The sequence below is a fragment of the Capnocytophaga sp. G2 genome, from assembly GCF_035282625.1.
Taxonomy (GTDB): Bacteria; Bacteroidota; Bacteroidia; order Flavobacteriales; family Flavobacteriaceae; genus Capnocytophaga.
Genome location: NZ_JAYKBU010000016.1, coordinates 1 through 57,671, shown reverse-complemented (window position 1 = coordinate 57,671; position 57,671 = coordinate 1). Strand labels below are relative to the sequence as shown.

General features: G+C 37.4%; 55 protein-coding genes and 2 tRNA genes. 31 read left to right on the top strand and 26 right to left on the bottom strand.

What is annotated here, in order from left to right; all coding sequences use genetic code 11:
* The first annotated feature begins 23 nt into the window (after positions 1–23).
* The 4 genes from guaA to VJJ03_RS09530 all read left to right on the top strand — a co-directional run bounded on the left by guaA (position 24) and on the right by VJJ03_RS09530 (position 5,678).
* Complete coding sequence (guaA, locus tag VJJ03_RS09545; protein WP_323975255.1) at positions 24–1,547, top strand: glutamine-hydrolyzing GMP synthase; 1,524 nt, start codon at positions 24–26, stop codon at positions 1,545–1,547.
* A gap of 43 nt (positions 1,548–1,590) precedes the next feature.
* A complete protein-coding gene (locus VJJ03_RS09540; protein WP_323975253.1) occupies positions 1,591–2,979 on the top strand; it encodes a dipeptidase in 1,389 nt (462 codons plus the stop codon).
* A 181-nt stretch (positions 2,980–3,160) separates the two neighbouring features.
* Complete coding sequence (locus tag VJJ03_RS09535; protein ID WP_323975251.1) at positions 3,161–4,951, top strand: long-chain fatty acid--CoA ligase; 1,791 nt, start codon at positions 3,161–3,163, stop codon at positions 4,949–4,951.
* Between the two features lie 43 nt (positions 4,952–4,994).
* Complete coding sequence (locus tag VJJ03_RS09530; protein ID WP_009746383.1) at positions 4,995–5,678, top strand: cell division ATP-binding protein FtsE; 684 nt, start codon at positions 4,995–4,997, stop codon at positions 5,676–5,678.
* Here VJJ03_RS09530 and VJJ03_RS09525 read toward each other — a convergent pair whose 3' ends face one another.
* The 6 genes from VJJ03_RS09525 to aspS all read right to left on the bottom strand — a co-directional run bounded on the left by VJJ03_RS09525 (position 5,679) and on the right by aspS (position 10,683).
* Positions 5,679–6,272, bottom strand: a complete 594-nt coding sequence (locus VJJ03_RS09525; RefSeq protein ID WP_009746382.1) for a ribonuclease HII — start codon at positions 6,270–6,272, stop codon at positions 5,679–5,681. It abuts the gene before it with no gap.
* Between the two features lie 4 nt (positions 6,273–6,276).
* Positions 6,277–7,251, bottom strand: a complete 975-nt coding sequence (locus tag VJJ03_RS09520) for an acyl transferase (RefSeq protein ID WP_323975249.1) — start codon at positions 7,249–7,251, stop codon at positions 6,277–6,279.
* A complete protein-coding gene (locus VJJ03_RS09515) occupies positions 7,244–7,579 on the bottom strand; it encodes a DUF86 domain-containing protein (protein WP_009746380.1) in 336 nt (111 codons plus the stop codon). Before VJJ03_RS09515 ends, VJJ03_RS09520 begins: the two co-directional genes overlap by 8 nt.
* Positions 7,572–7,874 (bottom strand): nucleotidyltransferase family protein, encoded by a 303-nt coding sequence (locus VJJ03_RS09510; RefSeq protein ID WP_009746379.1) that lies wholly within the window; start codon positions 7,872–7,874, stop codon positions 7,572–7,574. The genes VJJ03_RS09515 and VJJ03_RS09510 overlap by 8 nt, the downstream gene beginning before the upstream one ends.
* A gap of 19 nt (positions 7,875–7,893) precedes the next feature.
* The gene (locus VJJ03_RS09505) at positions 7,894–8,511 is read right to left on the bottom strand and encodes a DUF7691 family protein (RefSeq protein WP_323975247.1); all 618 of its coding nucleotides are present in this window, start codon (positions 8,509–8,511) and stop codon (positions 7,894–7,896) included.
* A 423-nt stretch (positions 8,512–8,934) separates the two neighbouring features.
* Positions 8,935–10,683 carry an aspartate--tRNA ligase gene (aspS, locus tag VJJ03_RS09500; protein ID WP_323975246.1) on the bottom strand — a complete coding sequence of 583 codons (1,749 nt, stop codon included), beginning with the start codon at positions 10,681–10,683 and terminating at the stop codon, positions 8,935–8,937.
* 173 nt (positions 10,684–10,856) lie between these two features.
* Here aspS and VJJ03_RS09495 point away from each other — a divergent pair, with 173 nt between their 5' ends.
* From VJJ03_RS09495 to VJJ03_RS09445, 11 genes are all read left to right on the top strand, one after another.
* Positions 10,857–11,849, top strand: a complete 993-nt coding sequence (locus tag VJJ03_RS09495) for a lysylphosphatidylglycerol synthase transmembrane domain-containing protein (RefSeq protein ID WP_323975244.1) — start codon at positions 10,857–10,859, stop codon at positions 11,847–11,849.
* Positions 11,850–11,896: 47 nt separating this feature from the next.
* Positions 11,897–14,269, top strand: coding sequence for a heavy metal translocating P-type ATPase (locus tag VJJ03_RS09490; protein ID WP_323975242.1), 2,373 nt, complete (start codon positions 11,897–11,899; stop codon positions 14,267–14,269).
* A gap of 108 nt (positions 14,270–14,377) precedes the next feature.
* The gene (locus tag VJJ03_RS09485; RefSeq protein ID WP_323975241.1) at positions 14,378–16,687 is read left to right on the top strand and encodes a TonB-dependent receptor family protein; all 2,310 of its coding nucleotides are present in this window, start codon (positions 14,378–14,380) and stop codon (positions 16,685–16,687) included.
* 6 nt (positions 16,688–16,693) lie between these two features.
* Positions 16,694–20,047 carry a SusC/RagA family TonB-linked outer membrane protein gene (locus VJJ03_RS09480; protein WP_323975239.1) on the top strand — a complete coding sequence of 1,118 codons (3,354 nt, stop codon included), beginning with the start codon at positions 16,694–16,696 and terminating at the stop codon, positions 20,045–20,047.
* Between the two features lie 74 nt (positions 20,048–20,121).
* On the top strand, positions 20,122–21,564 hold the full coding sequence (locus VJJ03_RS09475) for a RagB/SusD family nutrient uptake outer membrane protein (RefSeq protein WP_009746364.1): 1,443 nt from the start codon (positions 20,122–20,124) through the stop codon (positions 21,562–21,564).
* Between the two features lie 44 nt (positions 21,565–21,608).
* Positions 21,609–22,691, top strand: coding sequence for a putative zinc-binding metallopeptidase (locus VJJ03_RS09470; RefSeq protein ID WP_323975237.1), 1,083 nt, complete (start codon positions 21,609–21,611; stop codon positions 22,689–22,691).
* A gap of 11 nt (positions 22,692–22,702) precedes the next feature.
* On the top strand, positions 22,703–23,683 hold the full coding sequence (locus VJJ03_RS09465) for a DUF4302 domain-containing protein (RefSeq protein WP_050784943.1): 981 nt from the start codon (positions 22,703–22,705) through the stop codon (positions 23,681–23,683).
* Between the two features lie 10 nt (positions 23,684–23,693).
* A complete protein-coding gene (locus tag VJJ03_RS09460; protein WP_253908274.1) occupies positions 23,694–24,245 on the top strand; it encodes a hypothetical protein in 552 nt (183 codons plus the stop codon).
* Positions 24,246–24,248: 3 nt separating this feature from the next.
* Positions 24,249–25,370: a DUF4856 domain-containing protein gene (locus tag VJJ03_RS09455; protein ID WP_323975235.1), complete on the top strand. Its 1,122-nt coding sequence runs from the start codon at positions 24,249–24,251 to the stop codon at positions 25,368–25,370.
* A complete protein-coding gene (locus tag VJJ03_RS09450; protein WP_323975233.1) occupies positions 25,367–26,272 on the top strand; it encodes a hypothetical protein in 906 nt (301 codons plus the stop codon). Before VJJ03_RS09455 ends, VJJ03_RS09450 begins: the two co-directional genes overlap by 4 nt.
* Before the next feature lie 38 nt (positions 26,273–26,310).
* Positions 26,311–27,897, top strand: a complete 1,587-nt coding sequence (locus VJJ03_RS09445) for a leucine-rich repeat domain-containing protein (protein ID WP_323975231.1) — start codon at positions 26,311–26,313, stop codon at positions 27,895–27,897.
* A gap of 264 nt (positions 27,898–28,161) precedes the next feature.
* Here the strand turns inward: VJJ03_RS09445 and VJJ03_RS09440 are convergent, their stop codons facing one another.
* Positions 28,162–28,404, bottom strand: coding sequence for a hypothetical protein (locus tag VJJ03_RS09440; RefSeq protein ID WP_323975229.1), 243 nt, complete (start codon positions 28,402–28,404; stop codon positions 28,162–28,164).
* Between the two features lie 331 nt (positions 28,405–28,735).
* On the opposite strand from VJJ03_RS09440, the gene VJJ03_RS09435 reads away from it, so the two are divergent.
* From VJJ03_RS09435 to VJJ03_RS09415, 5 genes are all read left to right on the top strand, one after another.
* Positions 28,736–30,109, top strand: coding sequence for a site-specific integrase (locus VJJ03_RS09435; protein WP_323975227.1), 1,374 nt, complete (start codon positions 28,736–28,738; stop codon positions 30,107–30,109).
* A gap of 16 nt (positions 30,110–30,125) precedes the next feature.
* Entirely contained in the window at positions 30,126–30,584 is a 459-nt protein-coding gene (locus tag VJJ03_RS09430) for a hypothetical protein (protein ID WP_323975225.1), read from the top strand.
* A 40-nt stretch (positions 30,585–30,624) separates the two neighbouring features.
* On the top strand, positions 30,625–31,344 hold the full coding sequence (locus VJJ03_RS09425) for a hypothetical protein (RefSeq protein ID WP_323975223.1): 720 nt from the start codon (positions 30,625–30,627) through the stop codon (positions 31,342–31,344).
* Positions 31,345–31,347: 3 nt separating this feature from the next.
* Positions 31,348–31,635, top strand: coding sequence for a hypothetical protein (locus VJJ03_RS09420; RefSeq protein WP_323975221.1), 288 nt, complete (start codon positions 31,348–31,350; stop codon positions 31,633–31,635).
* A gap of 156 nt (positions 31,636–31,791) precedes the next feature.
* Positions 31,792–32,073, top strand: a complete 282-nt coding sequence (locus VJJ03_RS09415) for a helix-turn-helix domain-containing protein (protein ID WP_323975219.1) — start codon at positions 31,792–31,794, stop codon at positions 32,071–32,073.
* Positions 32,074–32,417: 344 nt separating this feature from the next.
* On the opposite strand, the gene VJJ03_RS09410 is transcribed toward VJJ03_RS09415, so the two are convergent.
* Positions 32,418–32,696 carry a helix-turn-helix transcriptional regulator gene (locus VJJ03_RS09410; protein ID WP_323975217.1) on the bottom strand — a complete coding sequence of 93 codons (279 nt, stop codon included), beginning with the start codon at positions 32,694–32,696 and terminating at the stop codon, positions 32,418–32,420.
* A 254-nt stretch (positions 32,697–32,950) separates the two neighbouring features.
* Here VJJ03_RS09410 and VJJ03_RS09405 point away from each other — a divergent pair, with 254 nt between their 5' ends.
* From VJJ03_RS09405 to VJJ03_RS09385, 5 genes are all read left to right on the top strand, one after another.
* The gene (locus VJJ03_RS09405; RefSeq protein ID WP_323975215.1) at positions 32,951–33,439 is read left to right on the top strand and encodes a hypothetical protein; all 489 of its coding nucleotides are present in this window, start codon (positions 32,951–32,953) and stop codon (positions 33,437–33,439) included.
* Positions 33,440–33,505: 66 nt separating this feature from the next.
* Positions 33,506–34,057: a hypothetical protein gene (locus tag VJJ03_RS09400; protein ID WP_323975213.1), complete on the top strand. Its 552-nt coding sequence runs from the start codon at positions 33,506–33,508 to the stop codon at positions 34,055–34,057.
* Positions 34,044–34,355: a helix-turn-helix domain-containing protein gene (locus VJJ03_RS09395; protein ID WP_323975211.1), complete on the top strand. Its 312-nt coding sequence runs from the start codon at positions 34,044–34,046 to the stop codon at positions 34,353–34,355. The genes VJJ03_RS09400 and VJJ03_RS09395 overlap by 14 nt, the downstream gene beginning before the upstream one ends.
* 72 nt (positions 34,356–34,427) lie before the next feature.
* Entirely contained in the window at positions 34,428–35,990 is a 1,563-nt protein-coding gene (locus VJJ03_RS09390) for a hypothetical protein (RefSeq protein WP_323975209.1), read from the top strand.
* 90 nt (positions 35,991–36,080) lie between these two features.
* Positions 36,081–36,452, top strand: coding sequence for a hypothetical protein (locus VJJ03_RS09385; protein WP_323975207.1), 372 nt, complete (start codon positions 36,081–36,083; stop codon positions 36,450–36,452).
* Positions 36,453–37,526: 1,074 nt separating this feature from the next.
* Here the strand turns inward: VJJ03_RS09385 and VJJ03_RS09380 are convergent.
* The 15 genes from VJJ03_RS09380 to VJJ03_RS09310 form a co-directional block, all read right to left on the bottom strand.
* Positions 37,527–37,612, bottom strand: a tRNA-Leu gene (locus VJJ03_RS09380).
* 22 nt (positions 37,613–37,634) lie between these two features.
* A tRNA-Gly gene (locus tag VJJ03_RS09375) sits at positions 37,635–37,707 on the bottom strand.
* A 131-nt stretch (positions 37,708–37,838) separates the two neighbouring features.
* Positions 37,839–39,026, bottom strand: coding sequence for an ABC transporter permease (locus VJJ03_RS09370; protein WP_323975205.1), 1,188 nt, complete (start codon positions 39,024–39,026; stop codon positions 37,839–37,841).
* Positions 39,013–40,164 (bottom strand): ABC transporter permease, encoded by a 1,152-nt coding sequence (locus VJJ03_RS09365; RefSeq protein ID WP_323975203.1) that lies wholly within the window; start codon positions 40,162–40,164, stop codon positions 39,013–39,015. Before VJJ03_RS09365 ends, VJJ03_RS09370 begins: the two co-directional genes overlap by 14 nt.
* Before the next feature lie 15 nt (positions 40,165–40,179).
* Positions 40,180–40,791 (bottom strand): DJ-1/PfpI family protein, encoded by a 612-nt coding sequence (locus tag VJJ03_RS09360; protein WP_323975201.1) that lies wholly within the window; start codon positions 40,789–40,791, stop codon positions 40,180–40,182.
* 69 nt (positions 40,792–40,860) lie between these two features.
* Positions 40,861–41,343 (bottom strand): hypothetical protein, encoded by a 483-nt coding sequence (locus VJJ03_RS09355; protein WP_323975199.1) that lies wholly within the window; start codon positions 41,341–41,343, stop codon positions 40,861–40,863.
* Positions 41,340–41,765 (bottom strand): hypothetical protein, encoded by a 426-nt coding sequence (locus VJJ03_RS09350; RefSeq protein WP_323975197.1) that lies wholly within the window; start codon positions 41,763–41,765, stop codon positions 41,340–41,342. The genes VJJ03_RS09355 and VJJ03_RS09350 overlap by 4 nt, the downstream gene beginning before the upstream one ends.
* 41 nt (positions 41,766–41,806) lie before the next feature.
* Positions 41,807–42,337 carry a hypothetical protein gene (locus VJJ03_RS09345; RefSeq protein ID WP_323975195.1) on the bottom strand — a complete coding sequence of 177 codons (531 nt, stop codon included), beginning with the start codon at positions 42,335–42,337 and terminating at the stop codon, positions 41,807–41,809.
* A gap of 69 nt (positions 42,338–42,406) precedes the next feature.
* Positions 42,407–42,760 carry an MmcQ/YjbR family DNA-binding protein gene (locus VJJ03_RS09340; protein ID WP_323975193.1) on the bottom strand — a complete coding sequence of 118 codons (354 nt, stop codon included), beginning with the start codon at positions 42,758–42,760 and terminating at the stop codon, positions 42,407–42,409.
* Positions 42,761–42,866: 106 nt separating this feature from the next.
* Positions 42,867–43,727: a dehydrogenase gene (locus tag VJJ03_RS09335; protein ID WP_323975191.1), complete on the bottom strand. Its 861-nt coding sequence runs from the start codon at positions 43,725–43,727 to the stop codon at positions 42,867–42,869.
* Between the two features lie 14 nt (positions 43,728–43,741).
* Entirely contained in the window at positions 43,742–44,503 is a 762-nt protein-coding gene (locus tag VJJ03_RS09330; RefSeq protein WP_323975189.1) for a hypothetical protein, read from the bottom strand.
* Positions 44,504–44,684: 181 nt separating this feature from the next.
* Entirely contained in the window at positions 44,685–45,407 is a 723-nt protein-coding gene (locus VJJ03_RS09325) for a hypothetical protein (protein WP_323975187.1), read from the bottom strand.
* Positions 45,408–45,447: 40 nt separating this feature from the next.
* On the bottom strand, positions 45,448–45,831 hold the full coding sequence (locus VJJ03_RS09320) for a VOC family protein (RefSeq protein ID WP_111972243.1): 384 nt from the start codon (positions 45,829–45,831) through the stop codon (positions 45,448–45,450).
* A gap of 24 nt (positions 45,832–45,855) precedes the next feature.
* A complete protein-coding gene (locus VJJ03_RS09315; RefSeq protein ID WP_323975185.1) occupies positions 45,856–46,305 on the bottom strand; it encodes a GNAT family N-acetyltransferase in 450 nt (149 codons plus the stop codon).
* Positions 46,302–47,282 carry an HlyD family secretion protein gene (locus VJJ03_RS09310; RefSeq protein WP_323975183.1) on the bottom strand — a complete coding sequence of 327 codons (981 nt, stop codon included), beginning with the start codon at positions 47,280–47,282 and terminating at the stop codon, positions 46,302–46,304. The genes VJJ03_RS09315 and VJJ03_RS09310 overlap by 4 nt, the downstream gene beginning before the upstream one ends.
* 219 nt (positions 47,283–47,501) lie before the next feature.
* On the opposite strand from VJJ03_RS09310, the gene VJJ03_RS09305 reads away from it, so the two are divergent.
* Positions 47,502–48,746 carry an ABC transporter permease gene (locus VJJ03_RS09305; protein WP_323975181.1) on the top strand — a complete coding sequence of 415 codons (1,245 nt, stop codon included), beginning with the start codon at positions 47,502–47,504 and terminating at the stop codon, positions 48,744–48,746.
* A gap of 142 nt (positions 48,747–48,888) precedes the next feature.
* Positions 48,889–50,133, top strand: a complete 1,245-nt coding sequence (locus VJJ03_RS09300; protein WP_323975179.1) for an ABC transporter permease — start codon at positions 48,889–48,891, stop codon at positions 50,131–50,133.
* Positions 50,134–50,144: 11 nt separating this feature from the next.
* Here the strand turns inward: VJJ03_RS09300 and lpxK are convergent, their stop codons facing one another.
* Genes lpxK through VJJ03_RS09285 form a run of 3 tightly spaced genes read right to left on the bottom strand, consistent with a single transcriptional unit; the run spans position 50,145 to position 54,248 of the window.
* Positions 50,145–51,158: a tetraacyldisaccharide 4'-kinase gene (lpxK, locus tag VJJ03_RS09295; protein WP_323975177.1), complete on the bottom strand. Its 1,014-nt coding sequence runs from the start codon at positions 51,156–51,158 to the stop codon at positions 50,145–50,147.
* Positions 51,159–51,185: 27 nt separating this feature from the next.
* Positions 51,186–53,207, bottom strand: coding sequence for a recombinase (locus VJJ03_RS09290; RefSeq protein ID WP_323975175.1), 2,022 nt, complete (start codon positions 53,205–53,207; stop codon positions 51,186–51,188).
* A 45-nt stretch (positions 53,208–53,252) separates the two neighbouring features.
* Positions 53,253–54,248: a BtrH N-terminal domain-containing protein gene (locus tag VJJ03_RS09285; RefSeq protein ID WP_040358506.1), complete on the bottom strand. Its 996-nt coding sequence runs from the start codon at positions 54,246–54,248 to the stop codon at positions 53,253–53,255.
* A 116-nt stretch (positions 54,249–54,364) separates the two neighbouring features.
* Between VJJ03_RS09285 and VJJ03_RS09280 the strand changes: the two genes are divergently transcribed.
* Genes VJJ03_RS09280 through VJJ03_RS09265 form a run of 4 tightly spaced genes read left to right on the top strand, consistent with a single transcriptional unit; the run spans position 54,365 to position 57,493 of the window.
* On the top strand, positions 54,365–55,009 hold the full coding sequence (locus VJJ03_RS09280; RefSeq protein WP_009746338.1) for an MBL fold metallo-hydrolase: 645 nt from the start codon (positions 54,365–54,367) through the stop codon (positions 55,007–55,009).
* A complete protein-coding gene (locus VJJ03_RS09275; RefSeq protein WP_416377852.1) occupies positions 55,009–56,202 on the top strand; it encodes a heparan-alpha-glucosaminide N-acetyltransferase domain-containing protein in 1,194 nt (397 codons plus the stop codon). Before VJJ03_RS09280 ends, VJJ03_RS09275 begins: the two co-directional genes overlap by 1 nt.
* 14 nt (positions 56,203–56,216) lie before the next feature.
* On the top strand, positions 56,217–56,882 hold the full coding sequence (locus VJJ03_RS09270; protein ID WP_009746336.1) for a TrmH family RNA methyltransferase: 666 nt from the start codon (positions 56,217–56,219) through the stop codon (positions 56,880–56,882).
* A complete protein-coding gene (locus tag VJJ03_RS09265; protein WP_009746335.1) occupies positions 56,879–57,493 on the top strand; it encodes a viroplasmin family protein in 615 nt (204 codons plus the stop codon). The genes VJJ03_RS09270 and VJJ03_RS09265 overlap by 4 nt, the downstream gene beginning before the upstream one ends.
* Positions 57,494–57,671: the final 178 nt, after the last annotated feature.

Here is a 57,671-nt window from a genome sequence, read left to right as displayed (position 1 = left end):
AAACTCAAAAATCGAAACTCAAAATGAATAAAGTACTTATTTTAGATTTTGGTTCGCAATATACCCAACTTATAGCACGTAGAGTGCGAGAACTGAATGTATATTGTGAAATTCATCCTTATAATCATCTGCCAAGTGTAACCGATTTCTCAGCAGTTATTTTCTCTGGGTCGCCTTATTCAGTTCGCTCAACCGATGCACCTCACATCGACCTTTCCCCCTTTCGTGGTAAAGTACCATTGCTTGCAGTATGCTATGGAGCACAGTATTTAGCACATTTTTTCAAAGGAGAAGTTGCTCCTTCTGATGTACGAGAATATGGACGCGCTTCTTTAGTATTTATTAAGGATGATGAACCTCTTTTTACAGGGATTCAACAAAATAGTCAAGTATGGATGAGTCATAGTGATACTATTAAGCGACTTCCTATAGGAGGAGTTTGCCTTGCTAGTACTCCGGATGTGGTTAATGCTGCCTATCGTATTGAGGGGGAACCTACTTATGCTATTCAGTTTCATCCTGAAGTATATCATTCCACAGATGGGAAAAAGCTTTTAGAGAATTTTCTATTTAAAATAGCTAAAATTATTCCTTCTTGGACTCCAGATAACTTTATAGAAGCTACAGTGCAAACTCTCAAAAAGCAAGTAGGTAAGGAAAAGGTAGTATTAGGACTATCAGGAGGGGTGGATTCTACAGTAGCAGCAGTACTTCTTAATAGGGCTATTGGAAGCCAATTGCATTGTATTTTTGTTAATAATGGGCTTTTGCGTAAAGGTGAGTTTGAAAGTGTTTTACAACAGTATCAGGGGATGGGGCTTAATATAAAGGGGGTGGATGCCTCTAAGGAGTTTCTCTCAGCCCTTTCGGGAATTGCAGATCCTGAACAAAAGCGTAAAATTATAGGGCGGGTATTTGTAGAAGTATTTGATAAAGAAGCTCATAAGATTAATAACGTTACTTACTTAGCTCAAGGAACTATTTACCCAGACGTAATTGAGTCAGTTTCTGTCAAAGGTCCATCGGCAACTATTAAGAGTCATCATAATGTGGGGGGCTTACCTGATTATATGAACCTTAAGATTGTAGAACCTTTGCGTACACTTTTTAAGGATGAAGTACGTCGTGTGGGAGCCTCTTTGGCAATACCAGCAGAACTCTTAGGTCGGCATCCCTTTCCTGGACCTGGATTAGCCATTCGTATCTTAGGGGATGTTACTTTAGAGAAAGTAGCTATACTTCAGGAAGTTGATGCCTTATTTATCAATGCTCTCAAGGCTAATAATCTCTATGATAAAGTATGGCAAGCAGGAGCAATTCTATTGCCAATTAACAGTGTAGGAGTAATGGGCGATGAGCGTACCTATGAGAAATGTGTAGCTCTAAGAGCTGTGGAGAGTACTGATGGAATGACTGCAGATTGGGTATACTTACCTTATGATTTTTTGCAAAAAGTATCCAATGAGATTATTAACAAGGTAAAAGGAGTTAACCGAGTGGTATATGATATTAGTTCTAAACCCCCTGCAACAATTGAATGGGAATAAAAATAATAAATTTAACGTTATTTATAATTTAGAGTTGAAAAACATGGAAATTAAAAACTACATTGAGCAAAATAAAGACCATTTTGTAAGTGAATTATTTGACTTATTACGTATGCCTTCTGTGAGCGCAGATTCAGCATACAAACCTTCTATTGAGGCTACTGCTCAGTGGCTTAAGGAAGCTCTTCTTAAGGCAGGTTGTGATAAGGCGGAAGTATGTAAAACACCTGGAAATCCTGTAGTATATGGGGAAAAATATGTAGGAGATAATCTTCCAACGGTACTTGTATATGGGCATTATGATGTGCAACCTGCTGACCCTATAGAACAGTGGCATACCAATCCTTTTGCCCCTGTAATTAAGAAAACGGAATATCATCCTGAAGGGGCTGTTTTTGCTCGTGGTGCTTGTGATGATAAAGGGCAGATGTTTATGCATATAAAAGCCCTTGAGTATATGGTGAAAGAAGGAAAACTTACTTGTAATATCAAGTTTATGATTGAAGGAGAAGAGGAAATTGGGTCTAAAAATTTGGCTTGGTTTGTTAAGAATAATCAAGAGAAACTAAAAAATGATATTATTCTTATTTCTGATACAGGAATTATAGCGCGAGATACACCTTCTATCAATGTAAGCCTTCGAGGGCTTACTTACCTTGAAGTAGAAGTAACAGGACCTGACAAAGACTTGCACTCAGGTGTGTATGGAGGAGCAGTGGCTAATCCAGTGAATGTGCTCTCTAAAATGATTGCCCAACTCCAAGATGAGAACAACCATATTACTATTCCTCATTTTTATGATAAGGTAAAAGAGATTACTCCAGAGACAAGAGCACTATTTGCAGAAATACCTTTCTCTTTAGAGAATTATAAAAAAGGGATAGGGGTGACTGATGTACAAGTAGAAAAAGGTTATTCTGTGATAGAAAGTTCTACAATTCGTCCTTCTTTGGATGTTAATGGAATCTGGGGAGGTTATATAGGAGAGGGTGCTAAGACAATTATCCCAAGTAAGGCATTTGCTAAAATCTCTATGCGTTTAGTCCCTGACCAGGATTGGGAGGAAATTACAGCCCTTTTTACTGAATATTTTACACAGATAGCCCCTAAAGGAGTAACTGTCAAGGTAACCTCTCTTGGAGGAGGTCCCGCCTATGGTATATCTATAGATAATGATGGTTATCATGCTGCAGAAAAAGCGATGCAAACTACTTTTGGCAAACGTCCTATTCCTACTCCTGAGGGAGGAAGTATTCCTATTATAGCTCTCTTTGAAAAAGAATTGGGGTCTAAATCGGTTCTTATGGGATTTGGCTTTGATTCGGATCTTATACATTCCCCTAATGAACATTATGGATTATTTAATTTCTTTAAGGGAATAGAAACCATTCCTTATTTCTTTGAATATTACGCACAAATGTATAAAAAATAAATTATTTTAAGGGGAGAATGAAGGATTATTCATTCTCTCCTATTTTATATAAATCTATGTCATAAGTAGTTAGTGGGAATGAGGAGGAAGCTATTGTTAGGGGGTAAATATTAACTTTTTATTTGAATTTATATCCTAGAAAAACACTAACTTTGTTATTTAAAAACGCAAACTAACTGTAATGGATTTAGAAAAATTTCACCTTGTTACTCGTTTTGCCTCACAAGCAGCTCTTTATGGAGATCGTGATGCAATACGTCACTGGGAAAATGGACAATGGTGTGCTACCTCTTGGAGACTATTTAACCAAAGAGTACAGCAGATTGCTTATGCTCTGTTGCATCACCAAGTGGATATACAAGAAAATATCGGAATTTTTGCACCAAACTCTCCTGAATGGACTATGGTGGATATGGCGGCAGCACATCTGAGAGCCTGTGCAGTACCTATCTATGCTACAAATACAGCTGATCAAGCATCTTATATTATAAATGATGCTAATATTCGTATTCTTTTTATTGGAGAAAAAGAACAATATGAAAAAATACAACAAATAAAGGAAAAATGTCCTCAGTTGGAATTAATAGTTGTCTTTAATGGAACTCTTGTAAAAGGAATTCTCCCTTTTGTAAATACATTATCACAGTTTACAACAATTCCTAATCAGGAAATATATACTGAAGAACTTAAAAAACGTTTTTCACAACGTAATTTACAGGATATTTATACTATTATCTATACTTCAGGGACTACAGGAAAACCTAAAGGAGTACTCATAGATTATGAAAATGTGGCTTATCAGCTTATTAATCACGATGAGCGACTAACAGTAAAGGAGGGAAATGTATCTATGTCCTTTCTACCACTCTCACATGTGTATGAACGATTGTGGCTTGCATACGTACTTCACAAGGGAGTAATTAACTGTTATTTGGATGATACTAACCGTGTAGCAGAGGCACTTAAGGAGGTGAAACCTCATTATATGTGTGTGGTACCTCGTCTTTTGGAGAAAATATATACAAAAATATATGAAAATGTAGGTAAGCAGTCTCTAATCAAACGTATGATATTCTCCTTTGCGACGAGAACAGCTAAAATACATCTTAAGCAAAAAAGAAAAGGAAAGAGAGTTTCTTTTATATTGCAAGAACTCTATAATTTTTCAGATAAGCTTGTATTTAGGAAACTAAAAGAGGCTCTTGGAGGTAATATTCAGATGATTCCATGTGGAGGGGCTCTTCTTGAACCTTCTATAGGGCGCTTTTTTCGTGCTATCGGAGTAAATGTAACTCTTGGTTATGGAATGACAGAGACTACAGCTACAGTTGCCTGCTGGGATACAAAATTCAAACTTAAGTCTGTGGGAACAGTACTTCCTAATATTGAGGTTAAGATAGGAGAAAATAATGAAATTCTTCTTAAAGGAGGCTCTATTACTAAAGGATATTATAATAATCCTGAAGAAAATGTAAAAGCATTCACTTCGGATGGTTATTTCCGTACAGGAGATGCTGGATATCTGGACAAAGAAGGAAACCTCTTTATTACGGAACGTATTAAAGAATTAATGAAGACTTCTAATGGTAAATATATAGCTCCTCAACAAATAGAAGGAAAAGTAGGAAAGGATAGCTTTATTGAGCAAATAGCTATCATTGCTGATGCTCGTAAGTATGTATCTGCCTTAATAGTACCTAATTATGATGCTTTAGTGGAGTATGCCAAATCACTTAACCTAAAATATAAAAATTATTCTGATTTGATAAAAAACAGTCAAATTGTGGATTTTTTCCAGAAAAGACTACAAAATTTGCAACAAGGATTAGCTGCCTATGAGCAGATAAAGAAGTTTACCTTACTTACTACTCCTTTCTCTATCAATAATAATGAACTTACTCCTACTTTGAAGCTCAAGCGCAAGAACATTTACAAAAACTATTTCAAAGAAATAGAGGCAATGTATGTATAGGATTAAGAAAATATTTTTTATGAATTAGTAAAAAGAAAAGCAAATGGGAAAAATAGTAGTGGAGCTCAAGGATGTCTCTATTTTCCAGAGAAGAAATCTAATACTCAGTGATATAAATCTTACCATTGAGCGAGGAGAATTTGTATATCTGATAGGGAAGACAGGAAGCGGGAAAAGCTCTTTACTTAAGATACTCTATGGAGATTTGCCTCTGAAAAAAGGAACGGGAATGGCAGTGGATTTCAACCTCACTACCTTGAAAGAATCTGAAATTCCCTACTTAAGGAGGAAGATAGGGGTTGTTTTCCAGGATTTTAAATTACTTCCTGATAGGACAGTATTTGGTAATCTTGAGTTCGTCTTACGTGCTACAGGTTGGACAGATGAAAGAAAAATAGAGGCTCGTATTAATAGTGTATTGACGAAAGTAAAAATGCAAACTAAGTTGCAAAAACATCCTCATGAACTCTCCGGAGGAGAACAACAACGAATAGCGATCGCTCGTGCTTTGCTTAATGACCCAGATTTAATTCTTGCCGATGAGCCTACAGGGAACCTGGATCCAGAGACCAGCGTGGAGATCATGAAGGTCATGCGTGAGATCAACGACTCAGGTCGTTCTATACTTATGGCTACCCATGATTACGCCCTGATACTCAAGTTCCCGTCCAAAACTATCAAGTGCGATGCAGGGAAACTCTTCGAGGTTGTCCAGCGTACAGTGTAGTTAAAAATTAAATTTCAGTTGAATATCAATGAGTTGAAATGTTTTTCTATGGTATTCACAAGCACCAAATTCAAGGATAGCTGCTCGGTGTTCACGGGTTGGGTATCCTTTGTTTTTATCCCAGTGATACATAGGGAATTGCTTATGAAGTGATTCCATATAAGCATCGCGATGGGTTTTGGCAAGTACCGAAGCGGCAGCAATACGCATAAAACGTGCATCGCCCTTTACTTGACAAGAATAAGGAATCTCTTTGTATGGTTTAAAACGATTACCATCTACCACGATAAATTCAGGGGTGAGGGAGAGTTTGTCCAAAGCCTGCTGCATAGCCTCTATAGAAGCATTGAGAATATTGATTTGGTCAATCCGCTGGGGGGAAAGATGTACTACAGCATAGCTTAGTGCTTGCATCTCTATGATAGAACGTAGCTCGTTGCGCTGCTTTTCGGTCATCTGCTTGGAGTCATTGAGCAACGGGTGATAGAAGTCTTCAGGGAGTATCACCGCTGCTGCTGTAACAGGTCCTGCCAAGCAGCCACGTCCCGCCTCATCGGTACCCGCTTCTTGAGGAGAGAAAAACCATTTTTCCATAGGGTTAATTTTGTAAAACTAATAAGTTGCAGCCACGAATATCCGCAGCATCAAAGCGCCCCAATACCTCAAAGGAGCCATCGGGATAGGCTTTGCCCAAATCCTGAGTAGCGATAAAACTACAGGAATAGTAATTGGCAAGGTCTATCACATTAATCCCCCCAATTTTGCCATAAGGTAAGGGAGAGAGAGCATCCTCGCTATCGCGGATTAGGACTTTCATCCAAGGTACAGGGTAGAACAGCCCATTTCCTTGACTATAGGCTTGGGAAAGTAGCTCCGTCATCCCATATTCGGAGTGAATTACTTCAGTACCAAAGCCCCTACACAGCAGTTCGTGTAACTCCTCACGAATCAGTTCCTTGCGCCGTCCTTTCATGCCTCCTGTCTCCATAACAATGGTGTTTTTCAGCGAGAATTGGTATTGCTCTACCAAGTCCAAGAGAGCAAAGGATACCCCCATAAGGAAGACTTTTCGCCCCTGTGTGTCCCATGATTTGAGTTTTTGAGCTAGTTCCTCTTGGTTGTAGAGGTAAAAGCCGCTTTCTTTTTGGGCATTGTGAATCAAGTCATCAGCCATATAGATAAGCGATGAACCTTTGCGCTCCAAGTAGGAGGGGAGCAGTGCCAGAAAGATATAATCCTCTATCCTTCCATAGAAGTGGGCAAATCCCTTTCGGAAACTCTCCCTATAGAGCATAAGGGAGCGTACCAAGTGTCGGGACGTTTGGCTACCTGTGGTACCACTGCTGGTAAAGGCCTCCTCAGGAGGCTGAGTAGCGGCATATACCTCCTTACTCTTGAAGAACTCTATAGGTAGGAAAGGAATTTCCTCAAGAGTATGTACCCTCTTAGGTGTCTTGCCGAAATAGTTACAAAACTGCTGATATACAGTATTGTTCTGATACTGAAAGGCGAACACCGCCAGGGCCTGCGCCTCGAATTCCGTGGAAGTATAATCGTGAAAGAGGTTATTCATGTAACAAATTACTTACTTCTTTTTGTAGGATAGGAAGATATTGTATAACAATAGCCCAAAGAATATTGTCAGAGACAGAATCATAACCGTGTATAATTCTATTACGAACATCTACAATCTGTCGTGCATTGGAGATATTTATATTACTATCCTTTTTTAGGATACGATTCATAGCCTCTCCTATAATTTCAATATTTCTCTCAATGGCTCGTTTGGTTCGTATATCACCTTGAAAGATCTCAAAACTTATATTATCGCCAATAAAGCTATCAATTTCATGAATAGCATTCAGAATATCATAGAGCCATGTATTAATTTCATTATCCATAAAGAAGTTGCTTTTTTTGGTTGATATTTTCTATAAAATAGGGATTTTTTAAAGCCTTTTCTTCTAATAAATCAATTTTTCTATTGAATAAGGTCTCTAATTCAAATTTGAATTGGAAATAATTAGAGGTATATTGTAATGCATCTTGGTCTAAGAAATCTACAAGCAAATCAATATCGCTATGAGTATCAAAATCAGAGGTCAATACAGAGCCAAAGACATATAATGTCCTGACCCTATAGCGCTCACAAAGGGTTCTGATCGTATCAAGCTGATTTCTAAGAATAAGATTCATAGTATAAACATTATAATGATTAATGACAGAACGCTATCATATCTAATTGGTTGCTAAGGCAGAATGCGATATTCTCCTTGAGTCCCATAATATGTTCGTAAGCAAATCCCTTTTCTTCGTCGTCCTCCTCCTCTCCGTCAATCATAGCTTCTACTTCTTCCTTTGTCTTATGGACTTTCTCCAAGAGGGAAGCCAGATGTTTCAGTCGGTCTTGGTCAATGAGGCTTATCATAGGAAAGTCTTCTATCTTAGGTAACGGAAAGGAGTGAAAATGATCTTCGGGGAATAGTTCCGTGTCTATTGCTATCTCTATATCATAGTCCTCAGAGAGCGTTCGGTTGATAAGGTCAGTCTCGTACCAGAACTTCATTTCTTGAGTAAAGGGCAATTCCTTTCCTAAAGTAGCGCAAATCCCGATAAAGGCATACCCATAGGCATATCCCTTTTTCTCATCAAAGGGGCGTCCCATGATGATATCGGCAAGAGCCTTAGTAGTTTCATTATCATCATCTTCTTCGGCGTAGTTTTGGAAGATTTCATTCTTCTGAACCTCAGTGAGTAAGGTTTCGTTTTTAGAGGCAAAAGTTGCCTGAAGCTCAGGAGTATTTACCCCATAAGCAAACATATAATATCCCATAGGTAAAGATTTTTTCCTATGGCAAAGGTAGTATTTTATTTTTAGAAAACAAAATATTTATGAGTTAGGGAAGAAAATCTATTTTTGCCAAATTGGAGAAATAGGAAGGAATAAAAAATGTTTTGTAAGTTGGACGAATGTTGCTATATTTGCACACAGAATACAAAAAGACTCTTATGAAAAAACATATTATGTTTCTCTTATTGATAAGCCTTAGCCTGATTGCTTGTGGGAAAAAAAATGTAAAGAATCCCCTGATAAACAAGGTAATTATATTAAAAGCATTCTTTATATGGAGGATAAAATAAAAGAAAAATTAATATCACGAGTAACACAACGAAAAATAACGTATTACTAAAAACAACAAAGGCTGTCGCAAACTAAAATTTACGACAGCCTTTTATTTGCTAATTGACAAATTTTCTAATTTGCTAATTGAATATTGAGTTCCTTGAGTTGTCCCTCATCAATAGGAGAAGGCGCATCAATCATCACATCGCGGCCGCTGTTGTTCTTAGGGAAGGCGATAAAGTCGCGTATGGTTTCTTGTCCACCGAGTAGTGCTACCAATCGGTCAAAGCCAAACGCTAAACCACCGTGAGGAGGGGCACCATAGCGGAAGGCATTCATTAAGAAGCCAAACTGTGCCTGTGCCTGCTCAGGGGTAAAACCGAGTAGGGCAAACATTTTCGCTTGCAATTCGCGGTCAAAGATACGTATAGACCCACCACCTACTTCGTTGCCATTGAGCACAAGGTCATAAGCATTGGCTCGTACAGCTCCTGGGTCGGTGTCGAGCAAAGGAATATCCTCAGGCTTAGGCGAGGTGAAGGGATGGTGCATCGCAAAGAAGCGGTTTTCCTCTTCGTTCCACTCAAGCAGAGGAAAATCCACTACCCATAGTGGGGCATATACATCGGGATTGCGCAAGCCCAAACGCTCGGCCAGTTCCATACGGAGGGCGCTGAGTTGCCCGCGTACTTTGTTGGCCTTGCCTGAAAGAATACAGATAAGGTCACCAGCTTTCGCACCAGTGCGCTCTGTCCATGCTTTGAGGTCGTCTTCGCTGTAGAACTTATCCACAGAGGATTTGAAAGTGCCGTCTTCGTTGCATTTTACATAAACCAAGCCAGAAGCGCCTATCTGAGGGCGTTTCACCCATTCTACTAGGGCGTCTATCTCCTTACGAGTGTAGCTATTAGCCCCTGGTACAGCAATACCTACCACCAATTCTGCCTCGTTGAACACCTTGAAATCGCGGTGCTTAGCAAGGTCATTGAGTTCGCCAAACTTCATTCCAAAGCGGATATCGGGTTTGTCGTTACCATACGTCTTCATTGCCTCAGCGTAGGTCATACGAGGGAAAGCACCGAACTCTAATCCTTTGAGTTCTTTGAGCAAGTGCTTGGCCAAGCCCTCGAAGGTCTGGATAATATCTTCTTGTTCTACAAAAGACATCTCGCAGTCTATCTGAGTAAATTCTGGTTGGCGGTCAGCACGGAGGTCTTCGTCGCGGAAACACTTTACGATTTGGAAGTATTTGTCAAGTCCCCCTACCATAAGTAGCTGCTTAAAGGTTTGTGGGGATTGTGGTAAGGCGTAGAACTCCCCAGCGTTCATACGGCTGGGCACCACAAAGTCGCGTGCTCCCTCTGGAGTAGATTTGATCAGGACAGGAGTTTCCACCTCTATAAAGCCTTGAGCAGAGAGGTAGTTGCGCACCATCATGCCTACCTTGTGGCGAAAAATAAGATTTTCCTTTACAGGCGTACGGCGGATATCAAGGTAACGGTACTTCATACGGAGATCATCGCCTCCATCGGTATTATCTTCAATGGTAAAAGGAGGTATTTCGGAGTGGTTGAGCAGGGTGAGTGCCGTAACAAGGATTTCTATTTCCCCCGTAGGGATATTGGCATTAACAGCCTCACGCTTAATGACGGCACCTTGAATTTGAATCACATCCTCACGGGAGAGGGTTTTGGCTTGTTCAAAGACCGCTTTGTCGGTACGTTCTTCATCAAAGATTAGCTGGGTGATACCATAGCGGTCGCGTAGGTCTATCCAGATCATAAAGCCCTTGTTACGAATGCGTTGTACCCAACCGCTAAGGGTTACTTGTTGTTTTTCGTGTGAGAGTCGTAATTCTCCACAAGTATGTGTTCTGTACATTTTTAAGCTAGTTTTGAGTTTTTATCTAAAAAGTTAAATAAGTTATATAATCTTCTTCTTTATAACTTGTTTTCAAGGGGTTTGAAATGAAATGCAAAAATAACTATTAATTTTGGAATAGCAAAATACAAATTAATTTATATCTTTGCACGAGCAAAAGAATATTTTCATAGATGACAGTAAGCAAACATTATCTGAAGAAAACTTTACAACTGTTGCTCCCCTTGCTATTGGGGCTATTTCTGTGTTGGTATGCCTTTGCCCAATTCAGCGCAGAGGAGCTATCGCTGATCAAGGAACAATTCCTTAGGGCTGATTATTCCTTTCTGTGGCTCTCGGTAGCGATGGGTTTCTTAAGTCATGTATCACGAGGTATACGTTGGCAATATACCTTGGCCTCTATGCACTATTTCCCTAAGCGCTACAACTTGGTTTTGGCTGTATTTATCGGGTATTTGCTCAATCTTACCGTACCACGTTCGGGGGAAGTCTCTCGTGCTTTGCTTATCAATCGCTATGACAAAGTCCCCTTTGACAAGGCTTTCGGGACAATCCTTACCGAACGAGTGATAGACATGTGTATCTTGCTACTATTTATTGCCGTTGTCTTTGTCTTTCAGTTTGATCTGGTATGGCACTTTTTAGAAAGCTATTTTACCTTTTCCTATATCATAGTGATACTCTTGGTCTTGGGACTTGTGTTTGTAGCCTTTCTTTATTGGATTTACCGCTCTACCTCTTCCATAGCGCAGAAAATCCGTAAAATGCTTTCAGGTATCAAGGAAGGAATTTTCTCTATAGCTCACCTGAAAAAGAAATGGCAGTTTATAGCCCATACCCTATTTATTTGGCTTATGTATTTTTTGATGTTCTATGTAGTGTTTTTTTCCATGGAACAAACTAAGGATCTCTCACTGATACAAGTACTTACTGCTTTTGTAATAGGGAGTTTTGCCATTGTCTTTACCAACGGAGGCTTAGGTGCTTACCCGCTCTTTATAGCCAAAGTGTTATTGCTTTTTGGCGTAGCCGAGACCATAGGTACAGCCTTGGGCTGGGTGATATGGATCGCCCAGTTCCTGATGATTGTCCTTTTTGGAGGATTGTCCTTTTTACTTTTACCCCTCATCAATAGAGGTCAGCGGTCAGCGGTCAGTAGGCAGTAGGCAGACTATAGCGCTGTTCGTTATTCACTTTTCACTATTCACTAATTATGACTTGTTATCACTGTGGAAATAATTGTGATCCTAAGCACCCCATTGTATTTGACGATAAATATTTTTGTTGTCAAGGGTGCAAAACGGTCTATGAAATCCTATCAGCCAATAAATTAGACAAATATTATACCTACGAGCAAACCCCTGGAGCACGCCCTGAAGAGGCAGGGGAGAAGTACCATTTCTTGGACAATCCCCAGATTGTGGCCAAGCTCCTAGAGTTTGACGAGAGGAACACCCAAATTGTCTCTCTCTATATCCCACATATTCACTGTAGTTCGTGTATCTGGGTATTGGAGAATTTACAGAAATTGCATCAGGGCGTGATACATGCCTTAGTGGATTTTCCTAAAAAGACGGTACGAATTAGTTACCTAAAAGACAAAATCACCCTGAAAGAGTTGGTAGTACTTCTCTCCAAAATAGGCTATGCACCCTATATCAGTTTGGACGATTATTCTCAGAAGAAAGACAAAAAGGGACAAAAGCAGCTATTATACAAGTTGGGAGTGGCGGGGTTTGCCTTTGGGAATATTGGGCTGTTGTCCTTCCCTGGGTTCTTTGAAGACAACGAATTTTGGTTCAATCGGTATAAGGACTTCTTCCGCTGGCTGATGTTTGCTTTCTCCCTGCCTGTGATGTTCTATGCAGCTACGGATTATTTTGTCTCCGCCTACAAGGGGATTCGTAACCGTTTTCTCACCATTGATATTCCTTTGGCCTTGGGTATCCTCACTTTGTTTGTCCGTAGTACTTACGACATTGTATCGGGTAGGGGACAGGGCTTCTTTGATAGCTTGGCTTCCTTAGTTTTCTTGTTGCTTATAGGCAAATTCTTTCAGCAACGCACCTATTCCTTTCTCTCCTTTGAGCGAGATTACAAAAGCTATTTCCCTATAGGGGTAACCCGTATGACAGGGGAACAGGAGGAGAGTGTCCAAGTATATGATATCAAGGAGGGCGACCGCTTACTGATTCGCAATGAGGAACTGATACCTGTAGATGCCGTGCTTATTCGTGGTGTAGGCCAGATAGATTACAGTTTTGTTACAGGAGAATCTAAGTGGACGGAGAAGAACAGCGGGGACAAACTCTTTGCAGGGGGCAGACATAAGGGGGCGGCTATAGAGATAGAAGCTACCAAAACTGTTTCCCAGAGCTACCTCACCCAGCTATGGAGCCAAGAATCCTTCCAGAAGAATAAAAACGAAGGTATCAAAACCCTAACCGATAGGATTAGCCAGTATTTTACCTTCTTTGTACTGCTCATTGCCTTCCTAACCTTAGCCTTTTGGCTTTTCTATGGTACCCCTACCGAGGCGTTCAATGCCTTTACAGCGGTGCTTATCATTGCTTGTCCTTGTGCCTTGGCGGTTTCTGCCCCTTTTGCCTTGGGAAATATGCTCCGACTCTTAGGCAAACGCCATTTCTACCTCAAGGATACCCAGACTATAGAACAAATGGCACAGGTAGATACCCTTATCTTTGACAAAACAGGTACCATTACCCAAAGCAATACCCAAGAAATCACCTACGAAGGCCAAATGATGAGCGCCCAACAACGCCCCTTGCTCAAGAGTGTATTGCGTAACTCCAACCATCCTCTTTCTCGTCAGCTATACGAATACTACAAGCAGGTAGATATACACCCTCTTGACCATTATCAAGAACTTATAGGCAAAGGAATGGAAGCTACATGGGGAGGAAATAGCATAAAAGTAGGCTCGGCTAAGTTTGTAACAGGTAAGGAAAACAAAGATGAAACAGCGGTATATGTGAGTATTAATGGGCAGCCAATGGGCAAATATACCTTTAAGAACCCTTATAGGGAACATATATTTACCGTTTTCCATGAGTTGGAGGACAAAGGCTATACTTTAGCGCTGCTTTCAGGGGATACTGAAGCAGAAAAGACCTATTTGCAAAGCCAATTATCGGCAAAAGTATCCTTACACTTTAACCAAAGTCCTGCCGATAAGCTCCATTATATAGAGCAATTGCAGAGAGAAGGCAAGAGGGTGATGATGCTCGGAGATGGGCTAAACGATGCAGGCGCTCTCAAGCAAGCCCAAGTAGGTTGCGCCGTGGCAGAAAACAGCAATACCTTTTCACCAGCCTGTGAGGCGATCCTTCAAGCTTCTGAGATAGAGCAGCTTCCACGCTTTCTCGCCCTAAGCAAGAAGACCATGCAAGTAATCAAGATGAGTTTTGTACTTTCCTTATTATATAATTGTATAGGCACCCTCTTTGCTATAACAGGAAATATGGAACCTGTAGTAGCAGCTATTCTAATGCCGATTAGCTCTATTAGCATCGTGCTTTTCACTACCTTATCTACAAATGTATTAGCAAGAAAATATCTAAAATAGTGTAGATTTATCTAACCTTATTAGTTTATATTATTGAGTATAATTAAAAATACTATTTGGTATATTTATAAATAATTATTATCTTTGCCCCTGATTTACAATGATTTTATGAAAATAAAGAGTGGCTTTATACTTCTATCTTTGTTTTTTGCAGTAAATACTTTTTCCCAATCTATAGAACAAAAAAAAGATAGCGTTCAAAAATTAGGAGAAGTAGTAGTTTCTGCTAAGCAGATATTAGGTAGTAAAATTCAGGCACGTAACCGAACGGGTTCAGCTTATTATATTTCTCCTCAAGAGATTCAAAAAATGGGATATACTGATATTAATCGTATGTTAAAAGCCGTTCCTGGTGTGAATGTTTATGAAGAAGATGGCTATGGATTACGTCCTAATATCAGTTTGCGAGGTACTAAGGCAGAACGTAGTGAGAAAATTACTTTAATGGAGGATGGTATATTGGCAGCTCCTGCCCCTTATTCAGCTCCTGCAGCTTATTATTTCCCAAATGCTGCCCGAATGCAAGCTATTGAGGTAGTCAAAGGAAGTAGCCAAGTTCAATATGGACCTTTTACTACAGGAGGAGCTATTAATATGGTCTCTACTCCCATTCCTAATAAATTCTCAGCACGACTGAATGCCACTTATGGGACTAATGATACTTTCAAAACTCATATAAATATAGGCGATCATAAGAAACATTTTGGCTATATGGTGGAGTATCTTAGATATCAGTCTGATGGATTTAAGCATTTTGAGGATCATCAGAATGCTGGTTTTAATCGCAACGATGTAGTGGCTAAAGTTATTGTTAATACAGCCAAAAGTGAGGGAGTGAATCACTCATTTGAACTTAAAGCAGGTTATGCCGATGAGGATTCTAATGAAACTTATGTAGGGCTTACGAAAGCTGATTTTGCTAGAACACCTTTCTTACGATATGTAGGTTCACAGAAAGACCATTTGACAACCCGCCACTACCAGTGGGTGGGGACTTATCTTCTACAATTCTCTCCACGACTGAAATTTACAACCCATTTCTATTATAATTACTTCTTTCGTAATTGGTATAAACTTGAATCAGTAAAATATGGTACTTCCTCTAATGAGAAACGTACTATAGGACAAATACTTGCCGACCCTGAAACTAATGCTGCTTATTTTGATATTCTATCAGGAAATGCAGATAGTCGTGTGTTTTATAGTGATTATGAGCGTCTGAAAAATAACCCAGGTCTCTTTGTACGCGCCAATCATCGTGAATACTTGTCACGAGGTGTGCAAACCAAGGCTGAATATAAAGCAATATGGGGTAATTGCTTCCTTAGTAATGAATGGGGTTTGCGCTATCATGCTGACCAAGAAGATCGTAATCAATGGGATGATATTTATGCAATGAAAGGAAGACAGATGCAGTTGCTTTGGAAAGGCATTAAGGGAAGTCAAGCTAATAAAATAACTAGTGCTAATGCACTTGCTGCCTATTGGCTTTCAAAGATGAGTTATAAAAAACTGACTGTTACAGCAGGTTTACGCTTTGAACATATTGAACTTTTAGAAAAGGATTATACTACTGATGATACACGTCGTACAGGGCAAAAGCGCATAGAGACTACTAATGTAGCTAATGCAGTGATACCAAGTCTTGGAGTACATTACAAAATTAATGATTGGTTTTCAGCTTTTTCAGGGATTCACAAAGGTTTTTCACCTCCAGGAGTAAGCAAAGAAAAGCGAGTGATGGACAGGAATGGAAATATTACCTTGTTGACTGAAAATCAGAAACCTGAAAGTAGTATTAACCTTGAAATGGGGTTGAGGGTTAATAGTCAAAGTTTAGAGACAGAACTTATTGGCTTTTATAATAATTATAGTAATATGTTAGGTAGTGATCTTGCTGCTATGGGAGGAACGGGCTCATTGGAACAGTTTAACGTAGGAGAAGCAGTAGTGAAAGGGTTAGAGTTTATTGTGCAATATCAGCCCATCCCCGAGGATTATGCCCTCAAAATTCCTTTACAGCTCTCTTACACCTTCACTGATACTGAGATGAAGAACTCTTTTGAAAGTAACTCATGGGGGCGAGTAATAGCAGGTGATGAGATCCCCTATATTAATCGCCATGCATTTAACTTGAGCATAGGGACTAGCTACAAACGCTATGAGTTAAATATAGGGGTGCGCTATAATAGTGCTGTACGTACTGAACCAGGACAAGGTGCTATAGCTGATCGACAAAAGATACCTGCTTATACCATTGTAGATGCTTCGGCAAAAGTGAAAATAAATGAAAACTTTACCATTAACCTAAATGCTATCAATCTCACTAACAAAACCTATTTAGTATCACGTCATCCTTCAGGTTTACGTCCAGGTCACCCTTTTGGTGTGTTTGGTGGGTTTATATTAAAGTATTAAGAGACTATGAACAAATTTTTATGTATTCTTTTTTTACTCCTTATAAGTACATCACTAAGTGCACAGACTTTTACTCTGAAAGGTACTGTGAGAGAAGTAAATGGTGATCCTTTATTAGGAGTTACTGTTATAATAAAAGAAACACATGCGGGTACCAGTACCGATATGAAAGGTCATTTTACCATTAAAGCGCAAGTAGGACAGACTTTAGTGGTAAGCTATGTAGGGATGAAAACCCAACATATTAAAGTAAAAGAAGAACCTCTGCATATAGTGCTCAAGGAAGAAGCCGAAGTTTTAGGAGGTTTAGTGATTACTGGATATCAGAAGATACAAAACCATGTATTTACAGGAGCATCTACTTCAATAAAAATGGATGATATTAAGATAGAAGGGGTTGCTGATGTATCGCGTATGCTTGAAGGACGTGTGGCAGGACTTTCTATTCAAAATGTAACAGGTACCTTTGGGTCGGCACCACGTATTAATATTCGCGGAGGCGCTTCCATCATAGGCAATGTACAGCCTTTATGGGTGATTGACGGAGCTATTTATGAAGATTTAGTCTCTTTGAGTCTTGACCAACTGGTCTCAGGTGATGCAGTTACTTTAGTCAGCTCGGCTATTGCAGGGCTTAATGCTGCCGATATAGAAGATATACAGGTACTTAAAGACGCTTCAGCGACTTCTATGTATGGGGCTCGAGCTCTCAATGGGGTGATAGTGATTACTACCAAATCAGGTAAGCGTGATACTCCTAACCGTATCACTTACTCTTATGAACAAAGTTTTCGCCAGATACCGTCTTATAAAGATTTTGATTTGCTGAACTCACAGGAAACAATGTCGCTTCTCCAAGAAATGGAACATAAAGGCTATTTTAACCTTCAGAATACCCTTTATGGTAGGCGTAGTGGTGTTTATTACCAATGGTACAAAGGAGTGAGTACACTTAATCCACAAACGGGTAACTATTACTACCCTAATACCTTATCAGCAAGAAATACTTTTATGAGAGAACGTGAGTATGCCAATACCAATTGGTTTAAACACCTTTTTTCTATCAATCCTATACAGAGCCATACGATTACTCTCTCAGGAGGAGGTAAAAATACTACAACTTATGCGTCTTTGGGGTACTATCATGATAGTGGTTGGACAATAGCCGATAATGTAAAGCGTATCACAGCAAACCTGAAAAGTACTTTCTACCTTAATGAACAGTTAAAAGCTACCTTTACGGCAGTGGGTAATATCCGTCAACAGAAAGCGCCAGGTACCTTTACCCAGCGCAAGAATACTACTATAGGAGCTTTTGAACGTGATTTTGACATCAATCCTTTTTCCTATGCTTTAGGCACTTCACGTACTTTACGTCCTAAAGATAATAATGGAAATCTTGAGTATTATCGCAACAATTGGGCTCCTTTTAATATCTTGAATGAATATCAAAATAACTACATGAAAATAGATGTGCTTGATTTTAAAATACAAGCTGAAACATCTTATAAAATCAACTCGCATTTAGAAACTACTGCTTTAGTATCGGCTCGGCAAGCACAAACTAATTCATCTCACTATATTACCGAACAATCGAATGTAATAAAGGCTTTTCGTGCCAATGAAACACCCCAAGTGGCTGCTGATAATATATATCTGCTGAAAAATAAAGACAATCCTTTAGCCCCTCCGCAAATAGCTTTGACCAATGGAGGTATCTTTAACAAGACTGGATCCTCCTTAAAAAGCTATATGGCACGTGTAGCAATGGATTATAATAGGAAGATAGGTGATTATCATGACTTTAAAGTCTTTGGATTTGCGGAAATACGCTATGCTGACCGAACTGTTACTCCTTTTCAAGGGTATGGTATTCAGTATGATCGCGGAAATCAAGTGTTTACCAATCCTCTTATCTTCCAAAAGCTTCTCAATGAAGGAAATAATTATTTTGCTCTTACCGAAAAATATGACCGTGGACTTACTTTCTCTACTAGTGGTACTTACGCTTACCAAGGTAAATATATAGTGAATGCAGTGTTGAATTATGAAGGTTCTAATACAGCAGGACGTGGCACACGTTCACGCTGGTTACCTACATGGAATATAGGTGCTAAATGGAATATAGACCGTGAGAAATTCTTTAGTAGTAAAAATATCAGCACTCTTGCCCTGAGAACAAGTTATGGACTCACTGCTAAGATGAATGAACAAGCTATCAACTCTTATAGTGTTTTTCAGAACTGGATACAAAATCGTTATCGGTTCAGTGATAGAGAGAACGCTTTGCGTTTACTCCACTTAGAGAATCGAGATCTCACATGGGAAAAAATGTATGAGCTAAATATAGGGGCTGATGCTGGCTTTTTTGATAATCGCATAAGTCTTTCTTTAGATGTGTACCAGCGCAACTCATTTGACCTGATAGATCTCATCCGTACTTCAGGGATTGGAGGTGAATATTACAAATATGCCAACTTTGGTGATATGCGTACTCGAGGAATAGAACTTGCTTTGAATACCAAAAATATTCATACTGATGATTTCAAGTGGCATACTACCTTTTCATTTAGCTATATGAACCAGAAGATTACTCGCTTACTGAATACCCCCAATACTTTTGATATGGTATCAGGCACAGGCCGTGGTAATATAGTAGGTTACCCTAAAGGCTCTTTGTTCTCCTTTAATTATCAAGGTGTAAATAATCAAGGACTACCTACCTTTGATTTTGGACTTTACCCACTCAATAACCGTCCTTATGCTAATGTGGTAGGAGCCGATTTTTCGGATACTCGATACTCAAAATCATACCTTATCTATCATGGCTCGGTAGAGCCAAATGTTATAGGAGGAATTTCTAATACCTTTACCTATAGAAACTGGGAATTTTCGTTCTTTATCACAGCTCAAGCGGGCAATAAAATACGATTAAATCCTACTTTTGACCCATCCTTTGGAGATCTTAATGTCTTTTCAAAAGAATATTATAACCGATGGTTACACCCTTACGATCAATTGCGCACTCAAGTACCTGCTTTGCCTTCACAGAGTCTTATTAACCTTATTGGTAAGGAGAATATAGAACGTGCTTATAACACCTATAATTACTCTCAAAATCGTGTAGCTGACGGTAGTTTTGTTCGTATGAAAAACATATCTATAGGTTATAGAGTACCTAAAAATAATTTAGACCATTATGGCATCAGTAACTTAATAGTGCGTTTGCAGGCTACCAATCCGTTCCTCATTTATTCTGATAGTAAGCTCAATGGACAAGACCCAGAGTATTATAAATCAGGAGGGGTGTCATTACCTACTCCTAAACAATATACTTTATCTTTTCAGATAGGATTTTAGTTAAATAAGAAGTAACAGATAAACTCATTGAAAGTTCATGTTGAGTATGTGAATAACAAGTAACAAAAAATAGAATGAAATATGTGATTAAAATAATAAGTATTATCTTTAGTAGTCTTTGTATAAGTTGCAATTATTTGGACAAAGATCCCGATGCTTCTCTAAATGTACCTCTCAATTCAGAAGAGAAAATAGCAGAACTCCTTACAGGAGCTTATCCTGATGCAAGCTATTTTCCGTTTCTTGAACCACGTACTGATAATGTAGCCCAGCGCGAAAATGGAGTACATACACGCTTGAATGAGGCTATGTATCGTTGGGAAGACGAAGATCAAGAAGATCTCGATACGCCCTTACACTATTGGAACAGCTGCTATAGGGGTATTGCTCAAGCTAATAAAGCCTTAGAACTTTTGGCTAAATATCCTAAGACCAATCGTGTAAAAGCACTATATGCCGAAGCCTTCTTACTCAGAGCTTACTTGCACTTTATGCTTGTAAATATATGGGCAGAGCCTTATAAAGGGGAAGCTTCTAAAAATGATTTAGGAATTCCCTACCTTACTACGCCTGAGAAACATGCTTTAGTGAATTATAACCGAGGCACGGTATATGATGTTTATCAGAAGATAGAAGAAGATCTTAAGTTAGGAATTACTTTGGTGAGTGATAGTTATTATAGCAAACCCAAATTTCATTTTAACAAACGGGCTGCTTATGCCTTTGCCTCACGTTTTTACCTATTTAAAGGAGAATGGCAAACAGTAATAGACTATGCCAACTATGTGCTCACCCAGCCTAAAACACAATTACGCCATTGGAAAGCCTATTATGATGAATATGGATTTAATAATCGTACTCATCTATACCAGCAATATACAAAGACTGAAGAGGAAGCGAACTTGCTTATAGCTACAACACAATCACGTTGGACAAGAGAGCTCCCAACGGTTAAGTACGGACTGACTACAAACCTTATCAATACTAATTTTAGCTATTATGCTCCAGCCACTTCTCCTATACCTATTTATAATGGTATGTATATAGCTAAGTTTGATCAGCTGTCTCTCTTTGGAAGTACAGGAAGCAAGCCTACTGACCTATATGTCTCCAATGTGCTTCTCACCACCGATGAGGTAATGCTCAATCGCATGGAAGCATACGTTATGCTTAAAAACTATAATCAGTTTCTTTTAGAGTATCGAGAATATTACAAGGTCAAATTTGATATTACTAAAAATACTACAGTAGAAGAACTTACTCTTTCTACAGATGATGATTACCAAAACTTTTCACCTTTCTATGGGCTTACTATTCGGCAGTTGGGGGCTATTAAGAATATTGCTCTATTGCGCCAGTGGGAATTTATGCATGAAGGGATGCGTTGGCTGGATATTAGGCGCTTTTATATTCCTGTAAATCGCACTGCAGAACCTCTACAGAAAGAAGACCTGCGCAAGGTAATACAGCTTCCTATAGAAGCTATTAATCGTGGATTACCCGCAAACCCAAGATAGGAGTGATATAATAGACATTTTTACAATATTAATAATAATTCAGTATGAAAAATCTTTTAGAAATAACCGCTATAGCATTTTTGTTCCTTTTGGTAAGTTGTCATAAAGAAAAACTATCTTCACAAAGTGTAGTAGAGTCCGAGACCACTCAGCAAGCTTATACCGAATTAGATAGGTGGATAGAGGATAATATCACTTTGCCTTACGGGATTGCTATTGAATACCGCTGGGATAAAAATGCTGCTCAGAAAGGCACCTATACTTATCCTCCAGAGGTAACTAAAGTAAAACCTGTACTTGAGGCTATTAAATACCTATGGCTCGAACTTTATACCGAAGCTTCACTAGGCGGTAGTAATTTTTGGAAAGGAAAGGCACCTTTAAAAATATATCTTTATGGAGGAAAAAATGTTGATGGCAATGGGCAAGAACTTATTAATAATAACTCAGCAGTAGGGCGTGAGTTTCATCTGTATAATATTAATGACTTCAACCCTCGCGATAAAGACAAAGTATACGTACTGATGCGTAGTGTGCATCATCAGTTTGCTCGTTTGCTTGGAGATGAAATATATCCTTATGACCGTCAAACATTTCTTAGTATCAGTCAGAAAGATTATCGTACTGTTTTTAATAATCAACTATATGGCTTGCCTACTGATGGGATAGCCCTATACGCTCTACGCTATTATCCTAAGAAGCGTGATCTAAATACTTGTACAACTGAGCTGCCTTTTCAGTATTTTCAATCACTCGCTCAGTGTCAGAATGCTCATGCCCAAGCGGGTATTAGTGAGGATTGCTACTTTTGTAACTTTACACAAAATACTCCCAATCATGCAGGTTTCTTTACTTTTCAAGCAATGATCTCCGCTGAAAATGATTTTGCTGAGATGATAAGTATTCCTCTTACTAATCTTAGCTCTCAGATAGATATTGCCAAGAATATAGCCAAGACTCCCACAGGTAATACTGAAAAAGAGATGCAACGTGCTGCCCTATCGTATAATAACTTACTTAAAAAGGAAGCCTTTGTAGCTGAATATTTTAACAAGAAGGTTGGCTTTAGTCTTAAGCGCTTACAGCTTTTAAGCCTTCAGCGCATTAATCGATTTAATGCTCAATAAATATGACTTCTATGATGAAAATAACTACTTTTATAACTTTGTTTGCTTTGCTGATAGCTTGTCAAAAACAAGAAAATGTTTTTGAGTATTCGCCCTCTCAGCGTATGTCTCAGCATCGTACTGAGTTGCAGAATGAACTTACTGAAGCTCCTTATGGTTGGAAAGTACTTTACTTTCCACGTACTGATTCGTTACTCTTTGCCACCCCTACCAAACCCGAGAAACGAAGTGAATCAAAATATGTGGAGAAACTAATTACACAGGGATTTGGTGGGTTTTATTTTTTGATGACTTTCCATAAAAATAATACTGTAGATATTTTAATGGATACCAATACCCAAACTATCCAAGTCGCTAAAACCAGTGAATATGCGCTCACTCAAGAATCACAACTCCAGCTGTCGTTCACTACTTATAATTATATTCATCGTCTGGTAAATAATCGCTTTCGTGCTGCTGCCGATTTTCTGTATGTAGGCAAAGATACCCTACAGAATATTGTCTTCAAGACTGCTTCCTATGCCGAACCTGCTCGTGAATATATAGTTTTTGAAAAACTGAAATCAATTACTGATAAAGAACAATTCTTACAAAAAGCATATAATAATAGACAATTCTTTGAACAGATGAACAATCCACAAATCGTCATTAGGCGTGGTAGTAAGATTTACTACCAAAGTGATGTATACTTAAAAGGTAACAATTTTGGGTTGAACACTCCCTTTTTGGAGGGATTTGTAGCCAATAGATATTATGTGTTCGAATATCGCACTAACCCACAAGAAGATCCTTCAACAGGTAGATACAAAAGTCAGTTTATAGGTTCTGGTTATGTAGGTACTGAAAAAGGACTTACCTTTAGAGCAGGATTACGCTATAATAACTCTCTTATATTTTACGATTTTGTGCGTGAAGGGAATCGTTTTATTGCTCATCATTATGACAAGAAAGGTATTGCCACAGGTTATATTGCCGAAATATTTAATAATTAAAAAATTAGCAATGAATATGATGCGTTTTTTTATCTATTTAATTATAAGTTTATTTCTATTGGCTTGTAATACCAAAGAAGAAGACCCTGCACAGGAGGATTACCGGAAACTCTTTCCCTTTAAAGGGATTGAGAAACCTACCATTAACTATGAAGACCTTGTGCATAAGCAGTGTGATATAGACCATTATACTTATCCTGGTGTGGAAACTACACAGCAGGGACATCAGTATACTCTTACCCTTACTTACCAGTGTAAGAAAGGAAAAGATAATGTTCGTGATCCTCGTTATTATGTGTGTTATGTAAATGCTCAAAAGGAGTTAGTTACCTTACGTGCTACCACTACGGAGCAAACGGTTCGTTTTTCTCTCCCTTCAGGTTATCCTCTCTATCTATCTGTTTATGGTGGAGGGGAAAGAGAATCAAGAGTAAGTGCTCAGTTGAGTGCTGTAGATACACAAGGAATAGTAAGTATTCCTACTTTGCAGTATAATGCTGCTCAGAATACCGATGGTACTGATAATGTAACTCCCTATTGTGAATATATAGTTTTACCTTAGAAAATGAATAAAATGAAATATAATCTCTTATTATATGGACTATTGGGTTTTGCATTCTGGGCTTGCCAAAAAGGAGAAGGCGAGACTGTAGAAACGGCTAATATACTTCGTCCACAGGCTGATATACCCTATACTTTCAGTCGTAACGGTCAGTCAAGTGTGGATGAACACACTGTTACCCTTTTGCGTGAACCTCTGGATATTATAGAACGACGTTTGCTCTCTGGAGCTATCTCTGATTTTACATATACTGAAATTCTTCGCTATTATACTGAAGGTACTTCTTATGTGAAACCTATTGATGAAATAGCATCTTCTTCGTTAGTGCCTACTGATAGGATTAAGGAAGACATTATCAATCTCTTCCTCTCTGCAAAAAATATTCCACTCAGGGAAGCCCATCCAGGAATTTCAGGCGATGCAGGGCGTAGAGTAGGCGATGCAGAACGTGTGTATGTAGATGAAAAAGGAATAGCTCCCGCCCAGGTATTTATGCGTGTCATAGATGGGGCTATATACTTAGATAAAATACTCTTATTGCACTTAGATGAGCGTTATTTCTCTGATACTACTCTGCGCCGTAATCATCAAAATGTAATCTTACCACCAGGTGAAAACTACACTGAGCTAGAACATCATTGGGATTTGGCTTATGGTTACTTTTTACACTTACAATCACTCACTCAGTCCGATGGGGTAGCTGCTTTGGCGGGTGTTGAACGTAAAATACGAAATGCTTTTGTACAAGGACGCATTGAATTGGGACGTTATCGCTATGAAGCACTCTATACCCAAATGCGTATTATCCGTGAAGAACTTTCCAAAGCAATTGCCATTCGTGCTATTAATACACTTACTGGGGTGATTACCCTTACCAATTATACTGAAGCTCCTAAACAAGCCTTTAAATATCTATCACAAGGCTATGGATTTTTATATGCTTTGCAATTCACTCGCAGAGCCGATGGCACTCTTTACTTTACTTATGATGAGGTGAGAGCCCTTCAGAATCAACTCATAGCAGGTATTGGTTTATGGGATGTTACACGCTTATTAGCCCCTACTGTCCAGGAAGGCTCTCTTAAAAATATTACACAACAAATTGCTGAACGCTACCAATTATGATAAAAAAACTTCTTTTCCTTCTTTTTGCTTTAGTGCTCTATGCTTGTGAAGAAAAAGCAGACACTTCTCAGCCCATTAAAATAGGTACTGAGAATACTTCACTTGTTCACTTGACTCTTTATCCTCAGAGCCGACATGATATATTACTCTCAGGAGGTAATCATAAATATACAGTAAATGTAGCTAACTCGCGTTTGGTGGGAGCCTCCATTAGTCAAGATACTCTTAAAATTCAGAGTTTTCAAGAACAAGGTAGTACCTTTATGATAATTCGTTCTCATGACCAAGCAGCACGCTTGAATATTACCGTACAACCTAATGAACTCAATTTTACAGCCAAAGAAGTAACCCTTGCACCTACGGACATCAATAAAACTATTCAATTAGGGGGAGGTGATATAGTGAGTATTACTACTGCTGATCCTGATGATATAATGAAAACTACATGGGATGGTAATAGTGGTATCTTGGAAATAAGAGGTAAAGCCGAAGGCGATGCCACTATCATAGCTTCCTCAGCAGGACTTACCTCTAAAGGGCTTAAAGTAAAAGTACGCTGTATAGATGATAAGCATTTTCTTGATAATTTAGGCGTTAATAAAAATACCAGTAGATACATCACTCAAGCTATTAATCCTACTGTCATTCAAAAGAGCCAAACTACCGGTACACTCTTTTCGGGACAGAATAATATTAATGCTACTAATAATTCATATTATAGAATTCCTCCTATTATAAACCCAGTACAAGGTACTTATATGGATTTACGCATTGAGTATAAGAAAATTAGAGGTTCGGTTACTTATGAAACTCTTAAATTTTATGTGGAGGAAGTACGTACCATTACTCGCCAAGTAGTATTACGTGGTAGGACTCTCAAGATAGTAGTTCCTTATTATTAGATAACAATATTTTATTAATTTTAATTATATTTTTTCGTATGAAGAATATCCGACTTTTGTATGTATGGGCAACTTTTGTAGCCCTCTTGTTCTCAGGTTGTAAAAAAGATGATGACAACAACGAACAAAAACTTAAGAATCTCACTTTGGAGAAAATCGCAGTAACTATGAAGGCAAGCGAAAATATTGCTGTGCGAATTACCGATGGCAATGGAGGTTATACCGTCGCATCTGCCAATAAAACTATTGCCACTGCTGTTATTGAACAAAACAATGTGAAAATCAATGCTATAGCTGAAGGAAAAACTACTCTAACAGTCTCTGATGCTAAAGGAAAAAAAGCTAACATAGCAGTAACAGTGATCAATCTCATTGTCCCTGGTGAATCACTCACTATAGAACAGGGTAGTACGCTGACCAAAGCACTAACTTTTGGCACGAGCTATACAGTTTCTTCTACCAATGAAACTATTGCTGCTGCCTCTATAACAGGAAATACGCTTACCATAACAGGGGTAGGTAAGGGGAAAACTCAAATTATTGTAAAGGATACGCCGACCCAGAAAGCGCAAACTTTTAATATAGAAGTAACTAGTTCTTTTGCTGTAGAAAAGGCAAAACTTACTCTTGTAAATGGACAAGAAGAAGTAAATGCTGTTATAAAAGGAAAGGATAAATACACTCTCTCTGTAAGTCCTGAAGGTATAGTTGCCGCTACAGTTGAAGACCGTATAGTGAATGGTAATCCTGATGGTAAAAATATTCGTGTAAAGGCTCTTAAGGTAGGTGAGGGGCAAGTTACTGTAAAAGATGATGTTAGTGGTCAAATAGCTACTTTTAAAGTAACCATTACTGCAGCTGATCTTACTATTGCTAAGACTGAAGTTGAGATGGCAACAGGAGCTACTGTTGAAGTTCGTATTAATACTGGTAATCCCGGTTATACTGTTAGCTCTTCCCCTACAAACGTAGTTACTGCTGAAGTAAAGGAAAAAACTGAAAAAGTGGCAGGTAAAGATGATACACATCATTATGTAATTATTAAAGGAATAGCTGCTGGTAATGCCACCATCACCCTCAAAGATAGTGAAAATAAAACTATAACTATCCGTGTAGTTGTGAAATCGAAAGATGATATTTTTGAGATAGATAGTAATGGTGTAGTAACCCTTAAGAGTGGTGCTATTGCTAAAGGAGATATAAGAATTCCAGATGCTGGGACAAGTATAGGAGCAGGGGCTTTTTCTGGGAATGCAGAGATTACTTCTATTGATTTCAATAACGTAACTAAAATAGAGAAAAGTGCTTTTCAAGCGTCTAAAAAATTAGTTTCTATTACAGGAAGTAAAATACAGGTAATAGGTCGAATTGCTTTTGCTTTGTCTCCTACTCTTAAAGAAGTTACTCTTCCTGAGACTATAACTACTATAGGTCAAATGGCTTTCATGAACTGTAAAAAATTAGAAAAAATAACTATAAAAGCGACTGTTCCTCCTACAGTACTGGTGAATGCTTTTAAAGGTATCAGTACCAATGCTATACTTTATGTGCCAAAAGGAGCTAAATCATCTTATGAAGGACATGTTGAATGGAAAGAGTTTAAGGAAATAAAAGAAATTGATTAAAAATTTTGGTAAAAAGGAGTTCATATTAATGGTGAACTCCTTCTTATTTGCATAAGAAGAAGCTATACTTCAACTATTTGTGATTAAAAAAAGTGATACTGCCTCTGATCGAAGAAAATTATGAATTTTATAGAGAGAGAAAGAATTATTAATATTATTGAGAATAAATGAAGAAAAAATTCTTAACAGCTTTAGACAGAGTAGCATTTAATAATAAGAGCCCCTTTTCTTAAATCATCTTTTGCTTTAGGTTCTACTTTTATTTTATAGGGAGATTCCATATTCAGAAGCTACTTCATTAATCATAACATCAAAGTCTTCACACTCTTCAAAAGGAGTGTTACATGTTTCTATTTTGTCAAGAAAAGCCATTAATCTTGGCGTCATTTCAATAGGCTGAGGTATGTCTTCTTCTTGAATGATAGGTACATTTAAAGACTTTATAAAATCTTTTATTGAATTTAGTTTATTTACATCAGAGGTAGCAAATGTTACAGCTGTTTCCATAGTCAAATATTTTTAAGAGTTAATATAAAAGCAAAAAAATCACTACTTAAAAAAGTAATGATTTTTAAATTTTTCTCTATTGACAGATAGATTTGTACTCGGAGCGGGACTGTAACTACCTATATTATACACTTTTATGAGTCTTTGTTTTTCAGTGTTAAGTTATTATATTTCAATTTTTTGTAGGAAAAATAGAAGGTTTCAGAAGCGCAATGAAATAGCATAAGATTTAAAGGAATTGCAATTTTTTCGGCTAAATTTCGGCTAACTTTTTGTCGTTTGAATTTATTGTTATATCTTTGCATTACAAAGAGTTATAAGCACCTATGAAATGACTATAAAATACCTAATACAGAGCAAAAAGGACAATTCTCCGATATATATTCGTCTAATCTTAGGAAGAGGCAAAGGTCAGGACTTGAAATGTAGGACGGGGCTTTTTATTGACCCAGCGCAATGGAGTGATAAAAAGAACGAACCAAAGCAAACCAGCCCTGAGAATAAAAATCTTGCGACCGACCTCAAGTCGTTACGTGTGTATATTGAAAATTCACTGAATAATGCCGCAAGGACAGGGGAGGAGATAACCGCCGAATGGTTAAGCACAAAAATAGATTTACATTTTAAACGAATAACAGATACAGAAACAAGGCAAAGTGATTTAATTCTTTCCCTTATTGACCATGTAATAAGCACCGCCCCAGCACGTAGGAACGGAAAGGGTATGTTAGGGCTTTCAGATAGCAGGGTAAAAGCATACCACACCCTAAGAAATATTTTCAAGGAGTACGAAACACACACCCGCAAGCGTTACAAGGCAAAGGATATTAATTTGTCTTTTCAAAAAACATTCTTGGGCTGGTTGTTAGATAAGAGAAAGCACAAAGATAGCTATGCCCTGAAACTTATTGATAATCTCAAGGCGGTATGTAATGAGGCGGCAACATTGGGAATAGAAACAGACCCACAACTACAAAGAATAGGGAAGGAAAGCCCCAAAAAAGAAACCCCTGTATATCTTACCCTTAATGACTTGGATAAGATAAGGGCTTGTCAGCTGGGAAAGCAGTATTTAAACAATGCCCGCAAGTGGTTACTATTAGGGTGCCTGCTGGGACAAAGAGGTGGGGACTTATTGACTATAACAGAAAGTAATTTTGTCAAAGGAATAGACGGCTTGGAATATATCCAAATCGTACAACAAAAAACGGGGAGGGTGGCATGTGTTCCCTTAGTGGGTGCTTTATCGGAGGTGCAAGCAATAAGAGGCGAGGGATTACCAAAAAAGATTTCAGTACAGAAGTTAGACCAGTATATTAAGGAGGTTTGTCGTTTGGCTGGTATAAATGATTTGGTGGAGCATTCTAAAGTTTGTATGATTGATAAGGAGGGAAATATAATAGAGAAAAACGATAAGGGAGAGTATCCAAAGGAGGGTACTAAACGGACTATATATGGCACTTTCCCTAAGTACGAGTTAATAAGTTCGCACACTTGCAGGCGCACCTTTGCGACGAACTTATACGGAAAATTAGAAACCGTCTTTATTATGCAAATGACAGGGCACACAAAGGAAAGTACCTTTTTATCCTATATAGGAAAAACCTCAAACGATTACCTGATACAGACCGCCAACCGATTAAAAGAACTTGAAAGTAACGTCCTTCCAAAAATAGCGCCCTACCAGCAGCAAGGGAATGAATAATTAAAAAACTAACTATATGCAAACAAACAAAGCCCGACAAAAATGGTTATTTGAGTTACTCAAAAAAGAACCAGCATGCACCTACCTAAATGCTTTCCACCAGTATAAACAGAAATACGATTTTTCAGAAACTACTTTTGTCAGTGATTGGAAAAAGGCAAACAAGGAATTAGAAACGTGGCAAAATAAGGTTAATTCTGAAGTACAAAAGCAGGAAATACAAATGGAAGTAGAAGCACGGAAAGGAAATATATTAACAAAAATAGAGGCATTGGCGGTACTTTCTCAAATAGCAAGGGGGGAACCTATCAAAAAGGATAATGAAAAGTATTACCCCTCCTTTAGAGACCAAATAAGCGCTGTTGCCCAGCTGGCAAAAATAGAGGGCTGGGAGGCTCCAACAAAGCAGGAGGTTAAAGGAGATTTTAGTATTTCGGAAGTTAAAATAATATGGGAGGGTACTCCAGAGGAATAAACCGCCCTCACAAGATAAATAAGTAAGTAAAAGTAAGTATATGGAAGTAGAAAAAATCAAAGGCTTGTATTTATCATATAATGATTTTAAAAGCAATTATGATAATGATTTTAAGGAATGGCAAATACGTTTCCCTGATAGTAGAGAAATAGACTATTTGAGATATATAGACAAACAATATAAAGAAACTTTATCTTTTTTTCAAACTCATAGTGAGGGTGATTATATTGTTTTAGAGGAATTTGTCTCTATATATGAGGTGGATAGGTTGGGGAATAGTTTAGATTATATAGCCTCTTTATATGAATATGCAGGAATTTTAAGATTAAGATTGCACAATTTTATTAAAGATGAAAGCAATGAGAATATTTATAAAATATTGAGGACAGAGAGAAGTTTAATTTATGGTTCAAAATTAGATAAGTATAATATAGAACCTAATGTACATGATATATTTTATCATTTCCTTAAAGTGGATGAAAAGGAACAAGTTTATTATGATAGTGATAAGTTTAAAAATTTTGAAATTTCTATAAACAGAATATTTGATTTTATCAGTAAAAAAAATAAAACAATCTACAATAAAACAGAAAGTGTAAGTAATAATATAACAAATAAAATAATTTGGAAAGATAATAAAAATAATTTATTGGAATTATTCAAAACATTAAAAGCAGTAGGAAAGATAGACTACAAAGCAAATAATGATACGGAATTATTAGACCTTTTAAATAAGTATTTTGATATAAAAAACGAATAATATATGGAAAATGATTTTATTTGGAAAGGCTCTCAAAATGAATTGTATGAGCTTTTTAAGTCCTTAAAATTATCCGATACAATAGAAACAATGCCCAATACAGATATAGAACTATTTAATGGCATAAGGGCTGTTGTAGGAATAAAAATCAAAAGACCAGCACAAATGAAACAAAAACATTCTTACAAAGATAGTTCAATAGTTGAAGATTTGAGAAAAAATGCAACATCTAAAGAACTTAAAGAAATGCTGAAAAATTGTAGAAAGGAATTTAAAGACTATATGAAATAGACGTATATTTAGAGGAATAGAAATAGATGTATATTTAGAGGAATAGAAATAGTTTTCTGTTAGGTATATGATAGGGTACATACTCGGTTATGTATCCTATTTTTATTTTGCTTTCGCTCGACCTTTGCACCATAAAACAACAGATACAATTTTTTTATGGACACAATTCAATTTATACAGACCAGCCCCGAGCAGCTGCAAGCGGCTATTATTGAAGGGGTGCGCAAGGAGTTAAACGAACTCAAAAAAGATTTCCAACCAAAAGAACCAACTGTTTACCTTTCAAGGCAGGAAGTCAAACAGATGTTAGGTATAAACCTAACCACTCTAAACAATTGGACAAAGAAAGGCATACTGACTTCTTATGGAATTGGGGGACGTGTGTATTATAAGAGGCACGAGGTAGAAAAAGCAATTATACAACTGCAAACCGCATAAAGCAAATTTAAAAAAGAAAAAGAGGCTTATAAAGCCCCTCTATCTTTTAAAAGTAAGTTGTAAGCATGGCGCAAAGATACGAATTTTTTATTACACCAGCGGGCAAAAGTTTCAACAATATAAATAAAGCTGGTTATTCACTACCTCCAGCGGGCAAACCAATCATTAACATACTAAAAACAGCAAAGGGAGCAAACCTATAATCGTGCGCCCCTGACATTCATTTGCCCTTTTGTAGGGGTTTGGTTGGAGTTTTGGGGTTATCTTATTGGGGTGCAATAATACCACACAAGCGGAGTTAATGTATACATTAATCCCTTTCAAGGGCGGTTAATATTACTGGTTTATTGGATTTTTCCTATATCCAACGTACCAACGTTAATTAAACCGCCTCCCTCGTTTTTGATATATAAGGGTGTTTGCATGGTTTGCTCCTGGTCTTTGGTAGGTTCTATTAAGTCCCTAACATCACAATCAAGCACCGCCGCAATCTTTCGTAGGGTCTCTATTGTAGGATTGCCTCCAATTGTTTTTAAAAAACCAACGTACGAAACGTTCATTTGCTCCGATACCTCTTTCAAGGTAATGTTTTTTTGCTTTGCTACTTCTTTAACTAATAACATATATATATTTTTTTGTGCAAAAGTACATCTTTTATTGTTAATAAGCAAATATATTTAAGGTTAAATATAACCTATAATTATAGTGTATATCAATTGATTATATTTATAATATATATTTTTATATAAAAAGAATATGTTAAAGTTTAGTTTTTGTATTGTTGAATAGTATTTTATTTATATCTTTGCAACGTAAAACAATAATTAAAAGTATAGTTTTAAAACCTACCATCATGGAAACAATAAACAGCAAAGTAATGAGACTTGCACACGCAAATTATAAAGAGTTGGTAATAGACCACGCTGCGAGGGTGGCAAAGTTTGAGGCAAACAAGGCGCAAATGACACCTGAAGAGCAAGCCAGCGAGGCGGCACGATTAGAAAGCAAAGCCCCTACCTTCAGAGGGTGTTTAAAAAGTGCTTGGTTTATATGCTTGTTAGATTATGAGACTAAAAAACAGCAAGCAGCAAAGGCAAAAGAGGCAAAGGCAAAAGCAGCAGCACAAGCAGCCTTGAAGGGCCAAACAGACATTACCAACGATCCCGCCCGCATTGAAAAGATAGCCCGCAATATCAATGCCTTTAATACGAACTACGATTATATAGACGCTTATAACGGCAGTTGGGCTTTTTTTAATGAATTGAAGGGCAAAATAACAAAGATACTCTATAAACTAAACCAGCAAAGCAAAGCAGCCGTTAAGGCTTTATGCCAGCCACAACAAGCCTTATATTTTGGCTTGTAACCTAATAGGGGGAATTCCCCCTATTTAAAAAGTAACTGAATTAATAATTATATAAAATTAAATGTTATGTATATCCAACGAATTGACCCCTTAAACAGTAAGGACAAAGAGAAAGCACTAAATGACCCAAAAGTTACCTACCTAATTAAGGGCGGTAGTGATTTTGCCTTTCACTCTAACAGCAACCTACCTATTACCTTGCAAATAATTGAGAGCATTGAGGTAATACACCGTTTTAATCTGTTTTTGCAAAAGATAGACAAAGACCCTTTACCAACGGCGCCGCTGTATAAGGTTTTGACTTGTGCCATTGAAGGAGTAGACTTAACCTACAAGGATAAAATAAACCTATTAGATTTGTTCACAACTTGTTGGGAGTGGTACGATAAATTTTACACCATACACGACGATTTAGCATTAGTGCCTTATTACGAGGTAATATACTTTGCTTGTGGCTTGTTAGGTTGCAGTGAGTATGAAAACGAAAAAATAATTAGCAAGTATGAAAGTCATTTAACAGACCTTATTTATTCGTTAGGAACTGGAGGCATGCTAAATTTTGAATTTTTGGACAAAATAGAAGAGATTATAAACCAACCAACCAATGAAACAGAATAACAAACGGACAAAGCACAAAGCGCCTTATACACAAGTAGCAAGCTGGGCGGAGGTGCTTAAACAAGGACTTTTAAGCCAGCAAGAAGGCAAAGTAATAACCTACCTTCTACAGACCAACGGAGGGCGCACCTCAAGGCAAATAGCTACTTACACAAAGATAGAACGCACCTCAATCACACGGACTTTGCGCAATCTGTTAGATAAAGCAGCAATTTACATTATTAAAATTGATGTTTGCCCTGATACTGGCAAAAAGGTACAATTCTATGATGTAAGCTATAGAGATAGGTTGTTTTAACCTTGCACGGACAAAATCAAAAAAAAGGCGGTTTGCCACCACGAACCGCCTTAAACTTCTAACTAAAAAAATATGATTGACTATTTCAAAGCATTAATAAACGTAACAAATAACAAGCGCTTGCAAGAATTAGCAGACGAGGGCATTTTTTCAACTGTTATACATAAAACAGATCCAGACACTGGAGAGCCTCAAAAAGAAGATGTTTATTTGTATGAAAATATTCATTTAAAAAACACGAGTAAAGGCATTTTAATTCAAGGCAGCTTACACAAGTACAGAAGTATAATAAAAGGTATTGCTACAGCAAAACAAATCAAAAAACAGAACGGATTTAATGGGGATTTGTTTACCTTGAAAGATATAAACGAAACCTTACAAACACTTTGCGAGGTGATTGGCTTTGCCCCCTCCCTTGCAGTCTTGCAAAATATTGAAATCGGAGTTAATTGTGAAGTATCATTTGACCCGCAAGAGTTTTTAAAGGGTATGCTATTTCATAAAGGTAACCACAATTTTAAAATAGACCACGATGGAGGGTATATACAATTTGATTATAATCAATATTATATAAAGATATATGATAAATCAAATCATTACGGATTACCCTCCTATATACTAAGAACTGAAATAAAGATAATGAAAATGCAAAAACTCCACAACGCAGGAGTGAACCTCGTAACGCTGGAGGATATAAATGAATTTACACTATTGCAAGCCTTTGAATTGCTTTACAATGAATTTGAGGCAATAACCTACTATGATTATACTTTGCGATTAGAGGAATTAACCAGCAAGCAGCAGGACAAAGCAAAAGACTATCAAAATAAGGAATATTGGAAAAAACTAAGTAAGAATAAAGATAGAAAGATAAAACAGCGAAATAGAGAGGAACTCGATTTAATGATACAAGAATTTTCCAGCAACCTAAAAGGGCAAATACAGCGGCAAATGATTGAGGCTAAAAATAAAATATTAGACACCTCCGAGAATGAAAATATGTTACAAAGTAACCACCCCTTAAATGGAGGGCAAAAGGGTACCACGATTTTACCAGCAAATCACGAATTAACAGATTTTAAGGTACAGAATTACCAAAGATTTCCAGCCTCTGAAATGTTAAAAAATGTACCAACCGACCACGAGGCAAAAAATAGCAAAATGTCACAAAATTACACTTATAATATAGGGGCAAATTGTGACATTCCTCCCTTTTTAGATTTACTTTTTCCAACTGTTAAAACCGACCCTTCTACCTCTACCAAATCGACCCCTTCGACCCCTCGACCACGTACACGAAAAAAACCGACTTCAGAGGTTATGAATGAGCCTCGCAATGAAGGTCGATTTTGTCCGATTACAGGAGTAAGTTTAGAACTTGAGAATCCAGAGACGAAGTACATAACGACAAAGACATTAAAGCACCTAAAAGAGACCGACCCCTCCCGTTATGTTTTGATTTGCTCAATGAATTTGCCACACACTGGCAAGCGTGCAAAGTACGAAACAGACATAGACGCACATATAGCAAAGCAAATCAGGAATTATTACAGATACCGCCACAATGTCAAGGGCAAAGAGTGGGCAAAGCAATTAACCTTTGACTTTGATACCCCTTCGGCGGTTAATGAGTAAGCAGCACGATAAAACAAAACAGACAAACAGACCTACTAATTTTAAAAACCTACAAAAATGACAAATACAAACACCACAGCGGGCAAATCGTTGAAAAACCAGCCCAGCGAATCAGAAACAGAAAAAGACATTACCAGCTTGAACGAACTAAAAATGCCACTGGCTGATTACCTCTCATTTGGTTACCAGCTTAATGAGGTGCAATGCTTGGAGTTGCGCAATGAATGGAATGAATTAGACAGTCGTGAGGTAGAATTGACTGTAGTATACACGCACAAGGATGGAGTTTATAAGGGTTATAGTCTTTGTCTTGCGTTGTACGACCCTGAAACAAAGCAAACTCAGCTATTTTATCCAAGTGCATTTGAAACAGACGAATTTATAAAGAACCTCCAGCGCATGCAAGCAGTGGTTAATAAGCTAAACCGATTAAAGCCCACACAGGAACAGGATAAATTTTAATCTTTTTCTTTTAGATGTATGATTTAATCACGAAGATAAAAGATAATCAAAAAAGAATCTTTATTTTAATCTACCAATTTTTTTGAGATTTTGCACCCTCGTACATTTGCGGGGGTGTTTTTTTTCTTATTTAAGGTCGTGGAGGTTTCCAAAATTTTTTGGAGGGGTGTTTTTTTGACTCCAAAATTTTTTGGAGTGGTAATACGTAGAATTTACGCATTTACCAGCAAAATAATTTAAACACGGGATTTCACGTATTTAAAGCAAAAAAAGCATTTGGTTTTTTAGTTACCCAGAATTCTGGGTATTTAAAACTTTTTGAATTTCAAGGACAAAAACAGGTCATAACCTTTACAAAATGAACACTCTCTAAGAGGCAAAAATGCCTTTTGAAGGTTGGAACGCTGAATTATAATCAAGATTATGTTTTGCCCCCCGAAATTGGCGAGCAAAAAGGAAGAGGAGGGTATAATAAGGTAGAATATGTTATCACCCTTGACATGGCAAAAGTGGTATTTTCTCACAAATCAATAAATACAAGTCCTTGCGAGGTGGCAAGATAGAAAATTTACACCTTTTAACCACCCCTCCCAGTGGCAAAAATGCAACCTTTATTGTGCCTTATATGCTGGTGGTGTGTACCAGGACGGTTTATATTAGTTTATATACTTTCAGTAGTCAATATAATCAATATAATCAATATACATTTAATATTTTTTAATATAGTTGCAAGGTGTGGTAAATATGAAGTAAATCGGGGTAAATTAGAAGGCAAAATATACAGTAAAGAAACATAAGGCTTAAGTTTGAGGGTTGGGAAGAAAGGCGGGTATATTTTGATTTTTGTCGCCTTTATAAAAAAAGCCTCCAGCGTATAAGTTGCTTTTTTTATTCCTTGTGTTTGACTTCAGAAGGAGAAATAAAAAAATAGTAACTTGAAATTTACGCTTTAGTTGTTGATAAATTTCTTTCCTCTGAAAAACACTTTTTTGAAATTTTCGGCTAGATTTCGGCTAAATCACTACTTAAAAAAGAAAAACCCCTTGAAAAGCAAGGGGTTATAAACAAGGGTTGTACTCGGAGCGGGACTTGAACCCGCACAGGCATTGCTGCCCACTGGATTTTAAGTCCAGCGTGTCTACCGATTCCACCATCCGAGCCTCTTATGATATACATAAAAAGAGCGAAAAACGGGATTCGAACCCGCGACCTCAACCTTGGCAAGGTTGCGCTCTACCAACTGAGCTATTTTCGCATTTCATCTTTTCCTTAAGACGGTGCAAAGATACAACCTTTTTTGAAACTGACAAAGAAAAAGATGATTTTTTCATGAAAAGGATAATTGTGTTTGTATATTGTTTATAATAAATATGCTACAAGGCAATTCTACTTATTAAAGATCCTTTTCATTGTAAGTCCCGCTAATACTAAATATACCAAACACAGTGCCCACATTCCCAGCCAATATGGCATAATGGTAGTGATATGAGCTCCCATCTGAGTAATAGATATAAAACCCTTGCTCCCTAAAGTAGTAGGTACAATATACGAAAAAACACTCAGCCATTCGGGCATCGCTACGGTAGGCCACGAAAAGCCAGTAAGCATTACCGCAGGCAAAGAGGTATACATAATGAGCATAATGGCGTCTTCACGACGGCGCAAAAAGTTCAGCAAGCAAAGCCCCATAAATACAATCGACAGGATAAATGGTATCATAAAAACCATAGTGCTTAGTATCGTGCTACGTACAGGAATGCCAAACAAAGGCATTATAATTCCTAAAATAATGAGTAATATCACCATTGAAAAAGCTAAATAAGTAGTAGCTTTTCCCATCACAATAGGCAAAGCTCCCCAAAAACTATCGGAGTTAGGATATATTTTTTTTAGTTTGTTGCCTTCTCGCATCGTTCCTCCTAACATACCTACGGCAGTGAGTATGGTAGTTTGAAAGATAATCACAAGCACTATGGGAATAAGGAAAGTAGCATAACCCAAAGAGGGATTGTATAAGCTCACTACTTGGGCACTCACAGGCATTGCTTCATCGTGCGCTTGGGTAGGGAGTTTGCCTTGTGCCGAAGTGTGCTTCACCTCAACCCCTGCATTCAGGTAAGTAGCCGACACTTTGGTGGCGGTGAGTACTTGCTTGTAATAGAGCATATAAGAAGCATCGGCATAGACCGATATAGTGGGTTGTTCCCCGCGTTGTAGGTCACGTGCAAAACCGTTGGGAATGGCTACTATCCCCCGTATTTTCTCCTGCTGAAAGGCTTTTTCAGCTTCGTTGAGGTTGAGGTAACTGCTGTAAATAGCGGTCTGACTCGTGGCATCAATCATACGTAACAACTGACGGCTTTGGGCAGTATTATCCTCATCTACTACTCCAATAGGAAGCTCTTGCAAAGTCTCTTCGGAATAGAGATAAGTATAGATAAACGACACCGCAATCGCTACAATTACAAACGAAAAGAACACCGCCTTGTCGCGAAATATATATTTGGCTTCCCAAAGCATCGCACGAGTGAAATCGGCTGAACTTTGATATATGTAACTTCTAAACTGTTTCATAACCTCCTGATTTTATCTTTTTCACAAACATAGGATAAGCCACTATAAGCAACAGTCCAAAGAGCAATAATGCCAGAAGCGGTTGCCACGTCATCTCTACAGGAATACCCTTAATGGCGCGATTTACATAGTATTTCATAAAATGAGCATACGGAAAGATTTGCGCTAAATACTGCAAACTCTTAGGTAACCCTTCCATAGGAAAAGTATAAGCTGCAAATGAGAAGGCTATCGCTGTAAAACCACTACCTACTGTCAGAGCCGTACGGAAATCGGGGGCAAAGGATACGATAGCAATCCCTATAATCTGATAGATAACAACCAAGGCAAAGGTAATGAGTACCACATTGAACATCGGAATGTGCAGGGGTGTGCCTATAAGCCCAAAGAGTAGGTAATTCATCCACCACGCTACAAAAAGGAGCACTAATGTATAAGGGAAGAGTTTCCCCACAAGGGCTTTCAGCGGACTGCCACCTGCTTGTTTGAGCCACTGTTTCCCTCGATGGTAGCGGAATTCTACTCCTAATACATACACCGTAACCATCATTACAATCATTTGGAGCATCATTGGCAAGAGTGCTGTGAGCAGGTAATAGGCATAGTTAGAATAAGGATTGTATAGACCATGGTCGTCTACCTTTACGGGTTGAGCTTCGGCGCGTACTTTCTCGGTTTGTTGCCCTTTTTGCATTTTCTTCTTCATCACCAAGCCTGCTGAGAACATCCCTACGGTAGTTTGGAAATCCTTTTGGATAAGACTTGCCCCCAGCATAAACTGACTATTGGTATAGCAAATCACCGATTGGTTTTCGCCCTTGAAGAGTTTTTGTTGGAAGTCTTGAGGAATGACGATAAAGCCCATGATCTGCTGTTGCTGGATAAGGCGTTGGGCTTCTTGCTCATCGCTTAGCTTGGTAGTAAGAGCTATGTTAGGTGTGGCGTCAAGCATACGCAAAAGGTTCTCGGACAGCTGACTTTGGTCGTAATTGATATATGCCATAGGCAGGTCGCGGGGTACCCCTTTGTAGAAAATAGCCGCAAAGAACCCAAAGATGATCAAGGGAAACACCAAAACGTAAAACAGCCGTTTGGGTGATAGGAAAAGGTTCTTGCATTCGGTTTTAAAATATTTCATAGTATAATTAGCAAATTAGTTCATTTGTATTGCTTTGAGAAAGCCTTTGGTGTGTAGGGTATAGAAAAATTGTATATTCTCTTCGGGGACATCGCCTAAAGCACGCAGTACACTTACCGCAAAATGCAATGCACTATCCCCCTTGGCGGTTACTACCTTGTGATCAGTTACGGCTTCATTGGCGGTAAGTACAAAATTTTCGCCATTGGTATAAAGTGCGGCATCTTTTATCTCATCAAAAGTATTAACGGTATGTTTCACATCATTCAGCAAACCATTCACAGCACAAAAGCGTGCGCTATCACAAATAGCTCCTAATACTTTGCCATTAGATTTTACCTTCTCAGCAAGGGTTACCAGCTGAGAGGTTTGCTCCTTAGAAAGATTATGCCACGAACCTTCTGCCCCAATAAATATGAGAGCCGAAATATCTTCGGGAATTTCGCAGATACTAAGGTCGGGTAAGGCTTTGAGATTGCCGATAGAGGTTTTCACTTCTTTATCGATTGAAGCATACAAAACAGTGTATTGCTCTGTACCTAATTGTTTTTCGTCAAGGGCAGCAGAAAGATAAGCCAGTTCCCAATTAGCAAACTTGTCTAAAATGATGAATACTATTTTTTTCATACGATGTTATATGAGTTTTAAAAAGTCACCAACTTGGTGGCTTTTTGTAAGTTGTTGATTATAATTTAATTATATTTCTTCAGCGTCTTCTAAGTTTTCTATTAGGATAGGTTTTTCTTCTTCAAAGTGAAAAGAAACTCCATAAGGCTCGCAAAAGCTGAAACCACCTTCAGCAAAATGCAATATCCATTCTTTGTTGTCATAAAATAGGAACTGCGGATTTTCAAAAGGAACTTCCTGCAAGGGAACACTTAGCAATTGTTTTTCTTCTTCCGAAAGATGAAAGCCATCTGAGCATATCAGTAGTTGTTCTTGAAAATAAGAAAGAGCTTTGGCAACCAACTTATCTGCGCTGACAAGGATTTGTTCAATAAAAGCAATAGTATCAGGTGTGATGGTCTCTCTTTTGCTAAACACAGAAAAAGGCAACTGTAAAGTTTCTTTATAGAAATCACTTTCCCACTGGAATGAAGCCTCCCAAAAATACTCGTCTCCCACTTTTTGTGAGAAAGCAAGAGTGCCAAACTTGGTGTTATAACTTGATGTGTTCATTGCTTTAACCAATTAATTTCTTCTTTACTAAGGAGAAAATATTTATATACAAAGTTTTCGCAGGCTTCTTGTTCGCTATCAAAAGACTGTTCATCACAAAAGCAACGAGTATCGGCAAGGCATACCACCCATTGGTTTTCTCGTTGCAGAAAGCAAGTGTTATCCACAGCTACATTTCCTTGCTCAAAAGTATTTGTTTTAAAATAGCACTGAGCAGGGTTATAGTTCAAGGCTTCTAAAGCTTGTAACAACTCTTTGAACGTGGCAATAGGGAGCTGTTCTTTTATCCGAGTTAAAAGTTGTTGTCTTTTCTTCCTTTCTTGTTTGTTTTTTATCAAAAACCAAATGAGTATAAATACCCAAACCAAAACAGCTATTAATAGAGGGGCAAGTATATTGTAATTCACAAGAGCATTCCACATAGGCTTTTAGGTTTATTCAAATATAATGAACAAAATTGAGGCTATTCTGAGGGTGATTTTGTTATTGTCTTCTTGTTTTTAACGAGTGTCGTAATTCCTAATACAAAAAATAATACCCAAGAAAGTACCACAAAGATACATTTCATAAGAGAAAAATAGGGTGCTAAGGTCTCTATCCATAAGTTTTCAGGATAGTGTGTGAGCATTGTAATGGTACTAAAATTTTCTGAATAATCAGAAATACCTCCTATTATTGGAAAATATGATAAGAAAAGGAGCTTTCTTTGGTTGAGTTTTTCTAAAAAGAAACGTATCAGTTGATAGTAGGTAATAGCAAACAGACCGGGATATATCATATCCACAGGAATTTGTCGGTATAAATAGAAATGGCGACCTTCTTCACCTAAACGACTAAAAAGCTCTTGAATGTAAGTGGCATCATAAAACAGAGGTACATCTAAAATATCCATTCCTCCAGCCATTGCTTTAAGAGCTGGTACGGTTACCAACATCAAATAGGCATATACTGAAGTAGTAATGATAAAAAGTATCCAAAGTTTTTTCTTTTTCATTTCTAATTAATTTTTATTGTTTTTCTAAATTATCACGGATATTCCCAATCCTAAGAAAGATTACGGAGTTTACACCCCTAACGCTTCTCTTTCCTTCTTTGGTACTTTGGCAAGTACTTGGTTGTAAGAGTGCTGTACCATTTCTTTGATAAGGACTTCGGGAAGACTCTCTAAAAGGATGGTATTCCAATGTTTTTTATTCAGGTGATAGCCTGCTACAATCTTATCGGGGTACTGCTCACGGAGCTCTACCGCACGCTCAGGTTTGCACTTAAAGCTAGCACGCAAGGGGATTGTATCCAAACTTGTAAGCACAAATATACGATTACAAATCCGAAATACCAAAATATCTTCACCAAAAGGCATATCTTCAGTAACGTGAGGCAAAGTTAAGCAATATTCTCTAAGTTCTTCTAAGTTCATTTTGTTTAGGTAAAAGGTAAGAGGAGACTCGTTCCTCATTATCAATTGTGTACACGTGTGTGCAAAATCTTTAAAATCAGTATTTTTTGTTGTTGATTTACTTTTTTTATATATCGACACACACTACTAATACATCTTTTTCTTTATTACGTGCAATGGTATAAAAATAATCTTTATACCAAAGCATTTGTTGCTCGTAATCAATAGTGTATTTGCTAATGTCTAATGAATAAATTATCTCTCCAGTTAAGGCATTCATAAGTATTGGCTTTTGTTTTTTATCACTTATAATGATACGTTCTCCATTTCGTACAAAGTGTACGGTTTGTCCTGTATTATAACTAAATACCGTCTGTCCGTTATTCAGAGAAACCCCATAAAAATAGCCTCCTTTACCTGCAGTACCAAAATATAAGATATCGTTATACTCCTCTACTTGAGTGTAAAGATAAGCAGAGAGTTTGTATTTCCAAAGTGTTTTTTGGTTCTGTTTATCTCGGCAGCTCATCATAAAGGGAGATTGCATAAAAACTTCTTTATCTCCAAAAGAATAGACTTTCGTATCATTGAAAATTCGCTTTTGAGGAATACAGCAGAAAGGCTGTTCTATTACTTCATTTTCAGTAATTTCAAATACCTTATTGGTTACAAAAATGTTGCCGAGTTTATAGTATTCGATGAGTATAAAAAGTCGTTCACCTTCCCCATAATAGTAAGCATCACTTCTATAACAAGGTTCACCTTCCTCAAAGAAGAAAGAAAGTCGTTTTTGTGATGTAAAATCTTCTGAAAAGATATCTACAAGAATATAACGATCTACATACACTCCGTTTTTCACCATCTTTTTAGAAACATCAGCTGAGGCAAATTGCAATACAGCTATTTTCTCCTGAAAAGGGACGATATCTATCACCCTATAATGGCGAAAAGGGTTATTAAAAGTGTTTAAGGTATGGTAGTTTGTCATATATTACTCAAAAACTAAACGATTCTCAATAAAATGGTTTCTTTAGGTAGTGGGTTATACTTATTTAGTAACGTTTCTTCCTCTCCTTCGTGTAGCAAGGTAAGAAATGTATAACAACCTCCAGATGTAAGTTTTCTAGTATATTCTTTAATCTCTCTTTTGTAAATTTCCTCTAATACCTCCGCTTGTTCTTCCGTTAAATAGGGACGATGAGTACGAAGTGTCTGACGTAGATTTTCATAGAAATCCCCATAACAAATAAAACTTATGTCGTGAAAATGCGCTACCAACCATTTTATTAATTGGTAAAAGATAAAGTTCTGCAAATTGCTTGAAAGGATATCTACCTCTCCATCTTCTCTAATAAATACTATACTTGGTTCTTGCGTTGGTTTTTCTTTGTCATAACAAAAACAATAAACCATATAGTCATCCACTACAGCCCTTGCAAAGGGAGCGAAGAAGAACTTTTGGTTCTGAGGATATTGTGTTAAATGCTGATTTAAAAACTCAAATTCTTTTGCGAGTTGTGAGGGTTTAAGCACCTGAAACCAATCTACATACAAAAACAAAGGCGGGTTCTCTTTCAGTTTAGGATACTCCTGTTCCAACCACTCTTTATTAGGCAATCTATCACCATTTTTGTATTCCATAGGACAATAAGAATGATATGGATATTTTGCGCCCACATCCAGCATACCATCCTCATAAAGCTGGTGATATAGCTTGGGGTACTGAAAGCTATAGGTTTGTTCTATTTCTTGTAATGGGTTCATCTTGGATGTTTTTTATGCAACAAAAGTGCTTGACGTTCTGTTACTATTTTCTGTAATTGCTGGTGCAAAATAGCTCGTGAGGAGAACTCAGTAGCCAACTCAATTATCGCTATAGTGTTGTGACAATTTGTAAATCATTCTTATGTCAATTAGTCAATTTAATAATTCAATATTAAGTTACTCACTCGAGAAGGAAAGAATGTCTTTCTTCTTCAGAAACTAAAATAGGATTGTATTCCTTCATTAGTTCTTCAAATTCTTCATCTGAAAGAAGAGCAGTATAATCTTGGTAATGTATCAAGGCAGTTAAAAGATTATTTTTTTTAACTTGTATAGCTTTGTAGGTAGTGAGTTTACGGCTGTAAATCTTCTCAATTACTTCAACTTGTTTCTCAGTAAGGTAAGGGCGATGTGTACGGAATAAATTAGCAATGTTTTCATAAAAATCACCCAAACAAATAGGAGCTTTTGTATAAATGCTATGTACCATTGATAGCATCCCATAAAAGATGAAATTTTGCAAGTTATCCGCTAAAATCTCAGCAGAATCAAAGTCGTACCAGTCCTTTACGATAACAGGAGGTTGCTCTGGTTTTTCTCTATTATAGAAAAAACAAACATCTCCTGCACATTCTGAAGCAAAAGGCACCAAAAGATATTCAGCTTTAATTCCTCGTTGAGATTTATAATCTTCTATTAAATTTACAATCTCTTCTGCATCATCCAATGCCATAAATTGATCTCTAAATAAAAGTAATGGAGGATTCTTTTTTAACTCAGGAAATATATTTTTCCACCAACCTTCTTGCCAGCGAATATCCAACATACTATCTTCCCAAAGCTGATAGTATAACGTTGGGTATTTGAAATGATAAGTTTGTTCTATTTCTTGTAGTGTTATCATAGGAGTTAGGTGTCAGCCAAGCCAAACTATTAGACAAAGTTTAAATCGTAATCTCCACCATATTGCCATCAGGGTCAAGAATAACGCTTTCGTAATACCCATCACCTGTGGTACGAGGAAGACTAAAACACACATAGCCTTCATTTACGATTTTCTGAGTAAGCGCATCAACTGCTTCTTTACTCCCTACACTGAAAGCAAAGTGTATAAGCCCTTCATTCATTATCTTGTCCAAACGTTCACTAAGATTGGGACGCCACATAATTTCTAAGCGAGCTCCACTATCAAAACTTAGAAAGTAAGTATGCAAGTCCGTTTTAGGATTATGGTACAACTCGTTTGATTTTGCCCCGAAGAAAGTCTCATAAAAGGCTTTAGATACTTCCAAATCTTTTACATATAAAGCGATATGATCTATTTTCATAGTGATAATTTATTAATGAGCCAATTAAGCAGTTTTTACCATTTTGTATTTCTTCCTTTCTCCCTCTACAGTGGCTACTACTTTAAAACCAAGTTTTGTATAAAGACCTTTAGCTATGGGGTTGTCATCAAATACATTTAGGCTAATAGAATGAACTCTTTTATCCTCAAAAAGCATTGCGATAAATAACTGCATTGCTGAGGTGCCTAATCCTTTTCCTGTAAGCGAAGGATTGATAAGAAATCTACCAATATGTACATTGCTCCCTTCTACTCTTATTTGCTGAATTATCCCTATAAAACTACCCTCTGCCTCAATACGATAACAATGAGACAAAGCATTGAGTGCTTCCATTGTAAGAGGATAAGGCAAAGCATCTCCTGCCCATTGTTGCAAGAAATCAGCTCCTTTGCTATTTGTCCAATGTATAATAGCTTGCTTATCTTTAGTTGATAGCCCTTCAGTTATTCTCATTTTTCACTTACTAATACCGACATTCCGGGTCTTAAATCCTTTACTTTTTGAGTAGGGTAGGCTTTGATAGCAAAAGTTTTCTTGTCGAAGTCGCCTTTGCTTTTGGTAGCTGTCCAAGTGGCGAAATCAGCTTGTACGGCTATGTGTTTTACTTCCAATTCTATCACTTGATTGGCAAGAGCGGGCACGATGCCTTTGAATTTAGTGCCTATCTTGAAATCTGCCATTTTATCTTCGCGTATGTTGAACACCACCCACTCGTCCTGAGTATCGATGAGGTTCATCACAGGGTAACCCGCATTCACGATTTCGCCTTCGTTGGGGATAATAGTTTGTATCTCAGCATCGGCAGGGGCAAACACTTTAGCACCATCTTTATAGGCATTTACCTCAGTAATGACCCCTTGTGCTTGGGCTACAAGGGCTCGGGCAGCGGTTTTATCTTCTACACGAGCTCCGTTTTTCGCCATTTCGTATTGTGATTTGGCTGCTTCGGCTTGTTTTTGTAAGGCAACCATTTGGGTATAAGCCTCGTCTTTCTTTTGAGCGGGCAATACCTTATCGTTATAAAGGTTGCTCACACGCTGATAGGTTTTTTCAGCGAGCTGGGCAGCCGCTTCGGCTTGTTGCCATACATTGTAAGCCCCTTGAATCTGTTCGCTACGAGCACCGCGTTGTGCTTTGTCGGATTGAGCTTGTGCTGCCAAACGTGCCGCTTCGGCTTGAGAAAGTTTGGCATCGAGTTCAGTGCTTTCGAGTTCCAAAAGGAGGTCGCCTTTGTGCACTTGGTCGCCTTCCTGCTTGTAGATAGCTTTCACCCTACCAGGTACTTTGGGGGCAACGTTGATTTGTTTGGCTTCTACTTGTCCTTGCAAATACACAGGTTCGCGATTGCTAAAGAAGTAGATAGAGAGAATAAGAACTACCGCAAATACAGCGATAGTGATAATAAGACCGATGATATTTTTATTTTTCATAGAATGAATAATTAACGCTGCAAAAGTATTGAAGTTTTATTAAATAAAGCCTCTTTCATACGTTAAAAATTTTAATCTATCTTAAATTCGTAAAACAGACATTCTAAAAAAAATGTATTTTTTTCTTCGGATAATTGCCATAAAAGTGGTAACTTTGCCCTACTAATAGGAGATATTTTTCTTTTTGACCGAAAAGCTAACAAACAACTGTAATATCTTATGGAAACATTGCGTGAAATTATTCATTCTATACAGCAAAACAAAATCCGTACTTTTATGTCCGGCTTTGGGATTATGTGGGGGATTTTCATTTTGGTACTCCTCTTGGGGGTAGGTAAGGGAGTAGAATATGGGGTGCAAGACCTGCTTAAGAGGTTTGCCTCCAAGACAATATTTATTTGGAGTGGGGAAACCTCCATGAAGTATAAGAACATGCAAGAGGGAAGGCAGATTTTCTTCAACAAATACCTCTTGGAAGATATCAAGCGCAAGTTTCCCGAGATAGAAGGACTTTCTCCACGAACAACTATTTCTAAAAATGCTATTTTTGGAAAGAAAAATTACTATACTTCTGTCACAGGAATTACACATGATTATTGGTCTTTCTCAAGTTACAAGATGATAGAGGGAAGCCGCCCTTTCAATCTTATGGATGACAAAAAGGCACGTAATGTGGCTATTATAGGAAAGAAGGTTGCTACCAAGCTCTTTCTTAACGACAATCCTTTGGACAAGCTCATTGATGTAGGGGGAGTGTATTACCGCGTGATAGGAGTGATGAAAAATGATGATATGATTAGTCAGCAAGCAGAATCAGAAATCTTCGTACCCTATCCCAGTTTTACCCGTAATATCCAAGATACTCCCGATATTTCTTCCTTTGGCTTCTATTTGCGTGATGATGCACAAATCTCTGTTTTAAATTTTAAGAAGAAGATAGTCAACTATTTGGCACGTACCCTTCGTTTTGATGAGGATGATCCCAATGCCATCTATGTACAAGCATTGGAGGAACAGCTTTCCAGTATCAATAGTATCTTCACAGGGATCAGTGTCTTTATCTGGATCGTAGGGGCTTGTTTCCTTATTAGTGGGATGGTGAGTGTAACTAATATTCTATTTATTGTAGTCAAGGAGCGTACCAATGAATTTGGTTTGCGTATGGCCATAGGAGCTACTCCTTACCATATTACCATACAAGTACTCTTGGAAGCACTGATTATTACCTTAGCTTCGGGGTTGATAGGGATGTTCTTGGGGGTAGGGGTACTTAAAGTTATCAATATGGTTCTTACGGCTACGGGTGGTATGGGCTTACTGAAAACTACAGAAATAGATATGGGTATTGCCTCCTTGGCAGTCTTTATTATGGTGCTTTCGGGTATCTTTGCAGGTACTTTCCCAGCACACAAAGCATCCAAGATAGAACCAGTAGCTGCTATGCGATATGAGAATAGAGGGTAAGAAGGAGTGAAGAATAGGTGAAAGGGGGCGAAAAAAATCTTACTTTTATTCGGATATTTTCTCAAAAAGTAGTAACTTTTCCCTACCAAATAATATTGTGTTTTGCAAAGAAAAGGATAAACCAACTAATAACTACAATATCGTGGAAACATTGCGTGAAATCATTCATTCTATACAGCAAAACAGAGTCCGTACTTTTATGTCCGGCTTTGGGATTATGTGGGGAATTTTTATCTTGGTACTCCTCTTGGGGGTAGGTAAGGGAGTAGAATATGGGGTGCAAAATCAGCTTAAGAGCTTTGCCCCTAAGTCTATTTTCGTTTGGGGAGGGGAAACCTCTATGAAGTATAAAAATATGCAAGAGGGAAGGCGAATTTTCTTCAACAAATACCTCTTGGAAGATATCAAGCGAAGATTTCCCGAAATAGAGGGACTTTCACCAAGAACTTCTGTTTCTAAAAATGCTATTTTTGGGAAGAGGAACTACTATACCTCTGTAACAGGGCTCACCCATGAGTATTGGTCTTTCTCCAACTTCAAGATGATAGAAGGCAGCCGCCCTTTTAATCTCATGGACGACAGAAAAGTGCGCAATGTGGCTATTATAGGGAAAAAGGTGGCCACTAAGCTCTTCCTCAATGACAATCCTTTGGACAAACTCATTGATGTAGGAGGGGTGTATTACCGTGTGATAGGGGTGATGAAAAATGATGATATGGTGAGTCAAAGAGTTGAATCAGACATATTTGTACCTTTTCCGAGCTTTACTTGCAATATTCAAGATGCCCCCAATATGTCTACTTTTGCGCTCTATTTAAGTGATGATGCACAAATCTCTATCTCCGATTTTAAAATAAAAATAACCAATTACTTGGCACGTAATCTGCGTTTTGATGAAAGTGATCCTAATGCGGTCTATGTACGCGCTTTCGAGGAAGAAATATCTAGTGCTAATAGTATTTTTACGGGTATCAGCATTTTTATTTGGATAGTGGGACTATGTTTCCTTATTAGTGGGATTGTGAGTATAACTAATATTCTATTTATTGTAGTCAAGGAGCGTACCAATGAATTTGGTTTGCGTATGGCCATAGGAGCTACTCCTTACCATATTACCATACAAGTACTCTTGGAAGCACTGATTATTACCTTAGCTTCGGGGTTGATGGGGATGTTCTTGGGGGTAGGGGTACTTAAAGTTGTCAATATGGTTCTTACGGCTACGGGTGGTATGGGCTTACTGAAAACTACAGAAATAGATATGGGTATTGCCTCCTTGGCAGTCTTTATTATGGTGCTTTCGGGTATCTTTGCAGGTACTTTCCCAGCACACAAAGCATCTAAGATAGAACCAGTAGCTGCTATGCGATATGAGAATAGAGGGTAATAAAGAATCTCCTATGATCGCTTATTATTTGAGATATAGCTTTTTATAATGGTATTAAAGTCCTCTTGAGCGGTTTCTGATAGGAAATAAGTTTCAATGGGAAGATAAAAAATTTCAGGAAGATACTCTGATAACCGAACAAAATCCTTTTCGGTAGTGAGGATCTTCCTTTTTTCTTGCAAAAATTGTATTTCTTTGGCTGAAAAATGGTGATGATCATTGTATTGCAAATGCTCAAAAGAAGCATTTTCTCCTTTTAGAAAATGTACTAAAGGAAGGGGATTAGCAATTCCTGTTACCAAAGTAAAGGGAGTTTGTATAAAATTAGTTAGAGGAATCCTATTATCATTATTTGTATATACCATTTCACTATAATGAATCCCTGTGAAAAATACTTTTTGATAGGGAAAGGGATTGAGTTCCTTAAGGATCTTTTGTTGTTCTTCCTTGGAAAGAGAAGGACATTTGGTAACAATAATAACCTGTGCCGCTTTTGAACGTTGAGTTACATCTCTGAGGTTGCCAACAGGGAGCAGAAAATCTTTTGTATACAAGGTAGGGTAGGAGGTGAGTAGTAGTGTAAGCCCTGCTTGAACTCCTCGATGTTGCATAGCATCGTCCAAGAGAATTACCTTTGGGGTGTAATGAGCTAATAAAGTTTCTATTCCTGTAGTGCGACTTTCACATACAGCTATTTTGCTTTGAGGAAATTTGTGATGAAACTGATAAGGTTCATCTCCTAAGCTTAAGGCAGAGGAGAGGTTGTTTGCAAGAGAAAAACCTCTGGTCTTGCGCTTGTATCCACGGCTTAGGATAGCTACATGTTCCTCCCCAATAAGGCGTACCAGGTATTCAATCATAGGTGTTTTCCCTGTTCCTCCTACGGCTAAATTTCCTACACAGATGATAGGAAGCGGATAACTTTTGGACTTGAGCAGATGATGATCATATAGAAAATGACGCAAACGAACTCCTAATCCATAAAGGAAAGCAAAGGGGAAAAGTAAATATCTCAATATTTTCATAAGGTTATTTGATAGAAAAGAGGAATTCTACAGTAGTTTCTTTTTTTGTTTAGGAGGAAAGATAAAACTCATAGGGGCTTTTTTCAAATGTCTGAAGACGGCTTTAATAAGAGAAAAGACTTCCGAAGAAGGGATGTTTCTTGAACGGAATGCTATCCAAATAGAGAGTCCAAAACTAACAATAAAATTGATAAAACCAACAATGATTAGCCCAATAAAAATCCATATCCACATACTCCAAATCAGATAAAAATGTGTACCATAGAGTCCCATAGCTATATTTCCACTAACAAAGGTAATGTGACGGATATCCAGGTCAAGCCCCAAGAAACTTCCTATAGAGAAGGTACTGCCCATAAATACCCCAAACCAGAAGTTGGAGATAATACCAGGATACTTATGTGCTATCCAGAGTCCTAATTTTTTAGATTTTGAAGTGCCAATCATTCGTTTTAAGAAAGGATGTTCTTCTATACGATAGGCAATTTGGTTATGTTTTTGATTATTAGAAACATTCCCCGCAATAATTCCTGAAATGAAGAGAAAAACACCAGCAATAGCCGCATGTAAAATAAGTTTGGAATGGGTAGGACTGGCATCGGAAAGCAATTTCTCCCAACTATGAGCTACAATATTTTCCCCCAAGAACTTGTCTATTCCCCATACAAGTAATAGGGCAACCCCAAAAGCTATAATAACATTCCCTACGAAAGCAATAAACTGAGAGCGCCATAAGCGAGCAAAGAATTCAGCAAATTCACTGTGCTTATCTTCTTCTTTACTTTGTTTCTTCATCCCTTCTTCCACTACACGAGCCACTGTAGTTGCTGTCATAGAAGGTTGTTTGGTGGCTAATGCGGAACCTGTGAGATAGATGAGGATAAAGCCAAAGGCATAGTTCATACTATAAAGAAAAGCATGTCCAAATTCACTAGTATCTACCTTATGGAGGAGTATCTTGAAAATACATAAGAAACCAACAATAAATCCTGCACCAAGACTTGCTCGTAGCATCTTAAAGTAGTCTTTAGCTGTCTCAGTGATATATTTCTCTCCGGTAGAGGCATTGAACTGAGTGATTTCATAGGCAACTGTTTGGGTACTTTCCTTGATAAAGGAGCGAATATTATTCTTATAGCAGTTATATTCTATTAGTTTGAGTGCCATACAGATAGTGTTATCTATCTTATCTTTTTTGGTATTGACAACTAACAAATCTATAAGTGTTTTTACCCGTGCTAATTGTTGGTTAATACGAAGAAGTCCCTGATTGACTCGCATGGTAATTCCATACTTAGAAGTATTTTTATAAGCATGTTGTACAAAATCTTGACACTGACGAAAAAGTACCATAAGTTGCTTATAATTGATGTTATTCTCTTGGAGAGGTTCCCCATGAAGAAGATTTTCACGTACTCCTTCAAACTCGCGTTCAAAGCTCAAAAAAGGACTTTCTAAATATCCATATTCAGGTACCATATAGATAATATCCGACTCCAATGAGCGACCACTCATACGCTGGGTAATAAGCCCAATAGCATTACACAATTGATTAAGCCCGTAAGATGAAGTTTGTTCAGAAGCAAAAATATCCGTAAAATTTAACAGTTCAAACAAGGAACGATATTCATTATGATCTATCTTTTCAAGCCATATATAATCAGAAGCTCTATAAAATACTTGATTTAGCACATATTGCAGTGTGTCCTTTTCAGGTTGAAAAGGAATGAATTTTTCCATGATACGTTTTCTTAATTCATAGAAAAAGCTAGAATCTTGTAAAATACCTACTTCGGATATCATTCGCCCAAAGTGACGATTGGAAAGTAAGTTCTTAATATAATCTGATAGAATCCTACAATGGGAAGGATGCTCCTGTAGGTAGCCAATAAGTTCTAACAAAGAAATAGTATGGCTTGCTCTTTTAGGGCGGAAATAACGAACTAAATCATATAATAAATGTAATTCATTATGAGGAAGAAGCGCTTCTCCCTTTATATGTGTTTCAAAGACTTCTTTTACACTATATTGTTTTTTTGTTTTTATCATACAAATGGATAGTTTTTTACAGTACAAAAATAGATAAAATAGTGATTATATTTCCTTTTTAAGTTTTTTAAAAAAGGATTTTTCACGTTGAGCTATTAAATATAATCTTTGTGAGATATCCTCATATACATTGAGCGTATTATTACGATTCTTGTAGAGACGAGCTATCACTACGGCAAAGTCACGCCAAAGGTCTCCTATCTGAGTAATTTCTTGTGAGAGTTCTTTCAATCTTTCATTTTTTAGAATCTCAGAGGCTTCCTGTAAAAAGGCACCATAGATAAAGCGAAATCCACCTCCTCCTGTACCAATTTCTTCCTGCATACGTATCATTTGAACAAGATAATGATTGGTAGTTTTATTTCCTAATTTTTTTTGCCATTTTAGAATGTCTTTGCTTACACGTTCTATTGCTTTTACCCCTACAATAGGTATAGGGGAGAGCATCCAATTGCAAGTGTTCTTAATTCCTTGAACAATAGCTTTTTCTAAGGAGAAAGATTCAGGTAAATGAGTTGGGTAGTATATATGCCCCTTGGGGGACAAGACGCCTTTGGCAAAACGTACTTTCTCGAGCTCCTGTGAACTTAGTTGGGTAGGGTGTTCTATAACAGGATCACTAATAAGATAAGTATCCCCTTTCTTACCATATACAACAAGGTTGTGCGCATTAAAGTGAAAACGGTATTGATCGGGAAAGTAGGGAAGATGAAAAACTCCTACTTGCAACCCTACGGGGATTCCTTTTTGAAGGGTTTGGTCTAAAACTCTTTGAGCTGTTGCTTTTGAGGAAAATTTTTGTCTTTTTATCTGAAATCCTAAACGCTTTGCCACTTTTGAAAAAATCTGTCCAGGCATGGTACGGTAGCTAATGACAGGTGCTTGATTGACTTTTATCCAAGGAAAATAAAAAAATAAGAGACCAGAACCAATTCCAAAAACCATAGGCTCACTAATATCTAATCCATAGTATTTCAATAAATTAGAAGCAACTCCATTCTCACAGTGAGCAGATTGCTTGTGTTCAAATTCTAATTGCATATCTTGATAATAGGGGGCAAAATTACAAAATTTTTTTTAAAGAATAAGGTATTGGTAGTATTTCTAAAATATAGTATCTTTGCACGCAAAAAATATACATAGTTATTATAGTAAAAATGCTTATTTTACAACAATTTACATTTAATCCGTTTTCAGAAAACACCTATATATTATATGCTCCTCAAGGAGCAGCTTTCCTTATAGATCCAGGCTGTTTTAGCCATAGTGAGGAAGTTATGCTGAGGGATTTTATTAAGCAGAAGAAACTTACTATTGAGAGAATTTTGCTTACTCATGCACATATTGACCATGTTTTTGGTTTGCAATGGGCTTATGATACTTTTTCTGTACCTATTCATCTGCATGTTGCAGAGAAGGAAGTATTAGAGAGAAATCCTCAAGATGCACGACTTTTTGGTTTTGACTTCCCTGCCTTTGAAGGACAGTACACATTTATAGATGAAAAAACAACTTTGTCCCTGGAAGGGATTCCTATTACTATACGTTTTGTACCAGGACATTCGCCCGGAAGTATTGCTTTTTATATAGAAAGTCAAGCAATGATTATCTCTGGAGATGCCCTATTCCATAGAAGTATAGGACGTACAGACCTCTATAAAGGGAACTACCAACAACTCCTTACGAGCATTCGTACTCAGTTGTTTTCCTTACCTGAGCAAACTCAAGTGTATAGTGGTCATGGTATGACCACTACTATAGGAGAGGAAAAGCAACTTAATCCTTTTTTACAAGCTAATTAATGATGAAACCAACTACTTCACGATTAGTCTTTATTGATGTCATTCGAGCTTTTGCTATTTGCATGATGCTTGAGGGACATTTTATTGATGGCTTATTGGCTCCTGAATATCGTGATGAAAACAATTTACTTTTTGCTACATGGCTTTATATTAGGGGGATGACAGCTCCAGTATTCTTTACAGTTTCAGGATTTATCTTTACTTATTTGCTTATTAAAGAACAAAATCCGGAAAAAATGGGGTGGAAACATATACGTGTACAAAAAGGAATTCGGCGGGGAATTTCACTTATTATCATTGCTTACTTGCTAAGGACTAATTTGTTCAATATCTTTTCTGATTATACAGATATGAATGTCAGAATGGTAGATGTGCTTCACTGTATTGGGTTATCTCTCTTATTCCTTATTGCTATTTATCTATTTACTTATAAAAGAAGAGGGTACCTTCTGCCTATTATATTATTAGGAATTACTTTTGTTTTATTTGTTTTTGAACCTATTTATGGACATCTTACATACCAGTACTTACCTATATTTGTAGCTAATTATTTTACAAAGATTAATGGATCTGTATTTACTATTTTCCCATGGTTTGGCTATGCTTCTTTGGGAGGGTTTATGGGTTATTTATTCTATAAAAACAGAGCATATCCTCATCTTTATCGTAATGCTATTCTATGGTATATTATATTAGGGATAATTCTATTGTTTTTTCCCTTATGGATTGGAAAGATAGCTCAAATGATGCATTCACATACATTACAGTTAATTGCCAATGGAGATTATCTAATAAAGCGAATAGGAAATGTGCTTCTCTTCTTTGCTATTTTTATGTTATTGAGAGGAGTTACTACTTCTGCTCGTTTGCAGAAAGTAGGTCAAAATACACTTACTGTATATGTTATTCATTATATCATTCTCTATGGTAGTTTTACAGGATTAGGGTTATATCGTTTCTTCTATCATAGGCTTTCACCCTGGCAGGCAGTGATAGGCGCAATTCTTTTTATCTTAGTAACTATCTTTTTCACATTTATTTATACTAGGAAAGAAGCTTTAATAGATGAAAAAATAGATTTTGTAAGCGAAAAAATATTACTCTTCTTCAAAAAAGCAAACCAATATACAAGAATCCTTTTTTATAGAATAAAGAATAAAATTGTATCGTTTTTTTGTAGGCAAAAATATTAAAAATATATGGTATTATGATTGAAGAACAACATTTGCTTACTTATTTAGAGGGGTTCATTACACAGGAGCGTAAGGAACGATTCTCCCAAATACTTGCACAAAGGACTCAGTACTTTACAGTAGCTATAGAGGATATTTTTCAAATGCATAACACAAGTGCGGTAGTCCGTACTTGTGAGGTCTTTGGAGTACAGACAACTCATATTATAGAAAAAAAATATGGAAAGCGCTTAGATTCCAAAATTGCCATGGGTGCTGAGAAATGGGTAACTATTAAGCGCTATTCTAACACACAATCCTGTATAGAGGAACTTAAGTTACAGGGCTATAGAATAGTGGCAACGGTTCCTGCTCCTTCAGCAATTCCTTTGGAACATTTTAATATTGATGCTAAAAGTGCTTTCTTTTTTGGTACAGAGAGAGATGGACTTTCTCAGGAGGTAATCTCCCAAGCAGATGAATTCCTTACAATTCCTATGGTAGGGTTTACAGAAAGCCTTAATATTTCAGTAAGTGTAGCAATAATTTTACAGTATCTTACTAATAAATTGCGAAAATCTTCTATTAATTGGAGACTTTCGAAAGAAGAAGAATTATTATTGCAATTACAGTGGACAAAAAACTCTGTCCGTAGCCTTACAGATGTCTTATCCCGATATTATTCAACAAAGAAGTTATGACGAAAAAATACTATGTTGTATGGAAAGGATATCAAGTAGGTGTGTTCTCCTCTTGGGAAGAGTGTAAGAAAAGTATCTCAGGCTATCCTACAGCCAGATATAAGTCATTTCCTACTAAAGAATTAGCTGAAAAAGCTATTAAGGAAGATTATAGTCTCTATTGGGGTAAGAAGGAGGTTAAGCCTATATTTACATACGAGGAATATAACCCTAACAGTATAGCAGTGGATGCCGCCTGTAGTGGTAATCCTGGCACTATGTATTATCGAGGAATAGACCTTACTACAGAGGAAATTCTCTTCTCACAAGGTCCTTTCTTACAGGCAACAAACAACATAGGGGAATTCTTAGCTATTGTTCATGCTCTTGCCCTATTATCACAGGAAGAGGGGGAGCGTATTATTTATTCTGATAGTAAAATAGCTATTTCTTGGGTAAAACAAAAAAAATGTAAGACCAAGCTTGTTCCAGAGCATGCCAATAAGAAAGTTTTTGACCTGATCGCTCGTGCGGAGAAGTGGCTGTATACCCATAGCTATCGCAATCCAATCCTTAAGTGGGAGACCCAACTTTGGGGAGAGATACCGGCGGATTATGGGAATAAACGATAAAATAATATTCTGGCGAGCGAGAGATTGACTAAAAATTTCTATCAGTTCCTCAGATATTAGGAATTAGAAGCAATAGTCAAGGATAAGATATTAGAGTAGTGTTTCCCGCCGCTAACCGTTAATATTAAGTTAAACTTTAAATAATAAGAGATTATGGATCAATGAGATGAGAGATAAC

Excerpts from the sequence above, each read along its gene's own strand:
- VJJ03_RS09310 (WP_323975183.1), bottom strand. The coding sequence starts at position 47,282 with ATGAAAAATAAAAATATCATCGGTCTTATTATCACTATCGCTGTATTT.
- VJJ03_RS09520 (WP_323975249.1), bottom strand. The coding sequence starts at position 7,251 with ATGAATAACCTCTTTCACGATTATACTTCCACGGAATTCGAGGCGCAG.
- VJJ03_RS09490 (WP_323975242.1), top strand. The coding sequence starts at position 11,897 with ATGACTTGTTATCACTGTGGAAATAATTGTGATCCTAAGCACCCCATT.
- VJJ03_RS09530 (WP_009746383.1), top strand. The coding sequence starts at position 4,995 with ATGGGAAAAATAGTAGTGGAGCTCAAGGATGTCTCTATTTTCCAGAGA.
- guaA (WP_323975255.1), top strand. The coding sequence starts at position 24 with ATGAATAAAGTACTTATTTTAGATTTTGGTTCGCAATATACCCAACTT.
- VJJ03_RS09415 (WP_323975219.1), top strand. The coding sequence starts at position 31,792 with ATGGACACAATTCAATTTATACAGACCAGCCCCGAGCAGCTGCAAGCG.
- VJJ03_RS09350 (WP_323975197.1), bottom strand. The coding sequence starts at position 41,765 with ATGTGGAATGCTCTTGTGAATTACAATATACTTGCCCCTCTATTAATA.
- VJJ03_RS09485 (WP_323975241.1), top strand. The coding sequence starts at position 14,378 with ATGAAAATAAAGAGTGGCTTTATACTTCTATCTTTGTTTTTTGCAGTA.
- VJJ03_RS09430 (WP_323975225.1), top strand. The coding sequence starts at position 30,126 with ATGCAAACAAACAAAGCCCGACAAAAATGGTTATTTGAGTTACTCAAA.
- VJJ03_RS09510 (WP_009746379.1), bottom strand. The coding sequence starts at position 7,874 with ATGAATCTTATTCTTAGAAATCAGCTTGATACGATCAGAACCCTTTGT.
- VJJ03_RS09470 (WP_323975237.1), top strand. The coding sequence starts at position 21,609 with ATGAAAAATCTTTTAGAAATAACCGCTATAGCATTTTTGTTCCTTTTG.
- VJJ03_RS09290 (WP_323975175.1), bottom strand. The coding sequence starts at position 53,207 with ATGATAAAAACAAAAAAACAATATAGTGTAAAAGAAGTCTTTGAAACA.
- VJJ03_RS09480 (WP_323975239.1), top strand. The coding sequence starts at position 16,694 with ATGAACAAATTTTTATGTATTCTTTTTTTACTCCTTATAAGTACATCA.
- VJJ03_RS09285 (WP_040358506.1), bottom strand. The coding sequence starts at position 54,248 with ATGCAATTAGAATTTGAACACAAGCAATCTGCTCACTGTGAGAATGGA.
- VJJ03_RS09330 (WP_323975189.1), bottom strand. The coding sequence starts at position 44,503 with ATGAACCCATTACAAGAAATAGAACAAACCTATAGCTTTCAGTACCCC.
- VJJ03_RS09360 (WP_323975201.1), bottom strand. The coding sequence starts at position 40,791 with ATGAAAAAAATAGTATTCATCATTTTAGACAAGTTTGCTAATTGGGAA.
- VJJ03_RS09465 (WP_050784943.1), top strand. The coding sequence starts at position 22,703 with ATGATGAAAATAACTACTTTTATAACTTTGTTTGCTTTGCTGATAGCT.
- VJJ03_RS09275 (WP_416377852.1), top strand. The coding sequence starts at position 55,009 with ATGATGAAACCAACTACTTCACGATTAGTCTTTATTGATGTCATTCGA.
- VJJ03_RS09340 (WP_323975193.1), bottom strand. The coding sequence starts at position 42,760 with ATGAACTTAGAAGAACTTAGAGAATATTGCTTAACTTTGCCTCACGTT.
- VJJ03_RS09410 (WP_323975217.1), bottom strand. The coding sequence starts at position 32,696 with ATGTTATTAGTTAAAGAAGTAGCAAAGCAAAAAAACATTACCTTGAAA.
- VJJ03_RS09270 (WP_009746336.1), top strand. The coding sequence starts at position 56,217 with ATGATTGAAGAACAACATTTGCTTACTTATTTAGAGGGGTTCATTACA.
- VJJ03_RS09525 (WP_009746382.1), bottom strand. The coding sequence starts at position 6,272 with ATGGAAAAATGGTTTTTCTCTCCTCAAGAAGCGGGTACCGATGAGGCG.
- VJJ03_RS09320 (WP_111972243.1), bottom strand. The coding sequence starts at position 45,831 with ATGAAAATAGATCATATCGCTTTATATGTAAAAGATTTGGAAGTATCT.
- VJJ03_RS09345 (WP_323975195.1), bottom strand. The coding sequence starts at position 42,337 with ATGAAAAAGAAAAAACTTTGGATACTTTTTATCATTACTACTTCAGTA.
- VJJ03_RS09315 (WP_323975185.1), bottom strand. The coding sequence starts at position 46,305 with ATGAGAATAACTGAAGGGCTATCAACTAAAGATAAGCAAGCTATTATA.
- VJJ03_RS09455 (WP_323975235.1), top strand. The coding sequence starts at position 24,249 with ATGAATAAAATGAAATATAATCTCTTATTATATGGACTATTGGGTTTT.
- VJJ03_RS09325 (WP_323975187.1), bottom strand. The coding sequence starts at position 45,407 with ATGATAACACTACAAGAAATAGAACAAACTTATCATTTCAAATACCCA.
- VJJ03_RS09440 (WP_323975229.1), bottom strand. The coding sequence starts at position 28,404 with ATGGAAACAGCTGTAACATTTGCTACCTCTGATGTAAATAAACTAAAT.
- VJJ03_RS09400 (WP_323975213.1), top strand. The coding sequence starts at position 33,506 with ATGTATATCCAACGAATTGACCCCTTAAACAGTAAGGACAAAGAGAAA.
- VJJ03_RS09280 (WP_009746338.1), top strand. The coding sequence starts at position 54,365 with ATGCTTATTTTACAACAATTTACATTTAATCCGTTTTCAGAAAACACC.
- VJJ03_RS09535 (WP_323975251.1), top strand. The coding sequence starts at position 3,161 with ATGGATTTAGAAAAATTTCACCTTGTTACTCGTTTTGCCTCACAAGCA.
- VJJ03_RS09505 (WP_323975247.1), bottom strand. The coding sequence starts at position 8,511 with ATGGGATATTATATGTTTGCTTATGGGGTAAATACTCCTGAGCTTCAG.
- VJJ03_RS09425 (WP_323975223.1), top strand. The coding sequence starts at position 30,625 with ATGGAAGTAGAAAAAATCAAAGGCTTGTATTTATCATATAATGATTTT.
- VJJ03_RS09370 (WP_323975205.1), bottom strand. The coding sequence starts at position 39,026 with ATGAAACAGTTTAGAAGTTACATATATCAAAGTTCAGCCGATTTCACT.
- VJJ03_RS09475 (WP_009746364.1), top strand. The coding sequence starts at position 20,122 with ATGAAATATGTGATTAAAATAATAAGTATTATCTTTAGTAGTCTTTGT.
- VJJ03_RS09305 (WP_323975181.1), top strand. The coding sequence starts at position 47,502 with ATGGAAACATTGCGTGAAATTATTCATTCTATACAGCAAAACAAAATC.
- VJJ03_RS09515 (WP_009746380.1), bottom strand. The coding sequence starts at position 7,579 with ATGGATAATGAAATTAATACATGGCTCTATGATATTCTGAATGCTATT.
- VJJ03_RS09335 (WP_323975191.1), bottom strand. The coding sequence starts at position 43,727 with ATGACAAACTACCATACCTTAAACACTTTTAATAACCCTTTTCGCCAT.
- VJJ03_RS09460 (WP_253908274.1), top strand. The coding sequence starts at position 23,694 with ATGAATATGATGCGTTTTTTTATCTATTTAATTATAAGTTTATTTCTA.
- VJJ03_RS09265 (WP_009746335.1), top strand. The coding sequence starts at position 56,879 with ATGACGAAAAAATACTATGTTGTATGGAAAGGATATCAAGTAGGTGTG.
- lpxK (WP_323975177.1), bottom strand. The coding sequence starts at position 51,158 with ATGAAAATATTGAGATATTTACTTTTCCCCTTTGCTTTCCTTTATGGA.
- VJJ03_RS09420 (WP_323975221.1), top strand. The coding sequence starts at position 31,348 with ATGGAAAATGATTTTATTTGGAAAGGCTCTCAAAATGAATTGTATGAG.
- VJJ03_RS09405 (WP_323975215.1), top strand. The coding sequence starts at position 32,951 with ATGAGACTTGCACACGCAAATTATAAAGAGTTGGTAATAGACCACGCT.
- VJJ03_RS09450 (WP_323975233.1), top strand. The coding sequence starts at position 25,367 with ATGATAAAAAAACTTCTTTTCCTTCTTTTTGCTTTAGTGCTCTATGCT.
- aspS (WP_323975246.1), bottom strand. The coding sequence starts at position 10,683 with ATGTACAGAACACATACTTGTGGAGAATTACGACTCTCACACGAAAAA.
- VJJ03_RS09355 (WP_323975199.1), bottom strand. The coding sequence starts at position 41,343 with ATGAACACATCAAGTTATAACACCAAGTTTGGCACTCTTGCTTTCTCA.
- VJJ03_RS09445 (WP_323975231.1), top strand. The coding sequence starts at position 26,311 with ATGAAGAATATCCGACTTTTGTATGTATGGGCAACTTTTGTAGCCCTC.
- VJJ03_RS09540 (WP_323975253.1), top strand. The coding sequence starts at position 1,591 with ATGGAAATTAAAAACTACATTGAGCAAAATAAAGACCATTTTGTAAGT.
- VJJ03_RS09390 (WP_323975209.1), top strand. The coding sequence starts at position 34,428 with ATGATTGACTATTTCAAAGCATTAATAAACGTAACAAATAACAAGCGC.
- VJJ03_RS09495 (WP_323975244.1), top strand. The coding sequence starts at position 10,857 with ATGACAGTAAGCAAACATTATCTGAAGAAAACTTTACAACTGTTGCTC.
- VJJ03_RS09365 (WP_323975203.1), bottom strand. The coding sequence starts at position 40,164 with ATGAAATATTTTAAAACCGAATGCAAGAACCTTTTCCTATCACCCAAA.
- VJJ03_RS09395 (WP_323975211.1), top strand. The coding sequence starts at position 34,044 with ATGAAACAGAATAACAAACGGACAAAGCACAAAGCGCCTTATACACAA.
- VJJ03_RS09435 (WP_323975227.1), top strand. The coding sequence starts at position 28,736 with ATGACTATAAAATACCTAATACAGAGCAAAAAGGACAATTCTCCGATA.